Origin of the sequence: Streptomyces ambofaciens ATCC 23877 (assembly GCF_001267885.1) — a bacterium.
In the GTDB taxonomy this organism is placed as follows: Bacteria; Actinomycetota; Actinomycetes; order Streptomycetales; family Streptomycetaceae; genus Streptomyces; species Streptomyces ambofaciens.
Genome location: NZ_CP012382.1, coordinates 7,966,821 through 8,022,435 on the forward strand (window position 1 = coordinate 7,966,821; position 55,615 = coordinate 8,022,435).

Below are 55,615 nucleotides of genomic sequence, written 5' to 3' on the forward strand. Positions count from 1 at the left end.
GTCAAGTCCGAGGCCAACCCCGGCGGCCTGCCCATCGAGGTCTTCGACGGCTTCCGGGCCTCGCTCGCGGCCAACCGTGCCCAGTTCTACATCGACGTGCCGGCCGGGCCGTTCTACGGGTTCAACCGTCCCGGCGCCGAGGTGTCGCAGGGCGTGATCGACAACTGGTGGCGGCAGGGCATGCGCGGCGCGGCCAACGCTCACTACCTCTGTATCAAGGCCTTCTCCGAGACGGACTTCACCGAGGACCTGAAGCAGATCGACGTACCCGTCCTGGTGGCGCACGGCACCGACGACCAGATCGTCCCCTACGACGACTCGGCACCGCTGTCGGTGAAGCTGCTGCGCAACGGCAGGCTGAAGAGCTACGACGGCTACCCGCACGGAATGCTGACCACGCACCCCGAGGTCCTGAACCCCGACCTCCTCGCGTTCGTCAAGGAATAGAGCGGGACACGCTGCCGGTCGGCTTCCCCGTTCACGTTCCGGGGACTCTCGGCGCGCCCCCTCTCAGGAGGCGGTGATGCGGACGAAAACCTCCGGGGTGACGGTGCGGCGCTGCGCGTCGATCGACGTGATCCTGCGGCAGCACCGCATCGCTCTGGGCGCCGACTTCCACACCTATCGCCACCACGTCTACCGCGGCCTGAACTACCAGTTGGCGCTGCTCGGGCGGGACCGCCCGTCCACGACGATGCAACTTGCCTGGGCTGTGCACGACTTGGGTATGTGGACGGCCGGGACGTTCGACTACCTCGGGCCGTCGGCCGGGCTCGCCCGTCGGCACGCCCCGGCCGTGGGTCGGGTGGACCTCCCGCTCGCCCTCACCATGATCGCGACGCATCACCGGGTGCGCTCCGTGCCGGACCCGGAGGTCGAGACGTTCCGTCGTGCGGACCTGGTCGACGTCCTGCACGGCCTGCCCCCGACAGCGTCGGGACGTGTTCCGGTGCGGGCCGTGACCCGCGTCTTCCCCTACCTGGGCCTTCACCGGTGCCTGCTGCGGCGGGCCGCGGCGTACGCGTGCCGGCACCCCCGTAAACCACTGCCGATGGTGCGCTGGTGAGGGCGAGGAGCGCGGGGCGCGGCCGGGCCCCGGCGCGCCCCGCCCCGGCTCAGGCGTGGGCGAGGGCCCAGTCGAGTGCACGGTCGGCCACTTCCTGCCAGCCCTCCCGGAGCGGCCTTCGCGCGACAGGGGTTGTGATGGATCGCAGTGATCGTGCCGGTGATCCGGGTCCTGGGCTTGCTCTTCCGATCCGCGGACAGCGGCGGCCCGGAGCGCCGCTGGTGCCGCTGGTGCGAAGCCGCCCGGAGCCACTCCGGGTGAAATGGACTGAACACGGTGACGGCCGGCAGCAGGGCGAGAAGCGGGGGCCAAGGCCGCCGTCCGCCGCACGGCCTCCCTCTCGGCCCAGCCGTGCACGGCGTGCGTCGAGGGCGCCCCGCCGGCCCGGCGCCCGTGCCGGTGTGCTCACCCGTCTGCCGGGCACGGCCGCGAGGTGCAGGCGCCTGCGGCAGACTGAGGGCATGGGCGACCTCAAGGGCGCGGGGGCGTCGTCGCGACGGTTGCCGCGGCGGCCGCAGAGCGTGGCGGAGGCGCGGCGCTTCGTGCGGGCCGCTGTCGACGGGGTCGCGCCGGTCCTGGCGGACACCGTCGAGCTCCTGGTGAGCGAGCTGGTGACGAACGCCTTGCTGCATGCCCGGACGGACGTCGACGTGTCGGCCCGCGTCGAGGGCGGCACGGTCCATGTGCGCGTACGGGATCAGCGGCCGGACCGGAAGCTGCTGCCGCAGGAATGCCCCGCGTACACCGGAACGGGACAGGGACTCGCCGTCGTCGGCCGACTGGCGTCCCGGTACGGTGTCGAGGCGGACGAGGTGAGCAAGACCGTCTGGTTCGAACTGGGCCCCGACGGAACGCCGTCGCGGGTGGCTGACTGGGGGTCCGCCGAGCCGTCCGACTCCGGTGAGCATGTGACGCTCATCGACATGCCGGGCGCGCTGTACGTCGCGTCCCAGCAGCAGCGTCACACGCTGCTGCGCGAGACGATGCTCGCCGCGGCCGCCGGCTTCGATCTCGGCGTGCCGCCGGAGGACCTCACCACCGCCCAGGACGTGAGCAACGTGATCAGCGCGCGGGTGACGGCCGCCCTGCGCCGGGAGCCCGCCGGGAAGGAGGCTCCCTCCCTCTCCGTGCGGCTGCCGGCGGACGCCGGGCCGGCCGTGGACACCCTGCGCCGCGTGCTCGGCCTCGCCGAGAAGGCGGCCCGCGACGAGCATCTCCTCACCCTGCCGGCACTTCCCCGCAGCGGTGTCTTCCAGCAGTGGCTGTTCGACCAGATCGTCGGCCAGCTCGCCGGCGGCCCCGCCACCGCGTGGACCATGGTGCCGCGCGAGCCCGGCGCCAGCCCCGTGGAGCTGGTGCCGTGGGACGCCGCGCAGGTGCGGTCCAGTAGGGTCCCGACCATCGCCGCCGACGAGCGCAACCGCATCATCGCGGCGAACGGACCGGCGGCGGACCTGCTCGGTTGGCAGGCGGACGACCTCACGGGGCGGCCTCTCACCGCGCTCATCCCGGAACATCTGCGCGAACGCCATCTCACGGCTTTCACCGCCCTGTTGCTCAGCGGGCAGCCCCGGATCCTGGGCCGCTCGATCCCGCTCCCGGCGCTGCACCGCGACGGCGGTCTGGTCCCCGTCCGGTTGTTCATCCAGACCCAGGAGACGACCGACGGCCACACCGTCTTCGTGGCACAGCTGACCCCCAGGGCCTCCGCGCCCCCCGCTTCGGCCAAGCCGCCTGCCGGCCGTAACCGGCCGGCTGCGGTGCAGGACCCGCGCGGCACGCCCTCGACCGTGCCGGGAGGCGAAGCTGTTCTGGATGGCATCCCCGACGGTGCGGTGGCAGGGGCCCCGAGGAACGCCCCGGACGACGGCGGCCTGTCGGCCCTGGAACGCCTCTCCCTGCTGGTCGCCACGAGCGCCGCGATGAGCAACACCCCCGACACGGAGGAGGGACTGCGCGGCGCGGGCAGGATCATGACCGAACGGCTGGCCGACTGGTGTGCCGTGGACCTGTTCGCGGAGGACGCCCAGGTGGAACGGATCTGCGTCGTCCACCACACCCCTCAGGGTCTCGGCCCCGAGCGGTACGAGGGCCTGCTCCCGCCCGTGACCGATGCCGCCCGCGGCCCCTTGGCCCGTGTCCTGCGCGGAGCCGGCCCCTTGCTGCTCACCGGAGCTCCGCCACCGGGCCAGGCGGCGGGCCCCCTGGACACGCACTACCTCGATCTGCTGGGACATCTGCGCGCCCACAGCGCCATCGTCGCCCCGCTGCGCGCGCGGCGTCAGGTCATCGGAGCCCTTACCGTGGCCCGCGGCGACGGGCGGCAGCCCTTCACGGAGGAGGACCTGTCCCTGGTCGACGAACTGTGCCGTGGCCTCGCCCTGGGCGTGGACAACGCCCGTCTGTACCAGGAGACCCGCAACATCGCCGAGCGACTCCAGCGCTCACTGCTACCGGTACTGCCGAACGTGGAACACCTCCAGCTGGCCGCCCGTTACGCAGCGTCCTCCACGACCGCCCAGGTCGGTGGGGACTGGTACGACTGCTTCGTCGTCCCCAAGGGTGACACGGCGCTCGTCATCGGCGACGTCACCGGGCACGACCTCGACGCGGCCGTCGCCATGAGCCAGCTGCGCAGCATGCTGCGCGGTATCGCGGTCGACCGCCAGGAGCCCCCGGAAGTAGTCCTGCGCCGCCTGGACATGGCCAACCACACGCTTCACCGGGAGGCCACCGCCACGTGCATCTACGGTCTCGTCCGCAGCGGTACGGACGGCCCCTGGGAGCTGGTGCACTCCTCCGCCGGGCACCTGCCGCCGCTGCTGACCGCCCCGGACGGCCGGACCCGTTATCTGGACGCCGGCTCGGGACTGCTGCTCGGCTTGGACCCGGGCGTGCCGCGTCCCAGCGCGACGGACCTGATCCCGCCTCACTCGACCCTGCTGCTGTACACCGACGGGCTCATCGAACGGCGTGGGGAAGCCCTGGACGCCGGGATGGAGCGTCTCCGCCGCTGCGCCTCCGACCTGGCCCGTGAACCCCTCGACGTGTTCTGCGACGAGTTGCTCATCGGTCTCGGCGCCGACAACGACGACGACATCGCCGTACTCGCCGTCCGCCCCGCGCCGCCCGACGCCCCCGGCTGAGGCGGCGGGGGTGCGGTACGCCGCCCCTTGGCGAGGCCCGAGCCGGCCCGCTGATGCTGAGGGCCAAGTCGAGACACACCGGGCCGGAGAACGTCCGCCGTCACCTCGCGCCCTCGTCCGACCCCTCCGCGCAGGGCACCAGGCTCCTCGCGCGCCCGGCATCAGGTGCTGATCGGGACACCTGTCACGAGGTGGCGTGGGCCCACAGCTCGGTGCTGTGGGCCCCGATGAGAGCGCTGATGTGGGGGAGTACCTCACCGACCGGCTGTGGGTCGATTCGGCGTCCGTCACGCAAGCGCAGTGCGACGTGGTCGTCCGCGGCCTCCCTGGCTCCGATGACGGCTTGGTAGGGGACCAGGCGGGCCTCTCGGACACGGGCGCCCAGGCTGCCGCGTTCCGGACCTGCGATCTCGGCACGCAGTCCGAGGCCGGCGGCTCGCTCGGCGAGGGCCGCGGCGTTCGGCCACTCGGTGTCGGAGATCGGGAGAACCACCAGCTGAGTGGGGGCGAGCCAGGCCGGGAAGGCGCCGCCGTGCTGTTCGATGAGATGGGCGACGGCTCGCTCCACACTGCCGATGATGCTGCGGTGGACCATGACCGGGCGGTGCTTGCCGCCGTCCGCGCCGATGTAGTGCAGGTCGAACCGCTCGGGCTGGTGGAAGTCGACCTGGACGGTGGACAGGGTGGACTCCCTGCCGGCGCCGTCGGTCACCTGGACGTCGATCTTGGGGCCGTAGAAGGCGGCCTCCCCCTGGGCCGCCTCGTAGGGCAGGCCGGAGCGGTCGAGGACGTCGGTCAGCAGGGCGGTGGACCGCTGCCACTTCTCGGGGTCGGCGACGTACTTGGCACCAGGCCCCGGAAGGGAGAGCCGATAACGGGTGGGGGTGATGCCCAGCGCCTCGTACGCCTGGCGGATCATCTCCAGCGCGGCCTGCGCCTCCCCGGCGACCTGGTCCAGGGTGCAGAAGATGTGCGCGTCGTTGAGCTGGATGGCGCGTACGCGGGTCAGCCCGCCGAGTACGCCGGAGAGTTCGGAGCGGTACATGCCGCCCAGTTCGGCCATGCGCAGGGGCAGTTCGCGGTAGCTGTGGGAGCGGGAGCGGTAGATCACCGCGTGATGGGGGCACAGGCTCGGCCGCAGGACGACCTGCTCACCGCCGAGGTCCATCGGGGGGAACATGTCGTCGCTGTAGTGCGCCCAGTGGCCGGAGATCTCGTACAGCTCCCGCTTGCCGAGGACCGGTGAGTACACGTGGCGGTACCCGGCTCGCCGCTCGGCGGCACGGATGTACTCCTCCAGGCTGTACCTCACGGCCGCGCCGTCGGGCAGCCAGTACGGCAGCCCGGCGCCGATGAGCGGATCGGTGTCGAACAGGCCGAGTTCACGGCCCAGTTTGCGGTGATCGTGCTGGGTGGCCATCGCGGTCTCCTTGCTGGTGGCGGAGCAAGTGACCAGGCCTACGACGAAGCCCCGGGGCACTTGCCCCGGGGCTTCGGATCAGATCGTCTGTCAGCGCGCCGGGACACTCTCCGGCGTCGTCGTCATGGCAGCGCGCTTCATGCCGCAGACGCTAGCAGGACGCAGCGACGTCCGCACGGTCATTCCTCGTCACATCCGGGCTGCGAGGTGGTGGGTCCGGCTGTCGTTCGCGACACCTGGCAGGGCTGTCCCCTCTGCCGCTGTTCGCGGCGTACTCGGTAATGGCGGCGGTCACCCCCTGGCCGTACCGGCTCCCGCCCCGGAGGACCTGCTGCCCAGCCCCGGGATCAGCACCGCCGCCACCGCCAGGTGCATCAGAGCGAGGGAGACTCGGCTGCCGCCGTCCATGCCGTCGCCGGTGAACGGCAGGAAGGACACGGCCAGTACGGCGCCGGCCACCCCGGTCCAGATGGCATGGGCGCGCCGCACTCCGAACCGCTCCAGGGCGGTCAGCAGTCCCCAGCCGGAGAGCGACGCGAGCAGGGCGACGACCGCCACGGGCGCGGCGCTGATGTCGAGCGTCTGATCGCCGTCGGCGATCTGCAGCCGGTGCCCCAGCAGTGGGTCCGCGACCAGCCAGACCAGCACGGGGGCGAGGACGGCCAGGGCCGTGACCCCCAGGCGCCTTCTGCGTGCGCTCATTCGGCACCCCCCGAGAGCGCTCCGTGCAGGAAGACCTCCACCAGCTCCTGCGGGGTCAGGTCGGGCTCGTCCTCCGTACGCGGCTGGGTGAACAGCAGCCCGAAGAAGAGGGCCGCGATCTGCTCCGGCGGCCGGCGCAGCGCGGCCTTCTCGGGCTCCAGCAGCTCCGCGAGGGCTTTGCGGATACGGGTCGTCGACTCGTCGCGGCCCGCACCGCGCACAGTGCCGGGGTGCTTGCCGCCGCGATGCCCCAGCGAGCCGAGGATCGCGCCCATCCGGGACATGTGCGCTTGCAGAGCCTCGGCCGCCTCCGCGAGCCGGTCGGGCAGCGGCTGGGACACGTCGATCGCGTCGAGCTCGCGGACGGCGTGCTCGGGGGAGAGCGCCTCGGCGACGCACGCCTGCAGCAGCTCGTCCTTGTCGGCGAAGACCCGGAAGATCGTGCCCTCGCCGATGCCCGCGGCACGGGCGATCTTCGCGGTCGTCACCGCAGCCCCGTACTCGGCGATCAGGGGGATCGCGGTCTGGACGATCATCGCGCGGCGCTCCTCCGGTGTCATCGCGGGGGCACGGCGGCGGGGCGTCTGGCTCTCCTTGGGTGCTGTCATGCTCGCCAGCCTATGGAGTGAGCACTCACTCCGTCAATGAGTGAGTGCTCACTCCGTTTGTCGTCCGAGACCGTCGCGACACCGACGGCGGGGGAGAGGAGCGGCTTTCCAGACGTGAGGGCCATGGCCGAGACGGTGTGAGCCCGACGATGTCGGCCAGTTGCCCCCGACGGGCTGTTGCGAGCGCATCGCACCTGGTCACGCAGCGTATGACGGCTGTAGCCGCGATCGAATCCGTGTGCCACGGTGAGCCGTATGGAGGGGAATCAGAACACCCACACACACGACCGCCACGCTCACGGACACCCCCACAGTCCGCCCGGTGCGGACCGCGGGCATGACCACGGCGCCTCCCGGTCGGCGCGTCTGCGGCATCAGCTCGCGCACCTGCTCAGGCCGCACAGCCACGAGGCCGCCGACAAGGTCGACGCGGCGATGGAGACCTCCCGTGAGGGCATGCGCACCCTGTGGATCTCACTGCTCGTCCTCGGCATCACCACCGTGGTCCAGGGCGTGATCGTGGCCATGTCGGGGTCGGTGGCCCTTCTCGGTGACACCGTCCACAACGCCGCCGACGCTCTGACCGCCATCCCGCTCGGGATCGCGTTCCTCCTCGGCCGGCGGCCCGCGAACCGCCGCTACACCTACGGCTACGGCCGGGCCGAGGACCTCGCGGGCATCCTCATCGTCGTCACCATCGCCGCATCCGCGGCGCTGGCCGCCTACGCAGCCGTCGACCGCATGCTCAACCCCCGCGATGTCACCCACCTCTGGGCCGTGGCCGGCGCTGCACTCGCCGGCTTCATCGGCAACGAATGGGTGGCCCGCTACCGCATCCGCACCGGCCGCCGCATCGGCTCCGCGGCCCTGGTGGCCGACGGCCTGCACGCCCGCACCGACGGCTTCACCTCCTTGGCCGTCCTGCTGGGCGCCGCCGGCGCCGCGCTCGGCTGGCGCGCAGCCGACCCCGTCGTGGGCCTGCTCATCACCCTCGCCATCCTCATCGTCCTCAAGGACGCCGCCCGCGAGGTCTGCCGGCGCCTGATGGACTCCGTCGACCCCACCCTCGTCACCACCGCCCACGCCGCCCTGCACCGCGTCGACGGTGTCCTGGACACCGGGAAGGTACGGATGCGGTGGATCGGCCACGCCCTGCGCGCCGAAGCCGACATCGTCGTCGACGCCGGACTGACCGTCGTCCAGGCCCATCACATCGCCGTCGCCGCCGAACACGCCCTCCTCCACGCCGTGCCCCGGCTGACCGCCGCCACCGTCCACACCGACCACACTCCCGTCGAAGGCGACCCGCACGCCACCCTCGCCCACCACACCGCCCGCCCGGTGCGTGCGGCCCGGCTCGCTGTCAGTGACCACTGACAGGATCACCGGATGACGAACTCCGCCGCCATCACGGCCTACTGGGACGCCGCAGCCGACGCCTTCGACGAAGCACCCGACCACGGACTGACCACAGCACACACCCGTGCCGCCTGGGCCTCCCGCCTGGCCTCCTGGCTGCCGGCCACCCCGGCGAGCGTGCTGGACGTGGGCTGCGGAACCGGCTCCCTGTCCAGGCTCGTCGCCGAAGCCGGCCACCAGGTCACGGGCGTCGATCTCGCACCGAAGATGGTCGAACAGGCGCAGGGGAAGCTGCGGGCAGCCGGCCTGGAGGGCCGTTTCCTCATCGGTGACGCCGCCGATCCGCCCACCGGCGACGAGCGGTACGACGTCCTGCTCTCCCGGCACCTGGTGTGGACCCTGCCCGACCCGCAGGCAGCCCTTCACCAGTGGACCGCCCGGCTCCGCCCCGACGGCCTGCTGATCCTGGTCGAAGGCCGCTGGCGCGAAGCCGGACAGAGCGGCGTCCCCTACGTGGCCGGCGCCGAGACCCTGCCCTGGCACGGCGGCGTCACCGCCGAAGAACTCACCGCCGCCGTACGCCCGCTGGTCACCGACGTCCGTGTCGAGGCCCTCAGTGACGACCCCGACCTGTGGGGCTGCCCCGTCGCCGACGAACGCTACGCGCTCATCGCCCGAGTCTGACCAGCCTCCGTGCAGCTCGGCGCCCGGCATCACCAGCCGGTGTCGACGTCACCCGGGACTCCGCGGGTCGCCGCCCGCTGGTACCTGTCTCCCGCCGACACCCCGCGCTGCGAGCCGGGCCCGACAGGCCGACCGACGTCAGCCACCCTCCACCCGGGCCCCTCTTTGAGGTGACCCTGCCGCGCGGCACCACCGTGGCGGCTCCACGCCGGCGCACAGTGGGCCGGTGTCATCACGCCCACTGATCCTGCTGCTCCTGGTCCTGTTCAGCGTCACAGGCTGCGCCACGGTGACGTCCAGCTCAGCACCGTCCGACGATCGCCCGCAGGGTGTGCGCGGCCCGGCTGTCCCGGACCGGCCGGCATCGGCAGCGCCGACGGTGTCGGTGGCTCCGCCCTCGGGGCGGTCCGCGCTGGTCCGGATCGGACCCGACCGGCCGCGACGCACACCCGAGCCGGCCCCGGCTCCCGAGCGCCACACCCACGCGCCCGTACGGGCGCCGCGCCCGGCGGTGCCGGCCGAGCGGCCCGCACCTCGAGTCCGCCCGGTGGCCCCCGAGCAGCACGCGCAGCCTCGCGTGGGACCTCGCCCGAAGACGCGGCGCCCGGTCCCGCGGGTGCCGCCGGCCCGGCCGCAACCGCGTGAGCAGATGCGGGATCTGTGCGCCCGCGCCGACGGGGTCGCGTCCTCGGAGGTCGTGGGCCTCTGCCACCAGACCTGGGGGTAGAGCGGTGGGACGCGGGGCCGCGATCCCGACTGCGGCAAGGTCGAGGTCCTTCGTCGATCGTTCGCGGTGTCAGGCCGCGGCGGCGGTCTTCACGGCGTGGGCCACCCGGGCCCGCAGTGCGGCGAACTCGCGTGACGCGCGCAGCTCTTCGGCGTCCACGTCGCCGCGCGGCAGGTCGATGGGCAGGTCCAGGGCGACGGTTCCCGGTCCCTTGGTGAGCACGACGATGCGGGAGCCGAGGAACACCGCCTCTTCGGCGGAGTGGGTCACGAACACCGTGGTCCGCCCGGTCTGCGTGGCCACTCGGCGGACGTCCTCCTGCAGCCGTTCCCGGGTCAGCGCGTCCAGTGCCGCGAACGGCTCGTCGAGCAGGAGGAGCGGGTGCTCGGCGGCGAGAGCCCGGGCGATCGCGACGCGCTGCTGCTGTCCGCCGGAGATCTCCCAGGTGCGGCGTTTCTCCGTGCCCTCCAGGCCGACCCGGGCCAGCAGCCGCGCCCGGTGCTCGGGCCACCGGGCGCGGTCGACGCCCGCGTACCGCAGCGCCAGGTCGACGTTGCCCCCCACGGTCCGCCAGGGGAACAACCGGGGCGTCTGGAACACCACGCCGGCCGCCCCACCGGGCCGCGGCTGGGCGCCGGACACCCGTACGGCGCCGTGCGTGGGCCGCTCGAACCCGGCGATCAGTCGCAGCAGCGTGCTCTTGCCGCACCCGGAGGCTCCCACGAGGACGAGGAACTCACCGGCGGGAACGGTCAGGTCGACCGGTCCCACGGCGGTGACCGTCTCACCGACGCGGCCGTAGCGGTGGACGACGTCCTCGAGCCGGACCGCGCCGTCGTGTCCGGTCGTCGTGCTCTCGGCGGTCGTCGCCGTCTCACTTGAGGACATCGGGCAGCCCCTTGACGTAGAAGGCGTCGCGGATCGCTGCCGCGGACGGCGCGGCGTCGATCTGCTTCTGACCGGCCAGGAACCGCGCGGTGTCGGTGACGTAGGACAGCAGCCTGCCGGGGTTGCCGTCGGTGCCGAGCCAGTCGGGCGAGGTCACCTGCTCGGGGGTGAGGAAGACGCCCTGAGCGAGTTGGGCCCGGGCGTCGGTCTTGCTGATGCCGAGTTCGGCGGAGACGGCGTCGACCGCGCCGTCGGGGTCGGACTTGAGCAGCCTCAGCGCCTCGGCCTCGCTCTTGCGCCAGGCCTCGATCGCCTTCGGGTCCCTGGCGATCAGGTCGTCCGACACCACGGCCAGGTCCAGGGTCGGCTTGCCCGCGGCGCCGACCTGCTTGCTGCTGGTGAGCTGCCTCCCCGTCTTGCGCAGTTCGTCCAGGGTCGGCAGCCAGACGTAGGTCGCGTCGATGTCGCCCCGCTGCCAGGCGGCGAGGATCGCCTGCGGCTGGAGGTCGACGAGCTTGACGTCCGAGGCCTCCAGTCCGGCCGTCTCCAGCGCCGCGAGCAGACTGTAGTGCGAGGTGGAGGCGAAGGGCGTGGCGACGGTCCGCCCCTTGAGACCGGCGACGTCGGAGACGCCGGTGTCCTTGCGGGCGACCAGCGCCTCGTTGTCGCCGGCGACGTCGAGGATCCAGGCGACCTTGTACGGGATGGGGGAGGCCCCGGACAGGCCCCGGGCGAAGGGGCTCGACCCGAGGGCGGCTATGTCGAGGGCCTTGCCGAGGAAGGCCTGGTTGACACTGGCACCGGAGTCGAACTTGATCCACGTGATCTCGTAGCCGGGCAGGGCCTTCTCCAGCAGCTTCCTGTTCTTCACGATCAGGTCGCCGCTGGGGAAGGCGAAGTAGCCGATGCGCAGCCTCTTGGCACCGCCGGACGATCCCTCGTCGTTGGACGAGCAGCCGGTGACGGCGGCGGAGGCGACGCCGAGGGCACCGGCGAGCAGCAGCCGGCGGGAGGGGCCTTCAGGGACACGGGACATCAGGAGGCCGTTTCTGTGCAGTGGGCGGGCGAGTGGGGCAGGGAGGGACGGGCGGTCACACGCGGCCGCGCCAGGGAACGACGGTGCGTTCCAGCCGCAGCAGCAGGCCGTCGATGAACAGACCGGAGACGCCGATGGCGATGATGCCGACGAGCACGACCGGGGTGTTGTTGTAGTTGGCGGCGTCCTTGACCATGCCGCCGATGCCGGGCAGTCCGTTGACCAACTCGGCGGCCACGAGCGAGGAGTAGGCCACGCCCACGGCCAGCCGGACGCCGGTGAGCGTCTCGGGCAGGGCGGACGGGACGAGGACGTCCCTCACCACGTCCCAGCGCGAGGCACCGAGGGCGCGGGCCGCCTCGATCAGGCTGCTCGGTACGGCGGCCACGGCCGTGGTGGTGGAGACCGCGACGGGCGGGAAGGCCGCCACCGCCAGCAGTGTAATCTTCGGTTCCTCGTTGATACCCAGCCAGATGATGAGGAGGGAGAAGTACGCCAGCGGCGGCAGCGTCCGCAGGAACGTGATCCAGGGCTCGAACAGCGAGCGCATCCAGCCGACGGTCCCCATGAGCAGCCCGAAGACCACTCCGGCGCCTATGCCGATGCCGGCCCCGAACGCGATGCGGCGCAGGCTGATGCCGAGGTGTTCCACGAGGTAGGTGCCGTTGTAACCCCGTACGCCGTCGTGCGTGGTGGACACGTTCACGAACGCGTCCCAGACCTGGGCGGGCGGCGGGACCAGCGTCTGGCTCCACGTCCCGCCGGCGGCGAGCAGTTGCCACAAGGTGAGGAACAGCAGGAGCGAGCCGAGGGGCAGTGCGGCCCGGCGGAGCCGGGCCGGGGTGCGGGGGTGGCGTGGCGGCGGCTCCTTGCCGATACCGGCGCGGGGCGCTTGCGGACGTGTTGCCGAGGACATGGGACGGTCTCCATGGGGGCGCCGGGGCGCGGCAGGCGAGGTGCCGTGCTGGACAGGCATGAGCGGACAGCCCTGAGCGGGAGCGGATCAGGGCGAAGAGAACTGTCCCGTCACGAGGAGCGGGTGCGGGACGTCACCGGCGCCGGCGGGACCACCGGGCGGCGGGAAGCGTCAGGGACGCGTCTTCAGCGACAACACGAAGCCGGGCGTCGGCACAGGTCGATGACCAGGCGTCGCACCAAGGGCTCGTGATTCATGGGGCCCATTTCTACAGCAGCCCCCGACGGCCTACCAAGAGCCGTCCCACGTTCTGGGACAGGAGCTGAGACGGTGATCCCGGGGTGAGGGCCGGTCAGGCGAGCAGTTCGCCCACCAGCGCGGCGACCTGCTCCACCTCGATGAGGAAGCCGTCGTGGCCGTGGGCGGACTCCACGATCCGGAGGCTGTCGGACGTGCGGATGCCCGCCGCCAACTCCGCCTGCTGCGACAGCGGGTAGAGCCGGTCGGAGTCGACCCCGGCCACCAGGGTGTCGGCGGTCACCCGGCTCAGGGCGGCGCGCACACCGCCCCGCTCGCGGCCGACGTCGTGGCTGTTCATGGCCTCGCACAGCACGACGTAGCTGCCCGCGTCGAAACGGCGTGCCAACTTGTCGGCGTGGTGGTCGAGATAGGAGTCGACCTGGTACCGGCCACCCGACCACGGTTCCTCCCCGGCTTGGGCGGAGCGGCCGAAGCGGGTATGGAGCTCGGGCTCGCTGCGATAGGTGACGTGGGCGAGGCGCCGGGCGAGGCCGAGTCCGGTGTGCGGCCCGAGTCCGGTGGCGAGGTAGTGACCGTTTCGCCAGTGCGGGTCGGAGCGGATGGCGCGGGTCTGGATGCCGGCCCACGCGATCTGCTCGGCGCTCGCGGCGGCCGTCGTGGCGAGCAGCAGGAGCGCGCCCGTCCGTTCGGGATGCGTCACGGCCCACTCCAGCGCCCGCATGCCACCCATCGAGCCGCCCACCACCAGGGCCCAGCGCTCGACGCCCAGTGCCTGCGCCAGGCCGGCCTCGGCGGCGACCTGGTCGCGCTGGGTCAGGTAGGGGAAGTCGCCGCCCCAGGGGCGTCCGCCGGGGCGGGCGGAGGACGGCCCCGTACTGCCCTGGCAGCCGCCGAGGACGTTGGGGGAGACGACGAACCAGCGGTCCGTGTCGAGCGCCCGTCCCGGCCCGACGAGCCCGTCCCACCAGCCGGGCGTCGGATGGCCGGGCCCGGCGGGGCCGGCCACGTGGCTGTCACCGGTGAGGGCGTGCAGGACCAGCACGGCGTTGGAGCCGTCCGGTGCGAGTCGTCCCCAGGTCTCGAAGGCCAGCCGCAGGCCGGGGAGCCGGCCGCCCGCCTCCAGCCGGAGCGGTGTCTTCGGCTCGTACCACTGGCGGCGGCCGGGCGGGTCCCCCTCCCGCCAGGCCCCGGAGGCGGGCGGGAGGGGGACCCGCCCGGCCCTCGTCACGGTGTTCAGGAGGCGCCCTTCGCGGCGCGGAACCCGGCCTCCAGGTCGGCCTTCAGGTCGGCGAGGTTCTCGATGCCCACCGAGAGGCGTACCAGGCCGGGCGAGGCGCCGGTGGCCGCCAACTGCTCTTCGTCCAGTTGGCTGTGGGTGGTGGACGCGGGGTGGATGATGAGGCTGCGGACGTCGCCGATGTTGGCGAGGTGGCTGAACAGTTCGACGGCGTCCACGAAGCGCTTCCCGGCCTTGACACCGTCGCGCAGTTCGAAGGCCAGGACCGCGCCCCCGCCGCGCGGGAGGTAGCGCTGCCCGGCGTCGTACCAGCGGTTGGAGGGCAGTCCCGGATAGTGGACGGCGGCGACCTCGTCGCGCTGCTCCAGCCACTCGGCCAGGGCCTGGGCGTTGGCGGAGTGCCGCTCGATGCGCAGGCTGAGTGTCTCCACCCCCTGGAGCAGCAGGAACGCGGAGTGCGGGGAGAGGGCGGGGCCCAGGTCGCGCAGCAACTGGACACGGAGCTTGACGGCGAAGGCGCCGGGTCCCAGCGCGGGCCAGTACCGGAGGCCGTGGTAGCTGGGGTCGGGCTCGGTGAAGCCGGGGAAGCGTTCGGCGTGGGCGCCGAAGTCGAAGGTCCCGCCGTCGACGACGACGCCCCCGATCGTCGTCCCGTGGCCGCCGAGGAACTTGGTGGCCGAGTGGACCACGATGTCGGCGCCGTGCTCGATGGGCCGCAGGAGGTACGGGGTGGGCACCGTGTTGTCGACGATCAGCGGGACGCCTGCTTCGTGGGCGACGTCCGCCACGGCTCGGACGTCGAGCACGTTGCCGCGCGGGTTGCCCAGCGTCTCGGCGAACAGGGCCTTGGTCCCGGGCCGGATCGCCGCCCGCCAGGCCTCGATGTCGTCCGGGTCGTCGACGAACGACACCTCGATGCCGAACCTCGGCAACGTGTGACGGAACAGGTTGTACGTGCCGCCGTACAGGGAGGCGCTGGACACGATGTGGTCACCGGCGCCTGCCAGGGTCAGGACGGCCAGGGTCTCCGCCGCCTGTCCGGATGCCAGAGCCACCGCCGCGACGCCGCCCTCCAGCGAGGCGACGCGCTGCTCGAAGACGTCCTGCGTGGGGTTGTGGATACGGGTGTAGATGTTGCCCGGCTCGGCGAGCGAGAACAGGTCGGCGGCGTGCTGCGTGTCCTGGAAGACGAACGACGTGGTCTGGTAGATGGGTGTCGCCCTGGCTCCGGTCGCCGTGTCGGGCGCGGCACCCGCGTGAAGCTGCCTGGTCTCGAAGGACCAGCCTGGGGCGTCGGGCTCGGCCGGCGCTCCCTCGGGCGTGTGACCTGCGGTGACGGAGTCGATCGGCTGGCTCATGGTGGTGCTCCTTGGTGCGGACGTGGGGCGAATGACGGCGCGCGTGACGCGGCGTGGGCGCCGCGAACGAGCGGCACGGCGTGCGGATCACGCGGCGTGCCGGTGGCGTGGGCGATGAACCGCGGCACCGAGGCACGTGCCGGGACGAGGGCGGCCGTCGGTGTGGCGCGGACGGGAGGCGAAGGGCGCGACTGGCCTAACGGCCCGTGGCTTTCAGGCGGTACAACCCGTGGTGGTGACACGCGCGTGGTCGACGTGGCGGCGGGTCACGAGCACGGTCATGCGGCCAGGTAAGCACACGCCGACACCGAAGGACCAGTAGAGCGCGCGTCGTTGAGGGCGCCGCCATACGTCCGCAACAAAACCGCCATGAACGCGGTGGCCCGCTAGGCCGCTCACGGTTGTGTCGTGCGCATGGCAAGTGTGTTGATGGTTGGTCAACTGCCTTGCTCTGAAGATCTGTTGTAGGCAACCGTTGATCTCAGTCCGGAGCGGAACGCCATGGCCCCGGCAGGGGTGCGCGATCACGCGCACCCGCCCCCACAGACGCGCGCCCCGCCCAGGCGCGCGCCGCCAAGAGGAGGATCCCTCGTAATGGCACAACCGCGTAGCAAGAGAATACGGTTCGCCGCGATCGCCGCTGTCGCGGCGAGCACCTTGGCCGGCGGCCTCACCGCCGTCCCCGCACAGGCCGCTCCCGCCGAGGGCAGGGTGCTCGGTGCCGGCTCGCCCACGGCGGTCCGGGACAGCTACATCGTGACGCTCCGGAAGGACGCCGGATTCAAGGCCTCCTCGACCACAGGCAAGAACCTGGTCAAGGAGTACGGCGGCAACGTGAACAAGGCGTTCGGCAGCGCGCTGAACGGCTACACGGCCACCCTCTCCGAGACGGAGGCCAAGCGCCTGGCCGCAGACCCGGCCGTGGCGGTCGTCGAGCAGAACCAACGGGTCAGCGTCACCGACACCACGCAGTCCAACGCGCCGTGGGGCCTCGACCGCATCGACCAGAGCGCACTGCCCCTGTCCCGCACCTACACCTACCCGGACAGCGCCGGCAGCGGTGTCACCGCCTACGTCATCGACACCGGTGTACGCGTCACGCACCAGCAGATCAGCGGTCGTGCCGCCTACGGGTACGACGCCGTCGACGGCGACACCACCGCCGCGGACGGCAACGGCCACGGAACCCATGTGGCCACCACCATCGCCGGAAGCACCTACGGCGTTGCCAAGAAGGCGAAGATCGTCGCCGTGCGGGTGCTGGACAACAACGGATCCGGGACGACCGCCGGAGTCATCGCCGGCATCGACTGGGTGACCCGGAACCACTCCGGCCCCTCCGTCGCCAACCTTTCGCTCGGCGGCGGCGCCTCCGCCACGCTGGACGCGGCCGTGCGGACCTCCATCGCGAGCGGCGTGACGTACACGGTGGCCGCCGGCAACAGCAACGCCAACGCCTCCTCCTACTCCCCGGCCAGGGTCACCGAGGCCCTCACGGTCGGCGCCACGGCCAACACCGACGGCCGGGCGAGCTACTCCAACTACGGCTCCGTGCTCGACCTCTTCGCCCCGGGGTCCTCCATCACGGCCGGCTGGCACACCGGCGACACCGCGACCAACACGATCTCCGGCACCTCCATGGCGACCCCGCACGTCGCCGGAGCCGCCGCCGTCTACCTGGCCAACCACGCCTCCGCCACCCCGGCACAGGTCGCCACGGCCCTCGTGAACGGGGCCACCCCCGGCAAGGTCACCAACCCCGGCTCGGGATCGCCCAACCGGCTCCTGAGGCTCGTACCGTGACCCCCTCGCCGCTCTCCTCGCCCACGAACCGCCCGTCGTGAGCACGGTGCCTCGGAGGCCGCCCCGCCTCCGAGGCGCACCGTTGCCCGACGCCGGAGTACCGTCCCGGGCGCGGGTGTCGCGTCGCGGTGGCGTGCGACGGTCAGACCGTGGGCGATGCACACCAGCGCGAGCCCCAGTTCGTCCCGCAGCTGGTCGGGGCAGTGTGGTGGGGGCTCTGCCCCTCGATCGCGGTGAGCAGGGGAGCGGCGAGTGCGACAGGTACGAGCAGCGCCACGACGGATGCCGCGGCGAGGGCGGCGCGCTGTGCCCGCAGCCGCCGCCGGGACGCCGAAGATCGCCTTCACAATCCCGCAACGAAGCTGTCATGGGGCACGGGGAATCGGCGCCCCTGGGGCCGGGTTGGCCCAGTCATGACTGTAGGAGTGGCTATCGACGCGGCGAACGCCGTCAATCAGATCGACGCCAGTGTGCGACTCGCCGGGGAGGCGGCGGAAGCCGGGTTGAGGTCGGTCTGGTTCGGCCAGACCTTCGGCGCGGACTCACCCCAGCTCGCCGCGCTCGTCGGACGTGAGGTGCCGGACCTGCACGTGGGCACGTCCGCCATCCCCGTCTTCGGACGTCACCCGCTCACCGTCGCCGGCCAGGCCCTCACGGCGCAGGCGGCCACGCACGGCCGGTACCACCTCGGACTCGCGCTCGGCACCGCGCTGCTCACCGAGCGCGGCTTCGGCATCCCCTACGAGCGGCCCATCCGCCGACTGCGTGAGTTCCTCACCGTCGTACGGCAGGTGACCGACACCGGCACGGCCGAGTTCCACGGCGAGCTGCTCACCGCCACCACCCCGGTGCCCGCACGGGTGCCGGGAGCGGAGACCAGGGTCCCGCTCCTGGTCGCCGCGATGGGTCCGCAAGCACTGAGGGCGAGCGGCGAACTCGCGGACGGTATCCTCCCGTACCTGGCCGGTCCCCGCGCCCTCGCCGAGCACATCGTCCCGGCCGTCACGGCGGCGGCCGAGTCCGCGGGCCGCCCGGCCCCCCGTATCGTCGCGATCGTGCCCGGCGTCGTCACCGACGACGTGGCCGCGGCACGCGAGAAGGCCGGTGAACAGCTCGCCTTCTACGAGCAGTTCCCGTCCTACGCCCGGGTCATCGAACTCTCCGGTGGGCGGCGGGCGGTCGACATCGCGGCGATCGGCGACGAGTCGGCCGTCGCGGCCGAAGTCCGGCGTTACCGGGACGCCGGGGCGACCGAGGTGGTGTTCACCACGACAGACATCACGGGCGAGGCCGACCGGCGCCGTACCTGGGAACTCCTCGGCAGTACGGGATGACCGCAGACACGGAACCGCTGCGTGCGGTACGTCGGGGCTGGTTCGGCTCCCCGGCCTCCGTCCTCCGCGGACTGGCAGCCTCAACTACCAGCAGGAGAAGCGTCGTTGACATGCTCCGTGTCGGGTGGTTGTATCCCGTCATGCCTCGCACGGAGCCCCTGACCCGTCGGCGCGCCGTGGACCTCGTCCGCGTGGCCGCCGCGCTGTGTCGGTTCCCCGGCTGACCGATCTTCTCAGGTTCACTTCTCCGACGGCCGTGTCACGCGACGGTGCCGACGCCACTCACAGGCCTGCCCGGCGACATGGCTCACACGTCGGCCGGGCCGCTTCGGCCGTGCCCTCCTACCCACCTACGCTCGACGAGGACTGCCATGCCCGCTGCCGGCAACGCCGCCCACGAGACCGCTTACGACAACCGCAGGCTGCGTCAGTGGCTCGCCGGAGAGGCCAGAGCGGACGGGGTCACGCGCCGCCGACTGCTCACCTTGCTCGCCGCGACCACCGCCGCCACCGCGCTCCCCGCGACCGCCCCGGCCCGCGCCGCCGACTCGCCGATCGTCAAGCCGTTGCCGCCCGACTGGTTCATCCAGCGCGGCACCAACGCAGAAACCCGCTGGGAGGCGCTGCACGGTACCGGCCACCACACTCCCAACGAGCTGTTCTTCGTCCGTAACCACACGGCGACACCCGTCCTGGACGCCGCCGACTGGCGACTGAAACTGTGGGGCGACGGACTGCGCGGCAGGCCGGCCGAGGACAAGCCGGTGGAGTTCGGGTACGACGATCTGCGAGCCCTACCGGCCGTGACCCGTACCGCCTATGTCGAATGCGCGGGAAACGGCCGCAGCCACTACACGACGCAGCAGGGCGAGTCGGTCACCGGCACCGCCTGGACGCTGGGCGCGATCGGCGTGGCACGCTGGCGCGGCGTGCGCCTGGCCGACGTACTCCGCAGGGCCGGGCTGTCCCCTCGCGCCGTGGACGTGCAGCCCCGCGGCCTGGATGCCGAGTACGTCAGCGGTGGCGAGAGCCTCGGTCGGGTGCGTCGTCCGCTGCCGCTGAGCAAGGCGCTGGACGACGTGCTGCTCGCGTACGAGATGAACGGCGAGCCGCTGCCGTACGACCACGGGTACCCGGTGCGGGTGCTGGTGCCCTCGTGGATCGGTATCGCGTCGATCAAGTGGGTCGGCGACCTTCAGGTCTCGGCGCAGCCCCTGTACTCGCCGTGGAACACCACCCTTTACCGGCTGTTCGGCCCCGCCCATCCGGAGGAGGGGAGCGCGCCGCTCACCCGGCAGACGATCAAGAGCGCCTTCGAGCTGGCGAACGGCGCGACGATCCCGGTGGGCGAGAACCAGGTGCTGCGCGGCCGGTCCTGGTCGGGCGCGGGCGGCGTCGCCCGGGTCGACGTCAGCACCGACGGCGGAGCGAGCTGGCGGCGCGCCCGGCTGCACGACCGGCCGCGCCCCGGCACCTGGACCCGCTGGTCCCTGCCCTGGACACCCGTCACGCCCGGGGCGACACAGCTGCTCGCCCGCGCCACGGACACAGCGGGCCGTACCCAGCCGGACTCCGCCGCCTTCAACGCACAGGGCTACCTGTTCGACGCGGTCGTGCGGCACCCGGTGACCGTGGCCTGACGCCGCTCGCCCGGGGGTCCGCGCTGGCTGTCAAGGAGAGGCGGCACACGTGCCCCGATGCCGCGCGGCGAACGGGCGGCCTCCCGGAGTTCGTCACCCTCACCTCGGGACGAGGCTTCGACCATGCGGTCATCGGCCGGGATGAGGGTGCCGTCCACGATCCACAGCCGCTACGCCACGCTGAGCGGCGGATGCTGCCCCCGCGACCGTCCAGATGGCCATGCCCCACTGGCAGAGCGCGGAGACGAGGCCCACCACAAGGCGCACGTACTTGTCCGGGCCGTTCGTGAGCCACACGGTGATGCCTGACGCTCCGGCCGCGGTCGACAGGGCCGCCGGCACGCGCAGCCGGGGCTGCTACGTCGGCCGGGCGCGTGAAGCCGTCGATGCGCTCGTGGCCGACAGCCACCAGCCGATCCCGAACAACGCGAGGAACCCCACCTCTGACTTGAACATGATCAACACCCTGGGCGGAAGAGGGGTCCGCCGGCCCAAGGGTGCTCGAGTTGACGCGCGCTGGGGTTCAGCGAGCGGTCGAGTCCTTGGTCAGCGCGTCCATGAAGAGGTCGACGAGCGGGCGGGCTTGCTCCTTGGTGCCGTGCTGCACGGAATAGGCGATGCCACCCATGAGGAGCAGGACATCGTCCGGGGCGACGTCCGTTCGTAGGCTTCCGTCCCGGGCGCCGGCCGTGAGGAGGGTGGCGACGGCGTCGGTGAGGAGTGCACGGCTGTCGGAGTAGGGGTCGACGCCGGAGGCGATGACCGCATTGAGGGCTTCGGACATTCCGCTCTTCGCCGTGGCGTAGTGGATGAAGTGTTCCATCCACAGCCGGGTGGCCTCGGCGGCCGAGTGCCGGGTGAGGAGGTCGTCCACCTTCTCGCACACCTGGGTGAGTTGGCGCCGGTAGGCGGCGTCGATGAGGACTTCCCGGGTCGGGAAGTGCCGGTAGAGCGTGCCGACACCGACGCCCGCCTGCTTGGCGATGGCGGCAGGCGCGGTGTCCAGCCCCTGTTCGGCGAAGGCCTGCGCGGCGACCTCGAGCAGGCGCTCCCGGTTCTGCAGCGCGTCACTCCTGGTGCGGCGGGGCGTGGCGGGCATGCGAGTTCCTTCGGTGTGTCGGTCGCCGGTTGCTTTCCGGAATCTGTTCCGCTTAACTCCTAAACGGAACAGATTCCGGTATCACTCTACTCCAGGAGACCCTCATGCCTGCCCCCTCCGACAAGGCCGCACGTCACTGGTTCGTCACCGGAGCCTCCGGTGGACTGGGGCGCCGTCTCACCGAGCATGCCCTGCGGAACGGCGACCGCGTCACGGCGACGGTCCGCCGCCCCGCGGCCCTGGAAGACCTGCGGGAGGCGTACGGCGACCGGTTGACCGTCGAGACACTCGACCTCACGCGGCCGGCCGATGTGGACAAGGTGGTCGCCAGGACTCTCCGGTCCGGGCCCGTGGACGTCGTGGTCAACAACGCCGGATACGCGGTTGTGGGCGCCGCCGAGGAAATGACCGCCGAGCAGATGCGCGACCAGATCGAGGTCCTCCTGCTCGCGCCGATGATGATCACCCGAGCCTTCCTGCAGTCCATGCGCGAGCAGGGCGGTGGCCGGATCATCCAGATCTCCAGCATGGGCGGCCAGATCGGTACCCCTACTCACAGCTCCTATCACGCGGGCAAGTGGGGGCTGGAGGGCTTCACCGAGAGCGTCAGCCGCGAGGTCTCCGACTTCAACATTCACCTCACTCTGGTCGAACCCGGCGCCACCCGCACCGGCTTCGCCTCGGCCCTGCAATACACCACCGAAACGACTGTCTACCGCGACAGTGCCGTCGGCCGGACCCGGCGCTACCTGGAAACCGCAGACGAGAACGTCTTCACCGGCGACCCGGCCAAGCTCGCCGCCGCCATCTACGACACCACCCGCCACCCGAGCCCGCCCCTGCGCCTGACTCTCGGCGCCGACACCTACGGCGCAATCCACGCGGCACTCACCGAACGTCTCACCGCGCTCGAGGCTCAGAAGGAGCTCGCTGAATCTGTCGCGTTCACCCGCTGATCTGTCCCAACGGCACGACCGTCAGGGAAGGTCACCGCCATGGGCTTTGCGCGTCTCTGCGGCTTCGGTGTCCGGAAGTCCGGCACGTCGTGCCACCTGGGGCGCGTCTGCGAGCAGGTCTCGCCCGGAGCGGGAACGAGGCGAGAGAGGCGGTTGCTTCGTAGGGCCGGCGGTCTTGTCGTACCTCGTCGTGACGCGCCACCGCGCGCCGGGCACCGCGGCCCGGCCCACGGCCACTGCCCGCACGGGCTCAGGCGGAGGCGCGGGCGATGGTGCCCGCGGTGAGCGTGGCCAGCATCTCCTGCAGAGCAGTCATGAAGTCCAGCTTGAACGCGGTGAGTGAGGGGTCGGCTTCGTAGGCGGCGAGCATCGCCGGGGAAGGCCGTGCATGGGTCCACACGGCACCGACGGCCATGATCATGGCCGCGGTCAACTGCGGTGCGCTGTTGCCCAGCTCGGGAAGGTGCCGGTGGGTCAACGCCGCGATGTCGGCGACGTTGGCCACGGCCGCGCGCTTGTAGCGGGCGGCCACCTGGGGGGAAACGTTGTGTTCCAGTACGCCCGCCTGCGCGCTCAGCAGGTCGCACAGGATCCGGCGTTGGGCGACGGAGCCCGCGATGACGGCGGCGAACTGCTCTGCGCGCCGGTTCACCGGAGCGTCCTGGTCGATGCCGGCGTGCGCAAGAGCGGGCAAGTCGGCCACCCACTGCCGCCAGGCACGGTCGAGCAGCTCCAGCAGGATCGCCTCACGCGATTCGAAGTAGCGCAGCACATTGGACTTCGCCAGCCCGACGCGGCGGCTCAGCTCGTTCAGGCTGATCTCGCCGATGGACATCTCCTCGAGCATGGCGGCGGTGGTGTCGAGGATGGCCTGGCGTCGTAGCTCACGCTGCTCCTCACTGCGTGCGCGCTGGAAGTTCGTCATGTCCCCAGGTTACAGACTGCCGGTCTTTTGACATCAGACCGACGGTCTTCTACGTTGGGTCCAGCCGAACAGACCACCGGTCTGAAAAGGGGGCGGATCTTGGACCGCGCACCAGGACCGACGCCCTTCGTCGATGCAGTCGTCAACGGGGCTGTCTCGACGTCGTCGGCCAGCTGGACGGACGACACCATCTGGCGCGGCGGCAGCCTGGGAGAACACCGCGGCAACGACGCCTACAGGACGTTCATGGCGGCCCAGTGCCGCCGGTGCCTCCAGGGGCCTGCGCCTGGACCGCGTCCAGGTCGTCGCCGAAGCCACCTTCGCCGAGGACATCCTCGGCATGCTCTTCCAGCTCGACATCACGGCCCTGCCGAGCGCCGCACGACCGAGCACAACCTCAACGAATCCGAGGAGCGTGACAACGGTGAACCACTGGACTCCCGACGACATCCCCGATCAGACCGGCCGCACGGCGCTGATCACCGGCGGGAACAGCGGGATCGGGTTCGAGACCGCCCGCGCGCTCGCCCGGCACGGGGCCCGCGTCATCCTGGCCGGCCGCAGCCAGACCAAGCTGGACCAGGCCGCGGAGGCTGTGCGCGCCGCGACCCCCGAGGCCCGGACGGACACCCTCGTGCTCGACCTCTCCGACCTCTCCTCCGTCCGCGACGCGGCCACCCGCATCGCCGAGACCGAGACGGTTGACCTGCTCTTCAACAACGCCGGCGTGATGAACCTGCCCGAGCGGCGGACCACCCGTGACGGCCTCGAAATGACGGTCGGCACCAATCACCTCGGCCACTTCGCCTTCGACGCCCAGGTCTGGCCCGCCGTGCGCCGCTCGTCCGCACCGCGCGTGATCACCGTCAGCGCCATCGCGGCGCGGTGGCCGATGGGCAGACTGGACGACCTGATGAGCGAAAAGAGCTACCGAGCCATGGGCGCCTACGCCAAGTCCAAGCGCGCCAACATCGTCTACACCCTCGAACTCGCGCGCCGCACCGCAAGCAGCCCCGTCGAGGCGATCGTCGTCCACCCGGGGTCGGCGATGACCGGTCTGCAGCGGCACGGCAACGGCGCTCTGAGCCGTATGGTCACCCCGATCGCCGCACGCCTGCTCATGGGCTCGGCCGGGGGCGCGGCCTGGCCCTCCCTGTACGCGGCGACCAGCCCGGACGTCCGGTCGGGCAGGTTCATCGGCCCCGCCGGACGGGACCAGACCTCCGGCACCCCCAAGCCCGCCAAGCTCCCCACCGGCGCCGACGACCCCGCGGAGGGCAGGCGGCTGTGGGCGGCGAGCGAGCAGCTCACAGATGTCCCCTTCGAGCTCGAAGCCGGGGCCGCCCTCTAGTGTCCGTCAACACAGGCCGCTAGACGGTGAGTTCACGGCGGCGTGGAACGCCGCCGTGAACTCACCGATGAGGAGCGGGAGTCTCCTGGCGCGACCTGCCGGAAGACGTGCCCTGGCCGGGGCGCCCTCGGGCCACAGCGGAGCATTGCGACGAAGTACGGGCGTTCCTAGCGCCAGGGATCGAGGGCCAGCTTGCCCGTGGTCTCGCCCGCTTCGAGTCGCTGGAGCACCGCCGGTCCGTCGGCCAGGGGGTGGACGTGTGGGGTGCCGGGCGGGTAGACGCCGTGGGCGATGAGAGCCTCGATCTCGACGAGCAACGACCGGTAGAGGGACGGCGCCGCGACCGCCAGCGCGCCGATGTGCAGGCCCTTGATCTGGACTTGGTGGGTGAAGATCAGGTCGTGTGTGGTCAGAGTGGCGTCACCGGAGGCGGCGCCGAACACGACGATGCGTCCGGTGAAGGGCTTGGTGACCGACAGGCTGGCCTCGAACGTGGCCTGGCCCACCGACTCCAGGACCAGGTCGACCCCGCCGGTGAGGCGGGTGATCTCCTCAGCCAGATCGGGGCGTCGGCTGTCCAGCACCGCGTCGGCGCCGAGGGCTTTGACGGTGTCGTGCTTCCCGGGCGAGGCCGTCGCGATCACCCGCGCACCGTAGTGGCGGGCGAGGCGGACCGCGGCCTGCCCCACGCCGCCGGCCGCGGCATGAACGAGCACCACCTCACCCGTCTTGATCTCGCCCAACGGCTTCAGTGCCGCCAACGCGGTGGCCCAGTTCAACACCAGACCGAGAGCCTGGGCGTCGCTCCAGCCGGACGGCACAGGAAGCACACCCGCGGCCGGCATCGTCATGTACTGCGCGAAGGCGCCCGGTCCGGCTCCGACGACATGGGTGCCGAGCGGCAGCGGATTCTCGACGTCCGGACCGACCTCCACGATCTCGCCGGCGGCCTCGAAGCCCGCCACGTAGGGTGCCTGTGGGCCTCCGCCGTAGGTGCCGTGGGTCTGCATGACGTCGGCGAAATTGACCCCGGCCGCACCGGTGCGGATCAGGTACTCGCCGGACCCCGGGGTGGGGCGGCGGTGATCCGCCGAGAGAGCCAAGTCCTTCGGCCCCTGGCTCGACTGCTGGACCAAGGCTCGAATGGTCTGCTCAGTGGTGTTCTGTTGCTTGTTGATCTCCATGCACCGACCGTAGGAACCTCACACTTACGTCAAGGTCAAGCGGCAGTCAGAGATCAGTACGGCGGGCCTCTCGCAGGTAGGCGTCGAGTGCCGCCTGCTGACCGCTGAGCACGGCGATGCGCGCGGCAAGCCGATCGCGATACCCCTGCACCTCATGCAGGAACTCCGAGCACACCACTTCGGTGCCGGCATCTAATCCGTCAGTGAGGCCGGGCAGGACTTCCCTGATCAACCTCACGGGCAGCCCGGACTCCAGCAGCGAGCGGATGACGAGCACCCGGTCGATGGTGGACTGGCAGTAGTCACGGAACCCGTTGCTGAAACGGCCGGGAACGATCAGGCCCTCATCCTCGTAGTGCCGCAACGATCGCGCACTCACGCCGCTGGCTCTGGAAGCTTCACTGATCCTCATACCTGCCTCCAACGACCGGCCGCACCGCCATCTTCCAGCACCCGCTGCGACGTCAACGATCTCATGCCCTGTAACACCTGGGCTTGAAGACGACCTAAGAGCGCAAGTTGTCCTGGCCAGGCGAGAGTTACTACAACTTTGCCGCGCTCGTGGACTCACGGACACGACTGCGGCCGATCATCCTCACCTGCTACCGCAGGCAACGCAATTGAGACGCCCCCTTGCCGATGGGGACTCAGAAGGTCTATGCGGCCAGTTCCTGCTCCAAGCCGTCGAGGAGGGCTCGGAGGCCGAACTCGAAGGTCCTGTCGGGAGCGGCGGCATAGTCGGTTGCGGCCTGGGTTTCCAGCCGGGCGCGCAGGCGTGGATAGCGCATGGCGATTTCCTGCGCCTTGGTCAAGGCGTTCTGGAATCGCTCCTCGGCGGTGCTGTGGCCATCGTTGAGTTTCCGTGTGAGTGAGGCAGTCGCGGCGGCACCAGCGGCATTACCGAGGACGTAGGTGAAAACGGCGGCCGCGGCCTGGTCGGCCTGGGTGCCGGTGAAGCCGGCGGATTCGTAGACGGCGAGGCTGTGGTCGTCGTGTCGGGCCTTGCCCTCGCCATAGACGACATGGGCAGCGAAGACCTGCACCAGCCACGGGTGCCGGACGAACATCGCATACAGGTCGGTGGCAATGGCAGTGGCCGCGGCGCGCCACGTGACCGCCTTGAGGTCGGCCAGTGTGAGCTCGCTCCACACCCGGTCGGTGGCGAGCAGAACGAGGTTGTCCTTGTTCTTGACGTGCCAGTACACGGCCGTTGCAGCAGAGTTGAGCCGATTGCCCAAGGCGCGCATGTTGAGCCCCTCGAGGCCCTCGGCGTCCAGGAGCTCGATGGCGGTGCGGACGATCTGGTCCAGGGTGAGGGTGTCGCGTGCCATGGACTCACGATAGGCAGGACTTGCACAAAGTTCAAGACGGCCCTTGTGTCTCGCTCAAAAGGGGCCTACCGTCTACCTGGTACCGACTTGAACTAAGTGCAAGTCCTTGGAGCGTCCTATGAATGCCCTCGCCGCCGTCATGCAACTGCTCGTCGCTGCTGTCTTCCTCAGTATCCCGCTGATCCGCCACCGCTACGGTCCCGCCGCGAAGACGGCCGCAGTGGCCGAGCTCCGCCGCCAGAACGTGCGTCCTGAGGTGCTGGAGGAGAACAAGCTCCGGTTCGACGCCGGCGGTCACGAGACCGCGGCCCCGGTGGCCGTGGCCGCGGTGATGACCGCCCTCGCCGCCGTGAACTTCGCGGGCGCCGACCTGGCGCAACTGCTGACCTGGCTGTTCTCCTCGCTCGTGATGCTCATGAACGCGGTGATCGTCTACAGCAACCTCACCGCGGTGCGGTCCGTGGAGGCCGCCTTCCGTCGCAAGGGAGACCTGGAGCTGGCCCGCGTCGAGGTCAAGCCTTTCCTCCAGGCCGCCGAGGACGCCTTCCCTCGCTGGGTGCGAGCACAGACCTATCTGCGGAACACCGTGATCTTCGGTGGCTCTAGCGTCGCGCTGATTGCTGTCTCCCTCATCTGACAGGACGTACAGAGCCGGCCTTCGCGGCGCCGTGGGCGCCCCGAAGGCCTACGTCGCTCTTCGGTCGCTTGCGCTCGGGACGAGGAAGGGCCGCTGCCGGCAGCCCGCGCACGTTGGCCCCACTCGTCCGCTGCCACTCGCCAACTGCATGACCTTTCGCCGGTGATCGCAAGCAGTCAGAGTTGGTGCCAGCCGGGGAGCAGGCAGGGCCCCGGCCCCGCGCGGTCCCGGCTCACAGTGAACTGCGGACTTGCTGAGGTGTCGTGGCGATCCGCGTGGCGACCGCCAGTCGAGGAGACCTCTCTGCCGCATCTGATCTCGCCCCGTACGCCGCTCAACGCAGTACTGCTACATATCGTTGTGTACGCGACCTCACCGACGACTCGCCGAAACGGCCGACGCCACGCCGCTGGCAGGCCCTCGTCAGCTGGTGCTCGCCCACTGGTGGGCGCTGCCTTGGTGGACCGCGGCGTAGATACGGTCGCGCAGTAGGTTGGCGTCGAGGTCGGTGAGGGTGCGCTCCAGGTGCCGCAGGACCACCTTGAGGAGGACGTTCTTCTGGTCCGGGCTGGCTCCGAGCCGTTCCAGGGCCTGCGGCGGTAGTTGCCGGCACGGCGTCTCGGTGAGGATCTCGACCGACTCCACGCAGTCGGAGTCGGGGCCGAGAGCGTCGCGGACGCGGTCTCCCAGGTCTTCGGCCAGGTCGTCGCAGTCAACCGCTACGGACAGGTCCCGGCGAATAGCGGGCATGGCGGACACAGGCCGGTAAGGGGTCAGGTCGGCCATCTGGCCAGCCACGGACGGTTCAGCCGAACGCAGGATGCGGATGTCCGGGATGCCCTTGAGCAGCATGAGCATCCGGTCCAGCCCCATACCGAGGGCGAGGCCGCTCCATGAGGCGTCGAGACCGGCCCGCTCGAGCACCGTGGGATGCGCCAGGCCGCATTCCGCCACCTCGATCCACTCACCCTCACGATCCACGTCCACCTGACGGCCGGAGAGGGTGTAGGGGTGGACGCGGTCCTCGTGGCGGTGTTTGGCCCCGGGGAGGAGCGCTTCGATGAGAGTCTTGACCATCTCGTCCAGATCGGCCGTGGTCATGGGGTCCGGGCGGCGGGTGACGCGCCACAGGTCGAGCTGATGGGGGGTTCCGGTGTGCATGCGGTCGATGCTGTCGCGGCGGTAGACCAGGCCGGGGCATACCAGGAGCACGTCGTCGGCCGGTTCCGCGGCCAGGGCACGCAGCGCGGCCGGTACCAGCGCGCTGGAGTGGCTGCGCAGCATGCGCCGACCGTCGACGTAGCGGGTGTAGCGGGTGTCTCGGGTCACATCCTCGGGGCGGTAACCGAGGTTGTCGTAGTTGTCTCCGACGGTGACGGCGCGTTCGCCGCGGCACCAGCGGACCTGGCAGCCCCAGCGGTCCACCAGAGCGTCGACGGCGTGGCCCAAGACGAGCTGCAGGGCGTGCGGTCCGGCGGAAGGATCGGTGAGGTCTCGGATTGACAGGTCGTGGGCGAGCTGTTCGGCGGAAAGGTGAGCGGACATGTCGGCGGCCTCCAAAGAGCAGTGATGGGGTTTCGAACTCCCCCCAGCCCCTGGGCCTGACCGCACAGTGGGGTCGGCCGACTCAGCTCCGAAGTCGCGGCGAAGTCCGACCCCTGCGGCACCCTTCGGGGACCAGGGGGCCGGTAAATCGGCGAGAGATCGCTACGACGGCCACACCGTCACTTTAGCTGGGCTTCTACGCCTCCCGCAGGCATTAAGTAGCGTCTGGTTCATCGATGCCTGTTTCATCTTGCCTAGCTGCCCCGCCAGTTGGGTGACCTTGCCGGTGCGGCGGCGGGCCATGAAGCTGGTCGACGAGCTGGATCATGGTGGATAGCGGGCGGTCCTTCTGCCTGTCGGCGAGCAGGTCAGCGCCGGTGTGGAGGGTTCGCCGTGCGGTATAGAGAGGGTCGCTCCTGCGTCTACGGTGCCCGTGGATGGCCAGTTGGACACGTCGGCGACATCGGTCGAGTGCGTTGCCGGGGAGACGCACGACGTGGAATGGGTCCATGACCGCGGCTGCGTCGGGTAATTCCTCGCTGGCGGCGGAATTGAACCCGGTGAAACCGTCTATCGCGACGACCTCGACGCGGTTGCGCCAGGAATCTCCGCGTTCGGCGAGCCAAGCCTTGAAAGCCTGCTTGGAGCGGCCTTCGACCATGCCGAGCAGCCGGGCAGGGCCGGTACCGTCGCCGTTGCCGGGCAGGTCAATGATCACGGTGACGTACTTTTCGCCACGTCTGGTGTGGCGCCAGACGTGCTCGTCGACGCCGATCGCGGTGACGTCGTCGAACCGACCGATGTCGTCGATGGGGACACGCTGGCCCTCGGCCAGGACAGCGTCGTTGGCGGTGTTCCAGGCGACCCCGAGCCCTTCGGCGACACGGGCGACGGCGAGGTGTTGGCAGACGATGGCTTCAAGCGCCCACCGCAGCCCGCGGCGCGAGAGCTTCGCCCGCGGCTCAGCCGCCTTGGTTGTGTCTTGCCGCCACACGTGCCGGCAGTCGATGCAGCGGTAGCGTCGGATCGTGACGTGAAGGATCGTGGGCCGCCAGCCCAGTGGCTTGTGCGCCAGTCGCCGGGGTGACGGTGTCGCGCGGTGTGCCTTGGCAACCGCAACGACGGCACCACTGATCGGACTCGACGACCCGGCACGCGAGAACCGCATGGTCCGGGGCGAGTCGCTGACCGGTGACTTCGAGCCCGAGCTCGTCAAGGCGGCAGAAGGTATTCATGTCAGTGCGGGCGAAGCCGGACTCAGGGGTGGCGTCGTGCAACGTCCAGGTCTTCCGGATGGGCTTGCTGTAGGAACCCTCGGTCCGCGGGAAGCGGTTGACGATCTGAAGCCATTCAGATGAGGGCGAATCGTCCTGCTTCGGCCCCGGCCGCGCGAAGGTGACCGGGGCGGGAACTTGAACGGTGGCCTTGGTCGTGGCTTGTGAGGCGGTCAGGTCTGGGGGATTCAGCGGCTGATGTCGTCCAGCTCGGTCAAGTCCTGATGAGAGAGGAAGAGTCCCGCGCCGGCGACGTTCTGGCGCAGGTGTGCCGTCGATGACGTGCCGGGGATGAGCAGGATGTTCGGTGCTCGCTGCAGCAGCCAGGCCAGTGCGACGGACATCTGTGTCGCCTCCAGTCGAGCGGCGACCGCCGAGAGCGCCGAGGACTGAAGCGGGGTGAAGCCCCCGAGGGGGAAGAAGGGCACGTACGCGACGCCGTCGTCGGCGAGCCGGTCGATGAGCTTGTCGTCGTGGCGGTGGGCGAGGTTGTACATGTTCTGCACGCACGCGATCGGCGCGGTGCTCTGTGCCTCGGTGACCTGCTCCTCGGTGGCGTTGCTGATCCCGAGGTGGCGGATCAGGCCCTGCTGCTGGAGTTCGACGAGCGTCTCGAACGCCTCGGCGAGCGAGCCGGGCTGGGGGACCTTCGGCGTTGCCGAGTCGGAGGTTGACCAGGTCGAGGACGTCGAGGCGGAGGGACTTGAGGTTGTCGTGGACCTGGCGGCGCAGATCTTCGGGTCGGCGGGCTGTAGGCCAGCCGCCCTGTTCGTCGCGGGTCGCGCCCACCTTGGTCAGGATGTGCAGCGACTCGGGATAGGGGTGCAGTGCCTCGCGGATCAACTCGTTGGTGACGCGCGGCCCGTAGGCGTCGCTGGTGTCGATGTGTGTGATACCGAGGGCGACCGCTTCACGCAGCACGGCCAGGGCACCCTCGCGATCGGCGGGCGGCCCCATGACCCACGGGCCGGCCAGTTGCATGGCGCCGTAGCCGAACCGGGTGACGGTCAGGTCACCCAGAATCCAGGTGCCGCCGGGAAGGGACAGGGAGGGTGTGCTCATCTTGTTGCCTTTCGTCGTGCACTTGGGGGGTGGCGCCTGCTGCCTCCCTGCATCAGCATGGGAGAGGAACTTCCTGTCGGGAAGTAGGCACTTGGAAGTGCGTAACCCACCCAGGGGTGAGAGGTGCGATCAGTGACGACGATGAAGGCGGCCCAGAAGAGGGCTCAGGCCAAGGTGGAGTACAACGCGTTCCTGGCAGGGTGCCCCAGCCGGCAACTGCTCGACCGAATCTCGGACAAGTGGGTCGTCCTGATCCTGTGTGCGCTGGGCGGCGACAACAGCCCTGGCCAGCCCGGCGCGGCACACGCAGACGCTCCGAAGGCGATGCGTTACTCCGAGATCTCTCGTCTTCTGGCCGGGGTCAGCCAGAAGATGCTGACCCAGACGCTACGGTCGCTGGAGCACGATGGTCTGCTCACCCGTACCGTGACGCCCACCGTCCCTGTCACCGTCTCCTACGAGCTGACCGACCTCGGCCTCTCGCTCCACCACATGACCCGCGGGCTCAGAAACTGGGCGCAGACACACATGGCGGAGGTCCTCGCAAACCGCGAGAACTACGACGCTCGCACCCCCTGACTTCTCACATCCAACCGTCCAACAGCTCTACATTCTCGGCCTACACCCTCAACTGCGAAGAGCCGCCAAATCAGGTAGATCGATACCGCTTTCGGGTTGACGACGTTGGCCAGCAGTGCTCGGGCATAGGCGGAGTCCGCCCATTTCGGCTGCTGGCGGAGGCCGGGAGCGGGTATGCGTCGTATTTCATGTGGTGGATCGATATGTCGAGATGCCCGGGCTGACCAGGTAGTCGGCGCCGACGAGCTAGACGCCGGCGAAGGCTTGACTGGAGTGCATGACCAGGGCCGACAGGCCGACCGCGGCGAGGGTGTCGTGAATGAAGAGACCGGTTGCTGTGCCGAGGATGATGGGTAGGGCCTGGCGGCGGCCGTCAGTTCAGCGGTGCGCGACGACTCCCAAAGTGATCTTGAGATGCCGCCCCGTCATGCCCTTGGCCTTGGTGATGCCGAAGGTATACCGGTCGATCATGGCCGTGCCGCTCGCCGTCATGCGCTTGCCGTCGTGGGTAACCTTTTCGAGTGTGACAGCGATTGGCTGAGTCACCCCGCATACTGTCAACTCGCCGTACAGAGTGGCATCAGTGCCAGTTCGTTCCAGACGTTGGCTCCGAAAGCCGATCTCGGGATACTGAGCCACGTTGAGGTAGTCAGAGGACCTGACGTGGTCGTCACGTTGCTGATTGCCCGACTCGAAGCTTCCTGCCTCTATCGCGACGTGCACCAATGACTCTTCTGCCGGGTCCGCCACAGTAATGCGGCCATGACCGATGGCGAAGGTACCTCGGACTGGGAGCAGCCCGAACATGGCACGCGTGTTGAAGCGGACCGTTGATGCCGCCTGGTCGATCTCGTATGCACCTGCCGCTGGTGAGAGCTGGTTCCCTGATACTGCCATGAGCTCGTAGCCTCCGATTGCTGAAGATCAACCCGTGGTGGGTCAGCCTCTCGCAGCCGCAGCGGGTATGCCAGCCCTCAAGTGCAGGCGTGGTTGACAAGGAGGTCCTGGCGGGCTGCCAAAGCGTTGTCGAGCTGTGTCTCTGCCAGCGGGTGCTTGCCGTACCAGTACGGTCACGACGGTGGTCAGAAGGCGGCACGTTCGGCCCACAGCAGGGCCAAGCCGCGTCCGCACTGGCCGGAGCCGCCGGATCTGTGGCGCCTGGGTGGTCTGGTCACACGCCCCGCCGGATTCCCCCGGCGGCGCGTCGTATGGTCAGCGTCGGCCGGGGTGGAGACAGGCGGTGGCAAACTCCTACAGGGCGTGGCACGCGAACAAGGCCGCGGCCGACGTTCGTCGGCGCACCGGTGGAAGATGAGGTCGGCGAGCTACGCGGCGAAGATGAGTACCGCAGTCAGGCGAGACGCTGCCAGCCTGCCGGGCGCCAGACAACGGCAGGTGTTGCCAGGCCGGATCAGGGGTCGACGACCTGCTCAAGCAGTCGTCGGCCGTCCGTGGTGTCTTTCCGTAGGCGGGGGAAGCCACTCGTGGTGACCGGATGGGGGCGGGTTCCGGTGAATGAGGTTGTAGCGCTGAGGCGGCCGAGCGAACAGGTCGTTGAGGGACTGGCGCGCCCGCCAACCGTGACCGTCGGTGATCTCGCTGGGAGCAGCGTTCACAGGATTGTCCGTGTGATACCAGCGCACCGCCCCAGGCCACTTGCCGGTGTCGGGCAGACTGACCGTCACCTGGCTCTCAACGCTGAGGTCTACGGTCCTCAACATGGGCACCAGTCAGCACCAGCCGCGCCCCCGAGGAAGCCTGGGCCTGCTGCCGCCTTCCTTCCTGCCTCCCAAGCTGGTCCCGCTTCAGCGCAGTCCACCGTCGATGCCCTTGCCATCGCTCGGCTGCAGAGCGAGATCCAACGTATCTGCCCAAGCGTGGGACGTGCTCCTGTCCCGTAGAACAGCTGGCCACCCGGGTGCTGGCCGTTGGCGGTGACGTCCGGAGCGCGCGGGAGGGGGGCGAGGGTCCCGGCTGGCGGGCTGAGGCGCCCGGGACGTGTTCAACGCCGGGTCAGGATGCGCAGCTCCCCGTCGTCCGGGTCGCCGAACCGGACGAACAGCTCGGGGTTTCGCTCGGTGCCGCCGATGGTCCAGTACGTCTCCTGACCGCATGCGCTGTCGAGGCGTACGAGGACGCCGTCGCGGTCGGTGTCCCGCACGTCGCTCTCCTCTTCGCGCGTCCATCTGCCGGTGCCGTCGCACAAGGTGAAGTCGCCGTCCTCGTCGGCGTCGTTGTGGGCCGGCACGTGGGTCAGTTCCGCCCGGCCGTCCGGGGCAAGCAGCAGCACGCCCCCGTCCGCGCCGTGCCAGTTGCCGAGGAGCTGCCCAGCGGCCAGCTCAGGTGGTTCGTAGTGGCCGGCCAGCGAGCCTGCTGTCACACCGCAGACGACGAGGAGGACGAAACTCGCGCCCGCGGAACGGAGCCAGACACCCCACGATCCCCACGGGCGTCCGCGTAGGAGGGCGAGGGCCAGCACTGGCAGGGCGCCGACGCCGGCGAACCACGGGAGGGTGTCGGTGACCGGCCATCCCCACACCGCATGACCCAGCGCCGCCCACACCGTGCCGATCAGCGCGGATCCGGCCAGATGCCAGGACCATTCCGGTCCTCGGGCGGTGCGGGGCCGCAGCTGGGCCAGAGTCGCGGCGGGCATGATCTGCACGGTCGCGTGGAGGAGGCCAAGCAACGGCAGGACCAGTAGCACACAGAAGATGCCCAGGTAGGCGCCGCCGCCCTGGTCGTAGTCGTCCCGGCCCGCCTCCATGGCGAACCACCACGCCAGCCACACCAGCGGCAGCTGTCCCGCGCACAGCGCGGCCGCACGGTTCCACTCATCGTTCGACCAGGTGAGCCGCCGGCGTATGCCGGGTTGCCCCGTCTTCCCCCACCCCATGCCCGCAGCTTACGACCCGCGTCATGACGGTGGCGGGGAGGGGTCATTTCGATGCCGCTGCGGGGGCGCTAGCAGCGCCTGGCGCACCAGCTCCACGGGCAGTCGGCACCCGGAGCTGATCTTCGGCGGAACCGGTTACGGCGTCGGCGGCGCATGCCTGGCTTCCGGCAGGTGCGCTCACGTCTTTGGGGCGAGGGAAGGGGCCGACCTGGGCGGGTCAGGCCGGCGACGCGCGGGCGAAGGCTGATAGATGGGCCTCGCGTTCTGCGGCCGCTCTGCCGTTGAGTGCCTACGGCCACCGAACAGGCAGATCTGGGCAGGCTGCGGCTGTGACGGTCACGCCGTGTGTGATGACCAGCCCGTGGAGGTGGGACGTTGGCAGCGCTGTCTCACCATCTCACTCGGTGGAGGCGTCTTCTGGTTGAGTTTCACTGTAACTGTTACTGTTTCAGCCAAAGAGGGGGGACAAGCATGAGCGCCAACAGCAGGATGACGATCGCGGTCCATGTGCTGACGTGGATAGCCCTGGTGCATGGCCGTGGGCGCGACGTGGTCACCTCGGACCAGATCGCCACGAGCGTTGCCACCAACCCGGTTGTGATCCGGCGCAGTCTCGCTGATCTGCGCAAGGCGGGGCTGGTGACGGTACGGCAGGGGGCGGGAGCCGGTTACACGCTGGCGCGCGCCCCGGAGTCGATCGCGCTGCTCGACGTCTTCCAGGCGGTGCACGACGAGCCGCTGTTCGCCCTGCATCGCAGCGAACCAAACCAGGTGTGCCCCGTCGGCCGTGGCATCCAGCCCGCGCTGCGGCACGTCTATACCGACGCGGAGGAAGCCTTCCGGCGGGAACTCGCCGGTGTATCGATCGCGGACGTCCTGCGGGACACCCTGGCCCCCGGCTCCGGTTGAACCGTCAACGGGTCGGCCGGGGCTGGCCCTTGGCCGCAGCTGCAACAACATCCGTCTCATCAAATTGCATCGCCAAGGGTCGCTGTACGGCCCGTGATTCGACTACGGAGGGGAACCCCATGCGGGCGATCGAGTACCGGCGCCACGGCGGCTACGAGACACTGCGACTTGTGGACCGGCCGGCACAACCAGCCACCGGCGGCCGGGCGTCGGTCCGGCTCTCCTACGCCGAGGTGAGCCCTGCCGACAACACCATCAGGGCAGGTCGAATGGACCCCGCCCTGCACCAGACACCGCCCCACATACCTGGCGGCGGCGCGGTGGGGCGGATCATCAACCCTGGGACGACCGGTCTGGCGGAGGGGGTGCGCGTCGCGGTCGGTGGCGGCGGGCTCGGTTGGAGCATCGACAGCACCTCCGCCTACCTCGTTCCGACCCGACTTGCCTGTCTACTGAGGTTGAACTCGTGATGTCGCGCCGGGTCAGGCGGGTCTGATGGTCAGGCCGGTCTCGGCGAGGCAGCCGTCTATGAGGTGGCTGCGGTACTGGATGTGCCGCAGTCCGTGTCGGATGCGCTGGACAAGGTGTTCGGGAGTGGAGAAGGCGACGTTGGAGAGCCAGCCGCGTCGCAGGAGGGACCAGATCCCTTCAACGGGGTTGAGGTCGGGTGCGTAGGGCGGCAGGTAGTAGATGGTCAACCAGTCCCGGGCTTCCGCCCATTCCCGCAGGTCGGCGGCTTTGTGGACGTTGAGGTTGTCCCAGACGAGGACGATCGGGCCGCCGAGTTGCTGGTGGGCGGCGGTCAGCAGGTCCCGGTAGTCGCGCCAGGAGAAGCTCTTGCGTCCGTCGCGCTGCCCCTCGTCCCGGCGCGGCCGGTAGATCAGCCTCGAGCGGTGGCCGGGTTTGTAGCAGGTCAGCGCGGCGATGGATATCCGCCTGCGGGAGCGGCCGCGGACCCGCACCACAGGGGTCCGTCCGCGCTGTGACCAGGTCTTCGCCTGCGGCGGCGTCATGGAGAATCCGGCTTCGTCCTCGAACACGAGCCAGGCTCCACGGGCCGCCGCGAGTCTTCCGCGCAGGGCCACACCTCCTTGACCCACCCGGCAACCGCGTCGTCGTTGCGCTCCATGGCGCGTCGGGCCGGGACCTGGCAGGACCAGCCGTTGCGGATCAGGAGCTTGCGCACGCCCTGGATCGTGTAGGTCAGGTGGAAGCGCCGGCCGATCACGGTCTTCACACGGCTCAGGGTCCAGCGCTGGTCCTCCCAGCCGTGCGCGGCCGGCCCCCTGGCCAGCTCCGCTTCCAACTGCGCGAACTGCTTCTCACTCAGCCTCGGCAACGACGCGGGTCCCTGCGACCTCAGAGCCCGCGGACCGCCCTCGTCCCACGTCCGCCGCCATCGCTGCACCGACCGGACACTGACCCGCAGGTCCTTGGCGATCACCGAACTCGCCTTACCCCGGGCGAACCCCTCGGCCGCCTGGAGCCGTAACTCCTCGCGAGAATGCTGTCGTTCGGGGGTCAGCCCGCCCCCTTGTGGATACCGCATGCCCCGGTGATACCGCAGCCGACCACGAGCCGTCAGCACCTACGACACCACGAGTTCAACCTCAGTAACTGCCTGTTCTCTATCCGCTCGTGCGGTCGGGCAGGTTCGAACGGGGTCCTGGTTCGGGTGAGTTGTCCGGGGCGGGTGCATGAAGGAAGGGCCTCTTGGTAGCTCGCGGATGTCGAGTCCAGCGAGAAGCAAGAGGCCCTGTTGTCGAAGTGTCGCGTGGTCGTGGTCGCCGAGTCCAGTTCGTCCACTCGTGGGTGTGACTGCCTCGCCCACAGGTTCGGGAACGCAGTCGACCGGCCGCAGCGCCGGCCCCGATACGGCTCGGACATGAGCGATGCCGAGTGGGCCGTGGTGAGGGACCTTCTTCCGGTGCCGGGCTGGCTTTCGGGCCGCGGCGGGCGTCCGGAGGGCTACTGCCACCGGCAGATGATCGACGCAGTGCGCTACCTCGTCGACAACGGCATCAAGTGGCGGGCAATGCCCGCGGACTTCCCGCCCTGGCCGCGCGTCTACGCCTTCTTTGCCCGCTGGCGGGACACGGGACTGGTCACCGAGCTGCACGACCGGTTGCGGGAAGCCGTCCGCGCCGGCGAAGGCCGCAGCGCCGAGCCGAGCGCGGGGATCGTGGACTCGCAGTCGGTGAAAGCGGACGCCACCGTCACCTTCGGCTCACGGGGCTTCGACGCGGGCAAGAAAATCAACGGTCGCAAGCGGCACCTGCTCACCGACACGCTCGGACTTCTCCTGACTGTGCTGGTCACACCGGCGTCCGTGACCGATCGGGACGGCGCCCGGTCCCTTCTGCCAGCGGCGGCCGGCCGCTTCCGGCGGCTGGCCCGGGTCTGGGCCGATGGCGGCTACACCGGCCACCTCACCGACTGGACCAGCCAGCACTTCGGCCTCGTCCTCGACATCGTCCGCCGCAGTGAAGATGTTCGAGGCTTCCAGGCCCTTCCCCGCCGCTGGGTCGTCGAACGGTCCTTTGCGTGGTTTCTGCGCAGCCGCCGCCTGGTCAGGGACTACGAACGCCGCCCCGACACGAGCGAAGCCGTCATCCGCTGGTCGATGATCGCCCTGATGAGCCGCCGCCTGGCCGCACGATCTCGTCGGCCTGCAGTGCTGACGGCAGGGTGAACCTCCCGGGCTTCGTCTCCACCAGCCAGCCCCGTTCCACCAGCCTCTTCAGCCGTGCTCTCGCACCCTCGACACGTGAGGCCGAGGCACTGTCCCAGCCAAGCACCACGGCCGCCCGCCGGGCACCCAGCCCGTCGTTCCCGGCCTCGGCCGCGGCTGCCATCACCGCCTGGTAGTCCACCGACAGGTCTTCGACCCCGGCCGCGTTCTGTCGATGTGGCACCGCACGGCGCGGGCCCACCGGCGTCCTCGGCGACGGGCCAACGACTGTCTCGGCCGGCTGTTCCTCCTCGGCGAGCGCTTCCAGATACTGCTCGAGGCCGATCGTCCGAAGCTTGAGAACCTCCTCGGCATCCGCCAAGTCTGCCCGCACCCGCTTCAGTTCGGCTTCGAGCTCATCCACCCGCACGGCAGCGGCCTTCCGCCGCGTTTCCAGGACCGCCCGCATCGACGGCATCCGCCACCCCCACCGACTCGATCAGCAACGAGTCGAGACTCCCGCCACAGCCGCAATCTCATGCCTGACCAGCGGAATCCGCACACGGCATTCGGAAAGAGAACGGCCTCTAAAGGCCGGCGGCACCGTGCTGACTCCGGGTATCGGTGGCTCCGTCGGCGCGAACTCGGCGCGTCCATGACCGTCTCCACCGCAAGTCGCACTGACAAAGCCGAAACCGCCCGTGCCGTCGGCCACGAGCACGTCATCGACCTATCCCGCGGACCCCTGACCCAAGGCGTAACGCGCATCACCGACGGCCGGGGCGTAGACGTCGTGGTTGACGCTGTCGCAGGTCCGCTCCTCGGCCCCTGCATCGTCGCGCTCGCGCACGGCGGCGTGTAAGTCGGTGTCGGATATTCCGGCGGTGCCGAGGGCACGGTGAACATCACTGACCTGGTGTGGAAGAACGCCACCGCTCACGGCTTCACCTTCACGATGACCCCACCGGACGTCGCCCGCGCGGTTCGTGTGACCTTGCTGAACTGGCTCGACGCGGGCCGCATCAAGCCCGTCGTCGGCCGTGTCATCCCACTGGACCAGGCGCCCGAGGCACAGCGTTATCTGATCGAGGAGCGGCCCTTCGGCCGTGTCCTGCTCGCCATGGCCCGCTGACAGACAGAGAGAAAGACGTGGTCACGATATGCAGCCTCGCACTGCCTCGACAGCCGACATACCGGAACTTATCCGGCTGCGAGCCGTCGCGCTGGGGAGCCTGGGCACGGAACCCGGACCGGCCGACACTCCATGGCGACGGAATGCCCGAAACTGGTTCGACGAGCGCATCAATCGCCGCGACGACTTCCTCTGCCTCGTCGTCGGCGACCGTCCCGGTGAGCCCCTCCTCGCCTGCGGCATGGCCTGGGTCACCTACCACCTGCCCGGTCCACACTGGCCCGACGGTCGCCGCGGCTACCTCGACGGCATCGTGACCGACGCCCCGGCCCGCGGCCGCGGTTACGCACGCCGCATCGTGGATGAGCTGGTCGACTGGCTAAACGGGGCAGGTATCCACTACATCCAACTGCACACCAGCCAGGCGGGAAGGCCTGTCTACGAAGCAGCGGGCTTCGTAGACGGCCGCTACCCGGGCATGGACCTGATCACGGCACCGCGCGACAGGTGAGGCTAGGTGCCGAAGGCGACCCGGGTCGTGTCTCGCCGGCCGATCCGGGTCGCGCCTCGCCAACTGGTGACACGATCACGTGGTCGTGCAAGACCTGTCGGCCGGCCTCGCTTCGCCTTGCGATATGTTTCGGGCCGAATCTCAGCTGGACGCGGTCAAGCAGAAACGGTCCTCCCCGCTCATCCACCTCACCTCGCCGAAATCAGACGCCTGATCACCCGACTCACCACACGCCGTCGCACACCGGTCGACCACATCTGGCACTGGTCGACATGGCGCCGCAGACGGCAGTATCAAGCTCGGCGCAGTCACTACAAAATGACGCGGACACAGCCCCTGAAAAACTGCCCAGCACTCAGAGCAAGCACCGTTGCAGCACTTAAGACCGGTCCACGCAGCTCTCACGGTCCGCCTCGGCGATGGCCGACTGCCCGCACCGCCCGGGAGCTATTGTCAAGACTTGTGGATGGTGGTTGTGCCGACCCAGTGGTGGTAGGCGTTTACGTCGACGTTGCTGCCGCACACGATGGTGACAACGTGTCGGCCGGCGAAGCGGTCGCGGTCTTCGAGGATCGCCGCGATGCCGAGCGCGGCCGAAGGTTCGACGACGAGGCTGGCGTGGTCAAGGAGCATCCGCATACCGGCGATGATCGACTCCTCATGGACCAGGACGGCGTCGTCAGCGACCATGAGGAGATCGTCCAGGACAGCCGGGATGGGACGTCGGCCGGCGACGCCGTCAGCGATGGTGTCGGTCGAGTCGGTGGTGACGACACGCCGCTGGCGCCACGAGTGTGTCAGCGCCGGTGCGCCCAGCGGCTGGACACAGATCACCTCGACTTCGGGTGCCAATGCCTTCACCACATGACCCACTCCGGTGGCCAGCGCCCCACCGCCGAGAGCAATCAGGACGGTGTCGAACGATGGCGCGGTGTCCACCAGCTCCAGGCCGATGGTCGCCGCGCCCTCGCAGGTTTCGATGTCCAGGCTGTCCTCGACCAGCCGGATACCGTCGTCCCGCGCGATGGCCGCCGCTCGCTCACGAGCCAACTCGTGATCGCCGTCCACCAGCTCCAACCCGGCGCCCAACGCGCGGATGCGATCGAGCTTGGCCCGAGTCGCAAAGCGGGATGCCACGACGGTCACGTCGAGTTCCCGGCCGCGACCAGACCACGCGAGGGCTTGGCCCAGGTTGCCCGCGCTCGCGCACACCACGGCTCGCGAGCCAACGTCGGCGAGCTGGCTCGCGATCACCTCGGTGCCGCGGGCCTTGAAGCTCCGGACCGGGTTCGCCGTTTCGAGCTTGATGCTCACCGCGCATCCGAGGCCGGGCTCCAGCGCCTCGCAGCGGTATAGCGGAGTATTAAGAAAGACCGGGGCGATCACCCGGCGAGCCGCCCGGATCCGAGCAGTGTCGAGACGCGTCTCCTGCACGACACAGCAACATAGTGCTACCGGCGCTGGTTCCATAAGTACCTGGCAGGGTTGCAGGTCGGTTGACGAGTATCACGCTGCGGCAGGTAGCTTGGGGCGTTCGACATTCCGCGAGGCACCTCTCCCGAGGCCGATCCACAGGTCTTGAGCATTGCTCACCGGCCGGTACCGCTCTGCCAGCTCACCCAGGTTTGTCGTCCATCGGGCGGTGGCTCTTCTCGCGTGGCAGTGCGAGGGTGCCACCCGTACTGTGATCCTGCGCTGCCTGCGGCAGGACCGCCGGGAACGATGCCCTGCGGGTGCCCGGCGCCCTCCGCCCGGGGGGTGCCCCTATGGGTTTGGTCAACCTGACGGGGCGGGTTCGGGGTCGTAGAAGGTGCCGTCGCGGCGACGATCGAAGCCGCTTTGCCGACGCCCGCGGCCTGAAGGCTTACGCCGGCTCTTCACCCATCACCAGGGCCTCCGGCAAGAAGTCGAGCATCATCCGGCGGAGGGTGAAGAACGACCGGCTCAACCACGCTGGCTATCTGTGGGCCTTCGCGGCCCCCAACGGATCACCCGGGGCCAAAGCCCACTACCGGCGCCGATGCGACGTTCACGGAGACTGGCACGCAGCCGCCTTGCGTAACCTCTTCGACCGGATGCTCGGCCAGCTCTATCGCTGCCTTCAAGAGCACACACTCTTCGATGAACTGGTCGCCTTTCCGGCCCCAGCGCTGGAGGCAGAGAAGGCCGCAGCGTGATCTCCCACCGTAGAGAGCTGCTCTGTCAGTACCAGGTGGCATGCTCTGCCACCATGGACAAGAAGCAGTTCTGGGAGCTCATCGCGGCGGCCCGTGACCAGGTAATCGCCCCAGACGAAAGCGAAGCGGTCGCTCGCGAGGCGGCCTCGCTGCTGGCCGACCGGCCGGTCGAGGACGTCGTCGCCGCTACGCAGGTGCTGTGGGACTTGATGGTTGAGTCCTACACCAACCCTCTGTGGGCCGCTGCCTACATCGCCAACGGTGGATGCTCTGACGACGGCTTCGACTACTTCCGCGGCTGGCTGATCGCTCAGGGGCGTGAGGTCTTCGAGCGCGCAGTCGCTGATCCCGATGCCCTCGCGGAACTGCCCATCGTTCAAGCCTGCGCGGCCGACGGCGTCGACCTGGAGGCTGAGGACATGCTGGGCATCACCTGGAACGCACACATCACGGCGACCGGTGATCAGCTTCCCGCCGGCCCACCCAGCATCCGCTACCCGCAGATGGATCCTGCCTGGGCCTTCGACTTCGACGACTCAGACGAGATGGCTCGCCGCCTGCCGCGTCTGGCCGCTCTCTACCTGGAGTGAGTCGCGGCCGGAACCTTATCCATCGAGACGCTCTACGAGCGATCGCTGTTCGAATACTGCAGCTGGCGCCTTGACGAGTTACTGAGGTTGAACTCGTGATGTCGCGCCGGGTCAGGCGGGTCTGATGGTCAGGCCGGTCTCGGCGAGGCAGCCGTCTATGAGGTGGCTGCGGTACTGGATGTGCCGCAGTCCGTGTCGGATGCGCTGGACAAGGTGTTCGGGAGTGGAGAAGGCGACGTTGGAGAGCCAGCCGCGTCGCAGGAGGGACCAGATCCCTTCAACGGGGTTGAGGTCGGGTGCGTAGGGCGGCAGGTAGTAGATGGTCAACCAGTCCCGGGCTTCCGCCCATTCCCGCAGGTCGGCGGCTTTGTGGACGTTGAGGTTGTCCCAGACGAGGACGATCGGGCCGCCGAGTTGCTGGTGGGCGGCGGTCAGCAGGTCCCGGTAGTCGCGCCAGGAGAAGCTCTTGCGTCCGTCGCGCTGCCCCTCGTCCCGGCGCGGCCGGTAGATCAGCCTCGAGCGGTGGCCGGGTTTGTAGCAGGTCAGCGCGGCGATGGATATCCGCCTGCGGGAGCGGCCGCGGACCCGCACCACAGGGGTCCGTCCGCGCTGTGACCAGGTCTTCGCCTGCGGCGGCGTCATGGAGAATCCGGCTTCGTCCTCGAACACGAGCCAGGCTCCACGGGCCGCCGCGAGTCTTCCGCGCAGGGCCACACCTCCTTGACCCACCCGGCAACCGCGTCGTCGTTGCGCTCCATGGCGCGTCGGGCCGGGACCTGGCAGGACCAGCCGTTGCGGATCAGGAGCTTGCGCACGCCCTGGATCGTGTAGGTCAGGTGGAAGCGCCGGCCGATCACGGTCTTCACACGGCTCAGGGTCCAGCGCTGGTCCTCCCAGCCGTGCGCGGCCGGCCCCCTGGCCAGCTCCGCTTCCAACTGCGCGAACTGCTTCTCACTCAGCCTCGGCAACGACGCGGGTCCCTGCGACCTCAGAGCCCGCGGACCGCCCTCGTCCCACGTCCGCCGCCATCGCTGCACCGACCGGACACTGACCCGCAGGTCCTTGGCGATCACCGAACTCGCCTTACCCCGGGCGAACCCCTCGGCCGCCTGGAGCCGTAACTCCTCGCGAGAATGCTGTCGTTCGGGGGTCAGCCCGCCCCCTTGTGGATACCGCATGCCCCGGTGATACCGCAGCCGACCACGAGCCGTCAGCACCTACGACACCACGAGTTCAACCTCAGTAGCACCATGAGGTGTCTTGGAAAGAGGGTGGACCTCCAGCAGTTCCTCCATCCTTGCGGCGAGGGTTCTCCGCTGGCTGCTCGCGGTCATCTTCGTGCGGCTGCGTCGGCGGACCGAGGCACTTCGCAACGTCGAGAAGTTGATCTTGCTGACTGTCCTGGTCCTCGACATCCTCGACGCACCGACCGCGCTCGGGCGGGGCGTGCTGGACGCTGTGAGCGAGCTGGCTTCTGGCATCAGGACATCGGCCGCTGAATCAAATCCGCCAAGAATGCGTCACCCAGTGACGCAGGCTCGCAGGAGAGGACATGGGCTTCAGGAACGGCGGGTGAGGCTGCGGCGTACGTCGCGCAGCAGGTGAAGGTGCCCGCCGAGGGGTGGACCGCGTACGACTGGGCGGGCGGGTGATCAGGCGGCACCGGGTGGAGATCCGGGGGCGTTCGGCTTCCGCGACAGTGCCTCTGCTAGACGTCGGTAGGCGAGCTCCTGCGCTCCCATGACCTGCCGAAGCTTGGTGAGGCCGCCATCGACCAACGCTCGATGAGCATCGGTCTGGCACGCCTCTTCATAGGCCACGAGCCTGCGGCCGGGATCCATACTGGAATCGACTGGCCCGGGCCAAAGAACCGCAGCATCTACGGCCAGGGAGTGAATCTCTGGCAGGCCGTGCTGCTGATTGGATTGCCCCACGACCTGGAGCGCTCGTGCTATCACCGCGAAACCTGCCTGCGTGAACGCGGCGGCAGGCTTCGCCGGATAGCTTTTCTGAACGGCATCCAAACCGGACCACGCATGTTGCAGGAGCTTCTGATTCAGCGTCCGGCCGGCTGCTGCCCGCAGACCGGCGCGAAGTCCCGCATCGGCGAGGTAGTACGGGTCAGCGAGCCCGGCACGCTCGACGAGGATGTAGAGGGCCCCTCCCAGCCGCAATGCGGTCGAGCACGTCAGAGCCAGCTCCAAAGAGCTGTCCAGGCTTCTGTCCATGAGGGAACCTCGCAAGCGTAGTAGACCTGTGCTGTCCCACCGTATTGTCGACACTGCCCGCGCTGGCCACAGCCAAGAAATGCAACGTCCCCCAGCTTGCAGAGGTTGTCCCGTATTGGGGGTGAGTTATCCAGTGAGGGCCAGGTTGTGCAGCCGGGCGATGTTGAGCATGGCCTGGTGCGCTCCGTCGCCCTTGAGTTGGCAGTCCCGCAGGATCTTCCAGTTTTTCAATCGCGACGGGGTGTGTTCCACGCGCGCTCGTGCCCGGCGATGGAGGGTGTTCTCTGTCTCCTGCGATGGGCAGAGGTGGCTCTGGCCTCGTCGTCTGCGGTGCGGGATGAGGAGGCCGGTGCCTTGGTAGCCGTCGTCGGCGAGGGTCGGGGCGCCGCGGCAGGCCCGATCGATGCCGGACTCGGTGAACGTGCGGCGTCGAACGGTGCGTCGTACTTGATCACGCGGTTCGGTAACTGCCAGTCCCAGAAACGGCCTTCGTCTGAACATGTGCTCCGACCGAGGAGCACGCACGTCCAGCACGAAGGCCGTGAGGATGAGTCTGCAGCATCACGCTGACCGGCGAGAGCCCTGGGTTAACTGTCGTGCGTCCGGCGCGAGTTCCACTCCTGTCTCACCGCCCGTTCGGATGTTCTGTTCGAGCTGGTGGATGCGGTTCTGTGCGGGGACGGGCCGGTGAGGACGCTGGCTGAGCTGACACTGGTGGGTGAATACCGCCGCGGGCACAGCGCGCTCTACGCCGCCCTCGCTCGAGGTCAGGTCGACGCGGACCGGATGCGACGGCCTTGGCTTCGGCGCCTCTGGCACGATCGGCGGACGGCCGGCTGGTCCTGGCCGCCGACGTCACCTGCTGGCTGCGGCCCGATGCCCACACCTCGCCGGAGCGGATCCTGCGCCACACCTATGGCCGGGCAAGGACCAGCACATCCCGGTTCCCGGCTGGCCCTACTGGATCGTCTGCGCACTGGAACCCGGCCGCAGTTCGTGGACCGCACCCCTGGACGCGCTGCGTCTGGCGCCCGGGGTCGAAACCGCCACCGTCATCGCCCGACAACTGCGCGACCTGGTTGAGCGGCTCATCACCACAGGTCAGGGGCAGACCGGGCACCCGGACATCCTCATCATCGCGGACGCCGGATACGACGCACCCCGCCTCGCCCTTCTCCTGCGGAATCCGCCGGTGCAGGTGCTGGCCCGGATGCGCTCGGACCGCGTCCTGCGTCGGCCGGCGCCGCCGCGGGAGCCTCACACCAGAGGCCGGCCGCCCCGGCACGGCGGCGAGTTCGTCTTCCGACACTCCGACACGTGGGGCACCCCAGACACCGAAACCGTCACCGACACACGCCTCAACGGCACCGCCCTTGCCCGCTCCTGGGACCGCCTCCACCCCAAGCTCACCCACCGCTCGTCCTGGGCCACAGCCGACGGCACCCCCCCCATCGTCGAAGGGACCGTGATCCGCCTGGACATCGAATGTCTGCCCAGCGAAGCCACCCCGAGGCCGGTCTGGCTGTGGTGGTCAGAGACCGACGCAGACGCAGCGGACACCGACCGTCTCTGGCAGGCATACCTGCGGCGCTTCGACATCGAGCACACCTTCCGCCTGTTCAAGCAGACTCTCGGCTGGACCTGCCCGAAGGTCCGCACCCCGAAGCGGCCGACTGCTGGACCTGGCTGATCCTCGCCCCTACACGCAACTGCGACTGGCCTGACCACTGGCAGCCGACCGGCGCCGTCCATGGGAAAGGCCCGTTCCCGCGGACAGACCGACGCCCGCTGGTGTCCGCCGCGATTTTCGGCACGTCCGCCCGGCAGCCGCCTGCCCGGCCGCGGCACCGAAACCCACCCGCCCCGGCCCGGACGACCTCCCGGACGAATGAACACCCGGCCTACCCCGCGACCCGACGTCCACACGCCCCGCAAAACGGGCAGCACCACGCCCCGGAACAAGAAGCCGACCAATCGACCAACCCACGGCCCCGCCGCACAGGCAAGAGGGGGCAAGTTAGGCACGAAGCAGTGAGGCATGGATGCGGGCGATGGCCCGCAGCACCTCGTCACGGTTCTTGGCCTGCTGCATCCATGCGGGCAGGCGGGCCACCAAGGTCATCCTCCGGCCGTGGTCGTGCCAAGGAATACCTGCACGCAGCGCTGCCTGCACGCATCGTTTGATCAGGTCCAGATGTTCCAGGTTGTAGGCCCATACCCACCCGTGCCGGGTCTCAGTCTGCAACCAAAGACGGGCATCGAAGTACGGGTCTGTGACCGGCGCGTGCCGGTCCCGGTGGAAGGCCACACCGCCACGACTCCATTCCTTCGCCATCCCGCAGCTCCGACAAACAAGACGCCTTGACGCGAAGAGGCCCCGGTCGTGCACACCGGACGCGTTTGGTGCTGTGCCGACGTGCGCGACCTTCTCGCAGCTGGGACAGCACACGAGAACCGAAGAGAGGAAGTCGAATTTCGTGCTGCGAGGGTCCCAGAACCGATGGCGCATGGAGATCGAACCCATCGAACCAGTATGCGGCCCGGCCCCGAAGGCTGATGCAGGTTAAAGATCAAGCTATGCGCAGAGCGCCGACATCCCGACGACCCTCCGGTCCCGATGCCGTGGGCGGCCGACAACGTCTTCCTGGCTGAACCCGACCGGGGGCACGGTCCGCACGCTTCTCAAGCACATCAGCGGCAAGGCAGCGCTGCCCGCGATTGTGGAAGTGCGCCACCTGGACGGCGCGCTCTCCCGTCGGCCCGCGCATCCGAACGCCGCCGGCCGGCGTGACGCGCCCTTCACTGGCGGTCCTCGTGGCATTGACGGATGACTCGGCAGCCGGGGTAGACGCGTTCGCGTTCCTCCGGCATCTTCGGGGAGCTGGAGCCGTGGACCGCCGCCGGTTCCTCAACTTCATGGGCCACGGTGCCGCCGCCGACCGGGAACGGCCTCGTACTGCCTACACGCTGGACGGCCACAAGCGACTGACCGCCTTGGAGGCGGCGTACGACTCACCGAACACCTTCCGCCTCAACTGCAACATCGCGCCTGGTACCGGTGAATGAGGCCGACTCCCAGGGACCTCGATGACACCGTCATCCGCGCCGGCGCCGAGACGCCGTCCCGCCCACCGGTGGAGGCCAGCTCGGCCGGGCTTCGACGCGACAGCCGTCACGGTCCCCGACCAGAATTCAGGAGCGTGCGACCTTTGATCAGTCCGTCAGGACATCCGTCTCAGTACTTCGCCGAGTGTCGCCACTCCTTCGCTGATGTCGGTCGTCGGGGTCGCGGCGTAGCCCAGGACTAGTCCCGGTTTGCGGGGGAGCTGGCAGTGCCAGGACAAAGGGTGCACTTTCACATCGCGCGCGAGTGCCGCGGCTGCGACGTCTGTGTCGGCGAACCCGGCCTCGAACGTGATTGTCAGGTGCAGGCCCGCTGCGGCACCGTGCACGATCGCACCGGGTAGGTGAGCAGCGACAGCTTTGACCATGGTGTCCCGGCGGCGACGGTGCTGCCGACGCAAGTGGCGCAGTTGACGTTCCAGCGCGCCGGATTCCATGAAGTGGGCAAGGACGAGTTGTGGCAGGGTGGCGTTACCGAGGTCGGCGAACCGTTTGGCGTCCACGAGCCCATCGCGGTACTTCGGCGGGGCGAGAATCCATCCGATGCGCAGGGCCGGGGCGAGGAGCTTCGAGACGCTCCCGGCGTAGAAGACGCTATCTGCGAGCATGGACCGTAGGGCCGGCACGGGCGGCCGGTCGTAGCGGTGCTCGGCGTCGTAGTCATCCTCGATGATCAGACCACCGCTTTTACTTGCCCAATGCGTCAGTTCGCTGCGGCGGCTGCCGCGAAGGACGACACCGGTGGGGAACTGGTGTGCGGGTGTCAGGAAGACGGCCGCTGCGCCCGTGGCCCGCAGTTCATCGACACGTATCCCCTCTGAGTCAACCGCGACGGGCGGGGTGTCCAACTGGCAGTTGTGTAAATGCTGGCGGGCTCCGAGCGAGCCAGGGTCCTCGATGGCTACCGTGGAGATGCCGTCCCCGCGCAGCACCTGCCCTACGAGGGTGAGTGTCTGGGCGGTACCGGCGACGATAAGGATTTCGTCGGGGACCGCCCGGATGCCGCGGTTACGAGCGATCCAGTTTGCGATGGCCATGCGGAGTGCCGGCGTACCGCGTGGGTCTCCGTACCCGAGGTCGGATGTCGCAAGGCGATCCAGGACAAGGCGTTCTGCGCGCAACCACGCCGCTCGCGGGAACGCGGCGAGATCGGGAAGTCCTGGAGAGAAGTCGATCCGGGCCCGGGTCGTGCGTATCGCGTCGAAAACGTCTGCTCCGGGCTCGGTGGTGAACACTGAGCGACGTGACGACGGACTGGCGGGCGTTGGAGGCTTGGCTGCTGTCGTCGTCGCGGGTGCGCTGACGACGATCGTTCCGTTGCGCCCTCGTCCGGCGACGTATCCGTCTTCGACCAGGCGTTGGTAGGCCTCGGTGACCACGCCACGCGATACGCCCAGTTCGCCGGCCAAGACCCGCGTGGCCGGCAGCCTGCTTCCCACCGGCAGGCGCCTGTCCGCCAGTGCGAGCCGGATCTGCTGGGCCAGCCACTCGGACTTCCCGCCGCTCGGCGCCTCGTCGATGGCCATATGAAGGAAGTCGGACCCCGACACTATGGACCGGTCGGGGGTGCCCTCATTGGATCTGTTCACCGGGCCATAGTGGCAGCAGAGTGGGTCCATGGAAACAGTTACAGCATCTTCCACCCCTGTCCCGGCGGCCAATTACGTACACGGATACTCGCAGCGTGAAGGCCGTCGGCTGGGCGACCAGGCGGACACACTGGCGCAGCTGCTGCACGCCGGAACCACCTACCCCGCAGGCAGTCGGGTACTGGAGCTCGGCTGCGGGGTTGGCGCTCAGACAGTCCATCTGCTCCGTTCCAGCCCCGGGGCGCACATCGTCGCGGTCGACCAGTCCGAGGAGTCGCTCGCGCAGGCTCGCACCCACGTCGCCGGCATCGCGCCTGAGGCGCGAGTGGAGTGGCACCACGCAGACGTGCTCGAACTTCCCTTCGCTGACGCGGAGTTCGACCATGTGTTCGTATGCTTCGTCCTGGAACACCTGCCAGATCCCCGACGGGCGCTGGCCGGACTGCGGCGCGTGCTGCGGCCCGGGGGCACCATCACTGTGATCGAGGGGGACCACGGATCGGTGGTCTTTCACCCTGACAGTGCGTATGCCCAGGCGGCGATCGAATGCCAGATCCGCCTCCAGGCGGCAGTCGGAGGCAATGCGCTGCTCGGCCGGCAACTACAGCCGTTGCTGGCCAGCGTCGGATACGCGTGCGTTGAAGTCCGTCCACACACGGTCTATGCCGATCAGACTCGGCCCGAGTGGGTCAACGGCTTCATCCGCAACACCTTCATCGCGATGGTTGAATCCGTTCGGGACAACGCGCTGGCGTCCGCCCTGATCACTCCGGCTGATTGGGACCAGGGAATCGCAGACCTGCACCGGACCGCCCACGACGGTACCTTCCACTACACGTTCTTCAAAGCCGTCGCCGTGAACCGGCCCGCAGGTTCCGCAGGGCCCCCTCGGGTCTCATGAACCACCCGTTTACGGGTCATGGGGCGCCGGCCCCGCCGCCGATCCCGGTTCCGTTCTCAGAACCTGTCCTCACTCGAGAGTGGAACGCACCCTGCTGCTGAGACTTGCATTGTGTGAAAGCTCCGCCCGTGACGGGGCCCTCAGTAGCCTACGGTCGACCGGTCGGACACGGGTGGCATCGGACGGCTCACCTGTCCGAAGCGTGACGCGTCGCTCGCCCTGCCGCTCCGCGTAGCGGCGCGATCGCCTTCGCCTGCCACGCGCCGCTTCACCCTGGTGTCCAGGCTGAAGAAGGCGCGGCGGGTGCCCACTCCGGCTGTGCGCGGCCTGGGCCGGCTGTGGTGGCCGGGGCTCCCGCCGCCGACGTAGATCGACCCGGACCTGCCGGGCGCGTACATCCGTATCGGGTACGTGAGATGCTCGACCCTCGGACGAGGAACTCGACTCGCAACTACATGTGCTCAGCGAGCATGGCATTCCGAGGGCTGATCTCTCCAGCGAACGGATCAGCACCCGGGTTCGGGGTGGCCCGCGATCCGAGGAGGCAATCTGTACTGCCTGGGAGGTCAAGGACAGGTTTCTGTCCGGCGACTGACCCCGCGAGTCCCTGAAGCTGCTGTTCGCGTTTCAGCGCCGTGTTGTAAGGCGTTGACTCGGCCCATGCGATGCGCCAACGACTGCGGCCGGCGTCGCGCCCGAGCACTGGAACGACTGACTGAGCGGGCGCTCGCGGCCGGGTGTGAGCCTGTCGAATGTGACGGCTACCGCTGGGACGATTCAGGCGATCCGCCAGGATGATGCGGTCTGGCCGAGGATCATCAGCCCGAGCAGCGGGCGGCGGCACCATTGAAGATCATCAGGACTGAAAGGCGGATTCCCGGCGACAAGAACGGTGCGGACTTCGGCTAGAGCCTGGAGTGAGCACTGGCGAGTGCGTTATGCGCGGTCAGTATTGTTGCTAGCAGGGCGAGGAGTACCAGTGGACGTTGCCGTTGGAGCTTTTGTGGCTGCCTTCGGGTTGCTATTTGCCGTCTTTGCGTCGCGCTTCTCAAGGGCAGGTGCTAACAGCTCGAAGGCGATTTCCGGAACGTCCGGCGGCAGGTGGATGGGGGTATGGAACCGGATCGTCTTCGTGGTGGTCGGGCTCTTCCTAGCGCTGTTCGGGCTTCTCTACGCCATCGGTGGGGCCGGTTGAGTCCGGACTGAGGCAGCGTGAGCCATACGGAGGGAGCGAATCATATGGTGTTCCAGGCAATGACCTTGGCCGAGCGGTGGGACGGGCCGCCCTGGTTCAGATGGGCATGGCTGATCACGGCAGGAGTCGTGGCGGTCTTCATCTTCACCATGCTCGCCCGGCGAGGCAGGCGCAAGTGAGGGATCAAGGCTGACCAATAAACAGGCCTCGCCTCTCTGACTTTGAGGTGATCGTACCCCCAGTCGGTTTACGCTCAGCCGAGCCGGAAGGGCTCAGTGCTCAGTTGATCTGGCCGTCGCCCGCAATCGGCATCCGGTGCCGACGCGTGCTTCGAGGTCGGCCCGCAAGGCGGCAGGCTCGAACATGTGTGCATCGATGCGAAACCCTCAGCCCGGCTGTCCACGGGCATGCCGCCGGCCACACCCGACAGGCCCCCATGACGCACGACGTCCGGGACGTCGCACTCGTCGAGGTACGAGGGCTTGACGCCCGACCAGGCTCTCGACCTGATCCCTGCGGAATACCAGCATCCACTTCTTGTCCTGGCGGACTCAGTAGCTGTCGCCTCGACTGAACTGCCGCTCCTCGTGGTGGACCTGCGGGGTGAGCGTGGGCGGTGTGTCCGCGTTGTGGCAGCCAAGCTGTGGGGTGTCGAGAACAACCTCTCGGGGGCGAACACGGACTTCGCGGAGTTCGCCGACTCCGTCGACGGCGACGGCGTTTTTCGAGGCTTCTGAGTCACTGGCCGCCAGGCGGTGTCAGGCTGTGATGGGGGTTCTTGAAAACGGCCATGGATGCTCCTTGCACACTCACTGTGGTGTTCAACGAAGTGGGGAGTTTCGAGGAGCGTGGCCCGGGTCGTCGGCTTGGGCTTCCGCTCGTGGAGTGTGCCGACCGTGTCGAGACGTCGAGACGCTGGCTTCGTGTCGGTGGCCAATCCAGGATCCTCGTGCACGGCCACACCAGCGATCAGCTGCCTGTGAACAGGTCCCCGTAAAGGAGCCGTGCCGTGAGTTCCATGCGCCGGGTCCGGGCCGCGGAGAAGCCATAGGGCATCTTGGTCACCGCTTCGGTAGCACTCATCCGGGCGTCCTCCTCGCCGCTCGCCTCGGCGTCGTAGATCTCGAAGAGCTTCTCCTCGGCCACATCCAGTCCGGCCGCTTCAATGGCCTGGAGCAGGGCCTTGTGGTGGGCGCAGTGCTGTGCGGCGAGTTCCTCGACCTGTGGGTCGTGGGGGTCGACGATGTCATCGAGGGCGGCGTCGGCCGCGTCGAGGCGGTCTGCCTCGACCCGTAGGCCGGGATGGGTCGCCAGGGCGATGAACACACTGGCCTGAATTGCGGCTCCCAGCGGCCCGAAGATCCGTTCCGTCACCAGCAGGGCGTCCAGGTCGGAGGGGCGCAGTGCGCCAGAAGGCAGGTGGGTGAGCCGGTCCGTGACCAACGGGGAGAGCAAGCCCAGTGGGCTGCCCACGACCCGCAGGCGCTGGACTGCTGCGCGCTGACGCTTGATGTCGGCCTCCTGGGCGGCCAGGGTCTCCTCCAGCCGACCCAGGACGTCCTCAACGTCCCGGGCTTCGTCGAAGGCGGCCTGCATGTCGTCCAGGCTGATGCCGGCCTCTGACACCTTGCGGATCCACAGCAGGCGGATCACGTCGGCGTAGCCGTAGCAGCGGCGTCCGTCGCCGCCTCGCTCGGGCTCCGGCAGCAGACCGATCTGGTGGTAGTGACGAATGGCGCGCGGGGTGGTTCCGGCGAAGGCGGCGGCATCTCCGATCTTGACCTCGCAGGGAGGCATGACGGAGGGGTACATCGCAGACAGAGCCTTTCGTGCTGTGGTGCCCTCGACGACACCACATGCCGCTACGGCATGTGCAACTACACACCACCCGGACCCTGACGGGCTACCGGGCGGCCCCTCGCCATGGGTGTCCCGTCCCCAGGACAGGCCTGGAATGGGTGGGGCGATCCGTCGAGCAGGTCTGATGGCGCCCCGAGTAGGAGTTAGGGGTCCTCACGGAGCCCCATCAGCTGCGGGTGCGAGGGGCCGTCCACCCCAGCGGATGCCCTTTCCGCTGCGGATGCGGGCGCGTTCTCTACGCTGGGCTGCGAGGACGTCGGGGGTCGGGCATTGGCGTTGCGCCAGCGCAGGTATCGGTCCAGGGCCCGGGTCTGCGCGGGATGTCGTCGCCCCTGTCACCTGCAGTTTGCCGGGCCGCCTGCGGCGTGGGCCGCGACGGGAGCGGAGGGGCGGGATGCCGCGGACCAGTGGGATGAGGGCCTGGCCCCTCAGGCCCTCCGACGGCCCGGGCCCCGGCCGAACCGACGCGGGCCCGCCGTTCCCCGCGCCGCCCAGCCTCTCCCGGCCGGCCGCCGAACCAGTCAGGAGACCCTGGTCAGAGCAAGGACGACGTTGTGTCCACCGAAGCCGAAGGAGTGGCTGACGGCGACACGGACGTCCTGCCGGCGGGGCTCCTTGGTGACGCAGTCGATGTCGAACCCCGGAGCCGGGGCGTCCAGGTTCGCGATCGGGGGCACCGTGCCGTGCTGAAGGGTGAGCACGGTCAGCGCCGCTTCCACGGCGCCCGCCGCGCCCAGGCTGTGGCCGAGCACGCCCTTGGGAGCGGTGACACTGGGGCGGTGCGGCAGCACCCGGGCGATCAGGGCCGACTCGGCGGCGTCGTTGGCCGGTGTGGAGGTGCCGTGGGCGTTGACGTGGTCGACGTCGTGCGGAGCCAGACCCCCGTCCGCCAGAGCGGTGCGCAGGGCCGCCTCCGCACCCCGGCCGTCCGGGGCGGGCGCGGTGGGGTGGTGGGCGTCCGAGGTGCTGCCGCAGCCCACCAGCAGCGCGCGGACACGGGCACCGCGGGTGGCCGCGTCCGCGGCCCGCTCCAGTACGAGGACGCCGGCGCCTTCCGCCATGACGAAGCCGTCACGGTCGGCGGCGAAGGGCCGGGACGCGCCGGTGACCGCGTCGGCGCGCCGGGAGAGCGCGCCGGCTCGCCAGAAGCCCGTGGTGAACAGCGGGGTGACGGCGGCTTCGGTGGCTCCGGTCACCGCGACGTCGCACCGGCCGGCGGTGAGGAGGTCGCGGGCGACGGCGACGGCAGTGGCGCCAGAAGCGCAGGCGGTGGCCGGGGCGAGGCTGGGGCCGCGGGCCCCGAGGTCGATGGAGACCTCTCCGGCCGCCATGTTGGGGATGATCTGGGGAATAGTGAGAGCGGAGACCATGTCGGCGCCCCGTTCCGTCAGCCGCCTGGCCTGTTCCTCGCGCACCGCGTCCGCTCCCAGCCCGCAGCCGATGACGACGGCGACCCGGTCGCCGTCCCACGTCGGGGCGTCGAGGCCGGCGTCGTGCACCGCCTCGCGGGCGGCGAGCACCGCCAGCACGGCGTTGTGCGACATACGCCAGGCGGTGCGGCCCACGCGCCGGTCCAGGTCGTCGCGGGACAGCGGGACGCGGCAGGAGAATCCCACGGGAAGGCCGGCCAGCGCTGGATCCTGTGCGGCCGCGGTGCCCGCGCCGCGGCAGACCGTGTCCCAGGTGGCGCCGGTGTTCTCCCCGG

General features: G+C 69.5%; 49 protein-coding genes and 7 pseudogenes (2 of these 56 only partly in view). 26 read left to right on the top strand and 30 right to left on the bottom strand.

Annotated features, from left to right (window positions below):
- The 3 genes from SAM23877_RS34600 to SAM23877_RS34610 all read left to right on the top strand — a co-directional run.
- Positions 1–447, top strand: the 3' portion of a protein-coding gene (locus SAM23877_RS34600; RefSeq protein WP_053141757.1) for an alpha/beta fold hydrolase. It extends 384 nt beyond the left edge of the window; only the last 447 of its 831 coding nucleotides appear in the window; its start codon lies off the left edge, out of view; its stop codon occupies positions 445–447.
- 76 nt (positions 448–523) lie between these two features.
- Positions 524–1,066: a hypothetical protein gene (locus tag SAM23877_RS34605; protein WP_053141759.1), complete on the top strand. Its 543-nt coding sequence runs from the start codon at positions 524–526 to the stop codon at positions 1,064–1,066.
- Between the two features lie 461 nt (positions 1,067–1,527).
- Entirely contained in the window at positions 1,528–4,212 is a 2,685-nt protein-coding gene (locus SAM23877_RS34610) for a SpoIIE family protein phosphatase (RefSeq protein WP_053141761.1), read from the top strand.
- A 184-nt stretch (positions 4,213–4,396) separates the two neighbouring features.
- On the opposite strand, the gene thrS is transcribed toward SAM23877_RS34610, so the two are convergent.
- The 3 genes from thrS to SAM23877_RS34625 form a co-directional block, all read right to left on the bottom strand.
- Positions 4,397–5,632, bottom strand: coding sequence for a threonine--tRNA ligase (gene thrS / locus SAM23877_RS34615; RefSeq protein WP_053141763.1), 1,236 nt, complete (start codon positions 5,630–5,632; stop codon positions 4,397–4,399).
- A gap of 291 nt (positions 5,633–5,923) precedes the next feature.
- On the bottom strand, positions 5,924–6,334 hold the full coding sequence (locus tag SAM23877_RS34620) for a DUF6069 family protein (protein WP_053141765.1): 411 nt from the start codon (positions 6,332–6,334) through the stop codon (positions 5,924–5,926).
- Positions 6,331–6,942 carry a TetR/AcrR family transcriptional regulator gene (locus SAM23877_RS34625; protein WP_053141768.1) on the bottom strand — a complete coding sequence of 204 codons (612 nt, stop codon included), beginning with the start codon at positions 6,940–6,942 and terminating at the stop codon, positions 6,331–6,333. Before SAM23877_RS34625 ends, SAM23877_RS34620 begins: the two co-directional genes overlap by 4 nt.
- A gap of 255 nt (positions 6,943–7,197) precedes the next feature.
- On the opposite strand from SAM23877_RS34625, the gene SAM23877_RS34630 reads away from it, so the two are divergent.
- Positions 7,198–8,319: a cation diffusion facilitator family transporter gene (locus SAM23877_RS34630; RefSeq protein ID WP_053141770.1), complete on the top strand. Its 1,122-nt coding sequence runs from the start codon at positions 7,198–7,200 to the stop codon at positions 8,317–8,319.
- A gap of 12 nt (positions 8,320–8,331) precedes the next feature.
- The gene (locus SAM23877_RS34635; protein ID WP_053141772.1) at positions 8,332–8,985 is read left to right on the top strand and encodes a class I SAM-dependent methyltransferase; all 654 of its coding nucleotides are present in this window, start codon (positions 8,332–8,334) and stop codon (positions 8,983–8,985) included.
- Positions 8,986–9,781: 796 nt separating this feature from the next.
- Here SAM23877_RS34635 and SAM23877_RS34640 read toward each other — a convergent pair.
- The 5 genes from SAM23877_RS34640 to SAM23877_RS34660 all read right to left on the bottom strand — a co-directional run bounded on the left by SAM23877_RS34640 (position 9,782) and on the right by SAM23877_RS34660 (position 15,408).
- Positions 9,782–10,600, bottom strand: a complete 819-nt coding sequence (locus SAM23877_RS34640) for an ABC transporter ATP-binding protein (protein ID WP_053141775.1) — start codon at positions 10,598–10,600, stop codon at positions 9,782–9,784.
- Positions 10,587–11,636 (bottom strand): taurine ABC transporter substrate-binding protein, encoded by a 1,050-nt coding sequence (locus SAM23877_RS34645; protein ID WP_053141777.1) that lies wholly within the window; start codon positions 11,634–11,636, stop codon positions 10,587–10,589. Before SAM23877_RS34645 ends, SAM23877_RS34640 begins: the two co-directional genes overlap by 14 nt.
- A gap of 55 nt (positions 11,637–11,691) precedes the next feature.
- A complete protein-coding gene (locus tag SAM23877_RS34650) occupies positions 11,692–12,552 on the bottom strand; it encodes an ABC transporter permease (protein ID WP_053141778.1) in 861 nt (286 codons plus the stop codon).
- 352 nt (positions 12,553–12,904) lie between these two features.
- Complete coding sequence (metX, locus tag SAM23877_RS34655; protein WP_107408699.1) at positions 12,905–14,041, bottom strand: homoserine O-acetyltransferase MetX; 1,137 nt, start codon at positions 14,039–14,041, stop codon at positions 12,905–12,907.
- Positions 14,042–14,046: 5 nt separating this feature from the next.
- Positions 14,047–15,408, bottom strand: a complete 1,362-nt coding sequence (locus tag SAM23877_RS34660; protein ID WP_079030600.1) for a bifunctional o-acetylhomoserine/o-acetylserine sulfhydrylase — start codon at positions 15,406–15,408, stop codon at positions 14,047–14,049.
- Positions 15,409–16,002: 594 nt separating this feature from the next.
- Here SAM23877_RS34660 and SAM23877_RS34665 point away from each other — a divergent pair.
- On the top strand, positions 16,003–17,211 hold the full coding sequence (locus SAM23877_RS34665) for a S8 family peptidase (RefSeq protein WP_053141780.1): 1,209 nt from the start codon (positions 16,003–16,005) through the stop codon (positions 17,209–17,211).
- A gap of 142 nt (positions 17,212–17,353) precedes the next feature.
- Here SAM23877_RS34665 and SAM23877_RS42210 read toward each other — a convergent pair whose 3' ends face one another.
- Positions 17,354–17,527: a hypothetical protein gene (locus tag SAM23877_RS42210; RefSeq protein ID WP_425314795.1), complete on the bottom strand. Its 174-nt coding sequence runs from the start codon at positions 17,525–17,527 to the stop codon at positions 17,354–17,356.
- 97 nt (positions 17,528–17,624) lie between these two features.
- On the opposite strand from SAM23877_RS42210, the gene SAM23877_RS34670 reads away from it, so the two are divergent.
- Both SAM23877_RS34670 and SAM23877_RS34675 read left to right on the top strand, forming a co-directional pair.
- Positions 17,625–18,545, top strand: a complete 921-nt coding sequence (locus tag SAM23877_RS34670; RefSeq protein ID WP_053141782.1) for an LLM class F420-dependent oxidoreductase — start codon at positions 17,625–17,627, stop codon at positions 18,543–18,545.
- A gap of 371 nt (positions 18,546–18,916) precedes the next feature.
- The gene (locus SAM23877_RS34675) at positions 18,917–20,185 is read left to right on the top strand and encodes a sulfite oxidase (RefSeq protein ID WP_053141784.1); all 1,269 of its coding nucleotides are present in this window, start codon (positions 18,917–18,919) and stop codon (positions 20,183–20,185) included.
- Positions 20,186–20,708: 523 nt separating this feature from the next.
- On the opposite strand, the gene SAM23877_RS34680 is transcribed toward SAM23877_RS34675, so the two are convergent.
- Positions 20,709–21,284, bottom strand: coding sequence for a TetR/AcrR family transcriptional regulator (locus SAM23877_RS34680; RefSeq protein ID WP_053141786.1), 576 nt, complete (start codon positions 21,282–21,284; stop codon positions 20,709–20,711).
- Between the two features lie 104 nt (positions 21,285–21,388).
- On the opposite strand from SAM23877_RS34680, the gene SAM23877_RS34685 reads away from it, so the two are divergent.
- Positions 21,389–22,240, top strand: a complete 852-nt coding sequence (locus SAM23877_RS34685; RefSeq protein ID WP_053141788.1) for an SDR family oxidoreductase — start codon at positions 21,389–21,391, stop codon at positions 22,238–22,240.
- Between the two features lie 250 nt (positions 22,241–22,490).
- Here SAM23877_RS34685 and SAM23877_RS34690 read toward each other — a convergent pair whose 3' ends face one another.
- Positions 22,491–23,165: a TetR/AcrR family transcriptional regulator gene (locus SAM23877_RS34690; RefSeq protein ID WP_053141790.1), complete on the bottom strand. Its 675-nt coding sequence runs from the start codon at positions 23,163–23,165 to the stop codon at positions 22,491–22,493.
- Between the two features lie 424 nt (positions 23,166–23,589).
- On the opposite strand from SAM23877_RS34690, the gene SAM23877_RS34695 reads away from it, so the two are divergent.
- Positions 23,590–24,516, top strand: a complete 927-nt coding sequence (locus SAM23877_RS34695; protein ID WP_053141792.1) for an oxidoreductase — start codon at positions 23,590–23,592, stop codon at positions 24,514–24,516.
- 167 nt (positions 24,517–24,683) lie between these two features.
- On the opposite strand, the gene SAM23877_RS34700 is transcribed toward SAM23877_RS34695, so the two are convergent.
- The 3 genes from SAM23877_RS34700 to SAM23877_RS34710 form a co-directional block, all read right to left on the bottom strand.
- Entirely contained in the window at positions 24,684–25,700 is a 1,017-nt protein-coding gene (locus SAM23877_RS34700; RefSeq protein WP_053141794.1) for an NADPH:quinone oxidoreductase family protein, read from the bottom strand.
- A gap of 46 nt (positions 25,701–25,746) precedes the next feature.
- Positions 25,747–26,112 (bottom strand): MerR family transcriptional regulator, encoded by a 366-nt coding sequence (locus tag SAM23877_RS34705; protein ID WP_053141796.1) that lies wholly within the window; start codon positions 26,110–26,112, stop codon positions 25,747–25,749.
- A gap of 244 nt (positions 26,113–26,356) precedes the next feature.
- Positions 26,357–27,031, bottom strand: coding sequence for a TetR/AcrR family transcriptional regulator (locus SAM23877_RS34710; protein WP_053141798.1), 675 nt, complete (start codon positions 27,029–27,031; stop codon positions 26,357–26,359).
- Positions 27,032–27,149: 118 nt separating this feature from the next.
- Here SAM23877_RS34710 and SAM23877_RS34715 point away from each other — a divergent pair, with 118 nt between their 5' ends.
- Entirely contained in the window at positions 27,150–27,668 is a 519-nt protein-coding gene (locus tag SAM23877_RS34715; RefSeq protein WP_053141800.1) for a hypothetical protein, read from the top strand.
- 423 nt (positions 27,669–28,091) lie between these two features.
- Here SAM23877_RS34715 and srmL read toward each other — a convergent pair whose 3' ends face one another.
- The 3 genes and pseudogenes from srmL to SAM23877_RS34730 all read right to left on the bottom strand — a co-directional run bounded on the left by srmL (position 28,092) and on the right by SAM23877_RS34730 (position 31,549).
- Entirely contained in the window at positions 28,092–29,213 is a 1,122-nt protein-coding gene (gene srmL, locus SAM23877_RS34720; protein WP_053143174.1) for a PheS-related mystery ligase SrmL, read from the bottom strand.
- Positions 29,214–29,553: 340 nt separating this feature from the next.
- Positions 29,554–30,448, bottom strand: a pseudogene (locus tag SAM23877_RS34725) (ISL3 family transposase); the annotation flags it as partial.
- Positions 30,449–30,675: 227 nt separating this feature from the next.
- Positions 30,676–31,549 (bottom strand): annotated as a pseudogene (locus SAM23877_RS34730) (aldo/keto reductase family oxidoreductase).
- 141 nt (positions 31,550–31,690) lie between these two features.
- Here SAM23877_RS34730 and SAM23877_RS34735 point away from each other — a divergent pair.
- Entirely contained in the window at positions 31,691–32,128 is a 438-nt protein-coding gene (locus SAM23877_RS34735; RefSeq protein ID WP_403519501.1) for a winged helix-turn-helix transcriptional regulator, read from the top strand.
- A gap of 378 nt (positions 32,129–32,506) precedes the next feature.
- Here the strand turns inward: SAM23877_RS34735 and SAM23877_RS34740 are convergent, their stop codons facing one another.
- Positions 32,507–33,025, bottom strand: coding sequence for a YceI family protein (locus tag SAM23877_RS34740; RefSeq protein ID WP_053141804.1), 519 nt, complete (start codon positions 33,023–33,025; stop codon positions 32,507–32,509).
- Between the two features lie 1,105 nt (positions 33,026–34,130).
- Positions 34,131–35,024, bottom strand: a complete 894-nt coding sequence (locus SAM23877_RS34745; RefSeq protein WP_053141805.1) for a hypothetical protein — start codon at positions 35,022–35,024, stop codon at positions 34,131–34,133.
- Between the two features lie 471 nt (positions 35,025–35,495).
- Between SAM23877_RS34745 and SAM23877_RS34750 the strand changes: the two genes are divergently transcribed.
- Complete coding sequence (locus tag SAM23877_RS34750; RefSeq protein WP_053141807.1) at positions 35,496–35,933, top strand: Rrf2 family transcriptional regulator; 438 nt, start codon at positions 35,496–35,498, stop codon at positions 35,931–35,933.
- Between the two features lie 119 nt (positions 35,934–36,052).
- On the top strand, positions 36,053–36,403 hold the full coding sequence (locus SAM23877_RS34755) for an MDR/zinc-dependent alcohol dehydrogenase-like family protein (protein WP_053141809.1): 351 nt from the start codon (positions 36,053–36,055) through the stop codon (positions 36,401–36,403).
- Between the two features lie 12 nt (positions 36,404–36,415).
- Here the strand turns inward: SAM23877_RS34755 and SAM23877_RS42215 are convergent.
- A protein-coding gene (locus SAM23877_RS42215) for an IS630 family transposase (protein ID WP_425314744.1) occupies positions 36,416–37,482 on the bottom strand; the annotation gives its coding sequence in 2 pieces (ribosomal slippage) (positions 36,416–37,036 and positions 37,039–37,482; 1,065 coding nt in all).
- A 336-nt stretch (positions 37,483–37,818) separates the two neighbouring features.
- On the opposite strand from SAM23877_RS42215, the gene SAM23877_RS34770 reads away from it, so the two are divergent.
- Entirely contained in the window at positions 37,819–38,625 is an 807-nt protein-coding gene (locus tag SAM23877_RS34770; RefSeq protein ID WP_107408701.1) for an IS5 family transposase, read from the top strand.
- On the opposite strand, the gene SAM23877_RS38555 is transcribed toward SAM23877_RS34770, so the two are convergent.
- Positions 38,543–39,082 carry a hypothetical protein gene (locus SAM23877_RS38555; RefSeq protein WP_053125971.1) on the bottom strand — a complete coding sequence of 180 codons (540 nt, stop codon included), beginning with the start codon at positions 39,080–39,082 and terminating at the stop codon, positions 38,543–38,545. The genes SAM23877_RS34770 and SAM23877_RS38555 overlap by 83 nt on opposite strands.
- Positions 39,083–39,259: 177 nt before the next feature.
- Here SAM23877_RS38555 and SAM23877_RS42220 point away from each other — a divergent pair, with 177 nt between their 5' ends.
- Genes SAM23877_RS42220 through SAM23877_RS36840 form a run of 3 tightly spaced genes read left to right on the top strand, consistent with a single transcriptional unit; the run spans position 39,260 to position 40,247 of the window.
- Positions 39,260–39,466, top strand: a complete 207-nt coding sequence (locus tag SAM23877_RS42220) for a zinc-binding dehydrogenase (protein WP_425314776.1) — start codon at positions 39,260–39,262, stop codon at positions 39,464–39,466.
- A 36-nt stretch (positions 39,467–39,502) separates the two neighbouring features.
- Complete coding sequence (locus SAM23877_RS34775; RefSeq protein ID WP_053141813.1) at positions 39,503–39,736, top strand: zinc-binding dehydrogenase; 234 nt, start codon at positions 39,503–39,505, stop codon at positions 39,734–39,736.
- A gap of 28 nt (positions 39,737–39,764) precedes the next feature.
- A complete protein-coding gene (locus SAM23877_RS36840; protein WP_063796805.1) occupies positions 39,765–40,247 on the top strand; it encodes a GNAT family N-acetyltransferase in 483 nt (160 codons plus the stop codon).
- 453 nt (positions 40,248–40,700) lie between these two features.
- On the opposite strand, the gene SAM23877_RS34785 is transcribed toward SAM23877_RS36840, so the two are convergent.
- Entirely contained in the window at positions 40,701–41,717 is a 1,017-nt protein-coding gene (locus SAM23877_RS34785; protein WP_425314777.1) for a threonine ammonia-lyase, read from the bottom strand.
- A 350-nt stretch (positions 41,718–42,067) separates the two neighbouring features.
- Here SAM23877_RS34785 and SAM23877_RS34790 point away from each other — a divergent pair.
- Positions 42,068–42,424 (top strand): annotated as a pseudogene (locus tag SAM23877_RS34790) (transposase); the annotation flags it as partial.
- Between the two features lie 53 nt (positions 42,425–42,477).
- Positions 42,478–43,014, top strand: a complete 537-nt coding sequence (locus SAM23877_RS34795; RefSeq protein ID WP_053143176.1) for a DUF4240 domain-containing protein — start codon at positions 42,478–42,480, stop codon at positions 43,012–43,014.
- A 111-nt stretch (positions 43,015–43,125) separates the two neighbouring features.
- On the opposite strand, the gene SAM23877_RS42225 is transcribed toward SAM23877_RS34795, so the two are convergent.
- The 3 genes and pseudogenes from SAM23877_RS42225 to SAM23877_RS34810 form a co-directional block, all read right to left on the bottom strand.
- Positions 43,126–44,192, bottom strand: a protein-coding gene (locus tag SAM23877_RS42225) for an IS630 family transposase (RefSeq protein WP_425314744.1) whose coding sequence is annotated in 2 segments (ribosomal slippage) — positions 43,126–43,746 and positions 43,749–44,192 — 1,065 coding nt in all. Because the reading frame shifts where the segments join, the coding sequence is not laid out codon by codon here.
- A 474-nt stretch (positions 44,193–44,666) separates the two neighbouring features.
- Positions 44,667–45,242: a hypothetical protein gene (locus SAM23877_RS39825; protein ID WP_159042039.1), complete on the bottom strand. Its 576-nt coding sequence runs from the start codon at positions 45,240–45,242 to the stop codon at positions 44,667–44,669.
- Between the two features lie 126 nt (positions 45,243–45,368).
- Positions 45,369–45,656 (bottom strand): annotated as a pseudogene (locus SAM23877_RS34810) (transposase family protein); the annotation flags it as partial.
- Between the two features lie 133 nt (positions 45,657–45,789).
- On the opposite strand from SAM23877_RS34810, the pseudogene SAM23877_RS34815 reads away from it, so the two are divergent.
- A pseudogene (locus tag SAM23877_RS34815) lies at positions 45,790–47,246 on the top strand (NF041680 family putative transposase); the annotation flags it as partial.
- A 13-nt stretch (positions 47,247–47,259) separates the two neighbouring features.
- Here the strand turns inward: SAM23877_RS34815 and SAM23877_RS41980 are convergent.
- Positions 47,260–47,577: a hypothetical protein gene (locus SAM23877_RS41980; protein ID WP_342342871.1), complete on the bottom strand. Its 318-nt coding sequence runs from the start codon at positions 47,575–47,577 to the stop codon at positions 47,260–47,262.
- A 554-nt stretch (positions 47,578–48,131) separates the two neighbouring features.
- Between SAM23877_RS41980 and SAM23877_RS39830 the strand changes: the two genes are divergently transcribed.
- Complete coding sequence (locus SAM23877_RS39830) at positions 48,132–48,308, top strand: hypothetical protein (RefSeq protein ID WP_159042040.1); 177 nt, start codon at positions 48,132–48,134, stop codon at positions 48,306–48,308.
- Positions 48,309–48,463: 155 nt separating this feature from the next.
- Here SAM23877_RS39830 and pdxR read toward each other — a convergent pair whose 3' ends face one another.
- On the bottom strand, positions 48,464–49,954 hold the full coding sequence (gene pdxR, locus SAM23877_RS34825) for a MocR-like pyridoxine biosynthesis transcription factor PdxR (protein WP_425314778.1): 1,491 nt from the start codon (positions 49,952–49,954) through the stop codon (positions 48,464–48,466).
- A 28-nt stretch (positions 49,955–49,982) separates the two neighbouring features.
- Here pdxR and SAM23877_RS34830 point away from each other — a divergent pair, with 28 nt between their 5' ends.
- The 4 genes and pseudogenes from SAM23877_RS34830 to SAM23877_RS34840 form a co-directional block, all read left to right on the top strand.
- On the top strand, positions 49,983–50,855 hold the full coding sequence (locus tag SAM23877_RS34830; RefSeq protein ID WP_053141821.1) for a methyltransferase domain-containing protein: 873 nt from the start codon (positions 49,983–49,985) through the stop codon (positions 50,853–50,855).
- Between the two features lie 979 nt (positions 50,856–51,834).
- Positions 51,835–52,050 carry a hypothetical protein gene (locus SAM23877_RS34835; protein ID WP_053141823.1) on the top strand — a complete coding sequence of 72 codons (216 nt, stop codon included), beginning with the start codon at positions 51,835–51,837 and terminating at the stop codon, positions 52,048–52,050.
- Positions 52,051–52,094: 44 nt separating this feature from the next.
- Entirely contained in the window at positions 52,095–52,229 is a 135-nt protein-coding gene (locus SAM23877_RS41885) for a hypothetical protein (protein ID WP_280518085.1), read from the top strand.
- A gap of 297 nt (positions 52,230–52,526) precedes the next feature.
- A pseudogene (locus SAM23877_RS34840) lies at positions 52,527–52,787 on the top strand (DUF6924 domain-containing protein); the annotation flags it as partial.
- Positions 52,788–53,019: 232 nt separating this feature from the next.
- Here SAM23877_RS34840 and SAM23877_RS34845 read toward each other — a convergent pair.
- The 3 genes and pseudogenes from SAM23877_RS34845 to SAM23877_RS34850 all read right to left on the bottom strand — a co-directional run.
- Complete coding sequence (locus SAM23877_RS34845; protein ID WP_053141827.1) at positions 53,020–53,862, bottom strand: MerR family transcriptional regulator; 843 nt, start codon at positions 53,860–53,862, stop codon at positions 53,020–53,022.
- Positions 53,863–54,063: 201 nt separating this feature from the next.
- Positions 54,064–54,233: pseudogene (locus SAM23877_RS42230) on the bottom strand (IS630 family transposase); the annotation flags it as partial.
- Between the two features lie 198 nt (positions 54,234–54,431).
- A protein-coding gene (locus SAM23877_RS34850; protein ID WP_053141829.1) for a beta-ketoacyl-[acyl-carrier-protein] synthase family protein crosses the window boundary here: on the bottom strand, positions 54,432–55,615 show its 3' portion. Its footprint extends 46 nt past the window's final position; 1,184 of the gene's 1,230 nt are visible here — the last part of the coding sequence; its start codon lies beyond the right edge, outside the window; it ends in the stop codon at positions 54,432–54,434.

Excerpts from the sequence above, each read along its gene's own strand:
- SAM23877_RS34605 (WP_053141759.1), top strand. The coding sequence starts at position 524 with ATGCGGACGAAAACCTCCGGGGTGACGGTGCGGCGCTGCGCGTCGATC.
- SAM23877_RS34610 (WP_053141761.1), top strand. The coding sequence starts at position 1,528 with ATGGGCGACCTCAAGGGCGCGGGGGCGTCGTCGCGACGGTTGCCGCGG.
- thrS (WP_053141763.1), bottom strand. The coding sequence starts at position 5,632 with ATGGCCACCCAGCACGATCACCGCAAACTGGGCCGTGAACTCGGCCTG.
- SAM23877_RS34620 (WP_053141765.1), bottom strand. The coding sequence starts at position 6,334 with ATGAGCGCACGCAGAAGGCGCCTGGGGGTCACGGCCCTGGCCGTCCTC.
- SAM23877_RS34625 (WP_053141768.1), bottom strand. The coding sequence starts at position 6,942 with ATGACAGCACCCAAGGAGAGCCAGACGCCCCGCCGCCGTGCCCCCGCG.
- SAM23877_RS34630 (WP_053141770.1), top strand. The coding sequence starts at position 7,198 with ATGGAGGGGAATCAGAACACCCACACACACGACCGCCACGCTCACGGA.
- SAM23877_RS34635 (WP_053141772.1), top strand. The coding sequence starts at position 8,332 with ATGACGAACTCCGCCGCCATCACGGCCTACTGGGACGCCGCAGCCGAC.
- SAM23877_RS34640 (WP_053141775.1), bottom strand. The coding sequence starts at position 10,600 with ATGTCCTCAAGTGAGACGGCGACGACCGCCGAGAGCACGACGACCGGA.
- SAM23877_RS34645 (WP_053141777.1), bottom strand. The coding sequence starts at position 11,636 with ATGTCCCGTGTCCCTGAAGGCCCCTCCCGCCGGCTGCTGCTCGCCGGT.
- SAM23877_RS34650 (WP_053141778.1), bottom strand. The coding sequence starts at position 12,552 with ATGTCCTCGGCAACACGTCCGCAAGCGCCCCGCGCCGGTATCGGCAAG.
- SAM23877_RS34660 (WP_079030600.1), bottom strand. The coding sequence starts at position 15,408 with ATGAGCCAGCCGATCGACTCCGTCACCGCAGGTCACACGCCCGAGGGA.
- SAM23877_RS34665 (WP_053141780.1), top strand. The coding sequence starts at position 16,003 with ATGGCACAACCGCGTAGCAAGAGAATACGGTTCGCCGCGATCGCCGCT.
- SAM23877_RS34670 (WP_053141782.1), top strand. The coding sequence starts at position 17,625 with ATGACTGTAGGAGTGGCTATCGACGCGGCGAACGCCGTCAATCAGATC.
- SAM23877_RS34675 (WP_053141784.1), top strand. The coding sequence starts at position 18,917 with ATGCCCGCTGCCGGCAACGCCGCCCACGAGACCGCTTACGACAACCGC.
- SAM23877_RS34680 (WP_053141786.1), bottom strand. The coding sequence starts at position 21,284 with ATGCCCGCCACGCCCCGCCGCACCAGGAGTGACGCGCTGCAGAACCGG.
- SAM23877_RS34685 (WP_053141788.1), top strand. The coding sequence starts at position 21,389 with ATGCCTGCCCCCTCCGACAAGGCCGCACGTCACTGGTTCGTCACCGGA.
- SAM23877_RS34690 (WP_053141790.1), bottom strand. The coding sequence starts at position 23,165 with ATGACGAACTTCCAGCGCGCACGCAGTGAGGAGCAGCGTGAGCTACGA.
- SAM23877_RS34700 (WP_053141794.1), bottom strand. The coding sequence starts at position 25,700 with ATGGAGATCAACAAGCAACAGAACACCACTGAGCAGACCATTCGAGCC.
- SAM23877_RS34705 (WP_053141796.1), bottom strand. The coding sequence starts at position 26,112 with ATGAGGATCAGTGAAGCTTCCAGAGCCAGCGGCGTGAGTGCGCGATCG.
- SAM23877_RS34710 (WP_053141798.1), bottom strand. The coding sequence starts at position 27,031 with ATGGCACGCGACACCCTCACCCTGGACCAGATCGTCCGCACCGCCATC.
- SAM23877_RS34715 (WP_053141800.1), top strand. The coding sequence starts at position 27,150 with ATGAATGCCCTCGCCGCCGTCATGCAACTGCTCGTCGCTGCTGTCTTC.
- srmL (WP_053143174.1), bottom strand. The coding sequence starts at position 29,213 with ATGTCCGCTCACCTTTCCGCCGAACAGCTCGCCCACGACCTGTCAATC.
- SAM23877_RS34735 (WP_403519501.1), top strand. The coding sequence starts at position 31,691 with ATGAAGGCGGCCCAGAAGAGGGCTCAGGCCAAGGTGGAGTACAACGCG.
- SAM23877_RS34740 (WP_053141804.1), bottom strand. The coding sequence starts at position 33,025 with ATGGCAGTATCAGGGAACCAGCTCTCACCAGCGGCAGGTGCATACGAG.
- SAM23877_RS34745 (WP_053141805.1), bottom strand. The coding sequence starts at position 35,024 with ATGGGGTGGGGGAAGACGGGGCAACCCGGCATACGCCGGCGGCTCACC.
- SAM23877_RS34750 (WP_053141807.1), top strand. The coding sequence starts at position 35,496 with ATGAGCGCCAACAGCAGGATGACGATCGCGGTCCATGTGCTGACGTGG.
- SAM23877_RS34755 (WP_053141809.1), top strand. The coding sequence starts at position 36,053 with ATGCGGGCGATCGAGTACCGGCGCCACGGCGGCTACGAGACACTGCGA.
- SAM23877_RS34770 (WP_107408701.1), top strand. The coding sequence starts at position 37,819 with ATGAGCGATGCCGAGTGGGCCGTGGTGAGGGACCTTCTTCCGGTGCCG.
- SAM23877_RS38555 (WP_053125971.1), bottom strand. The coding sequence starts at position 39,082 with ATGCCGTCGATGCGGGCGGTCCTGGAAACGCGGCGGAAGGCCGCTGCC.
- SAM23877_RS42220 (WP_425314776.1), top strand. The coding sequence starts at position 39,260 with ATGACCGTCTCCACCGCAAGTCGCACTGACAAAGCCGAAACCGCCCGT.
- SAM23877_RS36840 (WP_063796805.1), top strand. The coding sequence starts at position 39,765 with ATGCAGCCTCGCACTGCCTCGACAGCCGACATACCGGAACTTATCCGG.
- SAM23877_RS34785 (WP_425314777.1), bottom strand. The coding sequence starts at position 41,717 with ATGGAACCAGCGCCGGTAGCACTATGTTGCTGTGTCGTGCAGGAGACG.
- SAM23877_RS34795 (WP_053143176.1), top strand. The coding sequence starts at position 42,478 with ATGGACAAGAAGCAGTTCTGGGAGCTCATCGCGGCGGCCCGTGACCAG.
- SAM23877_RS39825 (WP_159042039.1), bottom strand. The coding sequence starts at position 45,242 with ATGGACAGAAGCCTGGACAGCTCTTTGGAGCTGGCTCTGACGTGCTCG.
- SAM23877_RS41980 (WP_342342871.1), bottom strand. The coding sequence starts at position 47,577 with ATGGCGAAGGAATGGAGTCGTGGCGGTGTGGCCTTCCACCGGGACCGG.
- SAM23877_RS34830 (WP_053141821.1), top strand. The coding sequence starts at position 49,983 with ATGGAAACAGTTACAGCATCTTCCACCCCTGTCCCGGCGGCCAATTAC.
- SAM23877_RS41885 (WP_280518085.1), top strand. The coding sequence starts at position 52,095 with ATGGTGTTCCAGGCAATGACCTTGGCCGAGCGGTGGGACGGGCCGCCC.
- SAM23877_RS34845 (WP_053141827.1), bottom strand. The coding sequence starts at position 53,862 with ATGTACCCCTCCGTCATGCCTCCCTGCGAGGTCAAGATCGGAGATGCC.